Genomic DNA, 57671 nt, shown 5'->3' on the forward strand with positions numbered 1-57671 from the left:
ACCCGGGGTGATCGGGCGGCGGAGCCGCGGTGTCGGCGGCATATCGGGGGCTGTCGGTCCGGTGTCGGCGGGGTCCGGCACCTTTGGAGAGGTCCTGCCGGGTGCCCATCCGGCTGTGGGTTTCCGCTTTCCTCTTCTCACCCGAGTCCAAGGAGCGCACATGACGATCACTGTCCGACCGGGAAGCACCGTGATGTTCACCGGCGATTCGATCACCGACTGCCAACGGCTGGAGAGCGAGGACGGTCTCGGGTTCGGCTACCCGCTGCGTGTCGCGGGCGCGTGGGGACTCCGGCACCCGGACCGGCCCGTGACCTGGCTGAACACCGGGATCGGCGGCAACAAGGTGACGGACCTGGAAGCCCGCTGGCAGACAGATGTACTCGACGCGCGCCCGGACGTGGTGTCGATCCTCGCCGGGGTCAACGACATGGGCTGGCACACGCTGGACCCGAAGGGGTACGTGATTCCCGCGGAGGAGTTCGAAGCGGGGTATGACCGCCTGCTTGCGCCCCTCGTCGAGGCGGGCACGGAGCTGATCCTCATCGAGCCGTTCCTCCTGCCGATCCGTGGCGTCGTCGAGGCCGGTGCCGGTGTCGTGCTCATCGGAGAGGAAGAGCGAAAGGAATGGCGCACCGACCTGGACCCGAAGATCCAGGTCGTGCGCAGGCTCGCCCGCAAGTACGGCGCGCATCTGCTCGCCGCCGACGGCATGTTCGCCGAGCTCGCCGCGACGGCCGGGCCGGAGTACTGGGCCGCGGACGGCGTACACCCGACGCCGGCCGGTCACGCCGCACTCGCGGCAGCCTGGCTGCGTCTGCTCGCGTGACGGGGCCTCGCGAGCCCCCGCGACTCCGGTGATGCACCGGGGCGGCGCACGTGCTTGCTCAGCCGGTCGGCGGGGCGGTTACCGCAGGACGAAGCCGGTGCCGAGGTCGTCGCCGGGATTGAGCTCGAAGCGGTGCTCGCCGGTCCGGTATGCCTTCCCCGTGACCTCCGCAACGACGGCGGGGTAGCCGTCGACGGCCAACTCCGCGACAACCCTCGCGTGGAAGCGGGTGCCGACGATCGAGTCGTGGACGAGGATCTGGCCTGGCTTGAGGTGACCGGTCGCCGCGAGCACGGCGACGCGGGAACAGGTGCCGGAGCCGCATGGGGAGCGGTCGACCTGGCCGTCGGCGAAGACGGTGACGTTGCGCTGGTGCGGGTTGCCGTTCTCGTCGATGCCGAGGTCGTCGTACAGGATGGTGCCGTAGATGCCGCTGAGGCGGTCGTCGACGGGGTGACGGGCGTGCTCGCTGTCGTTCAGCGCCCATTTGACCTCACGTCCGATCGCGATGAGGTCGGAGTAGTGCTCGGGGGCGACGGCCAGTCCCGCACTGGCTGCGTCCAGATGCGCGTAGATGGCGCCGCCGTAGGCGACATCGACGACGACGTCCCCGTAGGACGTGGCGACGGTGACGCGTTCGGCGAGCCGGTAGCTGGGGACGTTGACGAAGTCGACGCCGGTGATCTGTTCGCCTGCGGTGTGCACGCGCAGGGTGACCCGGCCCGAGGGCACGTCGATGACGACTGTGGTGATGCCGGAGGTGTCGCGGGCGACGCGTCCGGTCTGCACGGCCCAGACGGCGAGCGCGATGGAACCGTGGCCGCAGGCTGTTGAGAAGCCGTCCTTGTGCCAGAACAACACCCCGAAGTGAGCGCCCTCGTCGTCGGGCGGGGTGATGAACCCGCCGTACATGTCGGCGTGTCCGCGGGGTTCGAAGCACAGCAGCTTGCGCAGGTTGTCCACGTCGGGGTTGCCGATGGCGAACATACGGCGTTCGGCGACTGTGGCCCCTTCGATGGCGACCGGCGGTTCGGGGACGACGCGGAACGGTTCTCCGCCGGTGTGATAGTCGGTGGTGAGTACCTGGTGGCTGGTCATGAGGTTCTCCACAGAGCGGGTGAGGGCAGGGCGTGAGGCGGTCGGAACCGACCGGCGCCGATGAACTCGGCCGGTTCGGGTTCGCGTGGGGTTGAGAGTCGAGGCGAGCACGGCGGAGAAGACCTCAGCGAACCCGGTGCCGGTGACCATGCTGTCAGCCGGCGAACCGGGCAATCCACGCCCCGACCTCGTCCACCGACAGGTTCTCGCGACCGTCCTCGGTGACGACCGGGTCGCCTCGATCCGGACACCGATGCCGCGCCACCCCTCGGGCACTTCCCGGTCGTACTTGACGAGGTGGAGATCGCTGAGCGCCTTTTCGAGTTCGGCGTCACGTGCCTCCTCGGTGGGGACGGCGGCCTCCCGGCGCGGCTCGGGCACCCTCGCTGCCGCCGTTCGGCGGCGGCTCCCGGACGGTATCCCGTACTGCGCGTGATCGGTACCCAGGAGTGTCACTGGCACAGATCGGCCACAACAGCCATGACCGCAGTCGTCGACAATGACCTTTTCCAGCCTGATGGTGCGGCAGGTTGCGGTGGATATCGGGCTGTACGAGACGGCGAAGCTCCTGGTAGACGGGTCCACGACCAAGGTCGCCCGCACGGGCCAGGAGCTTCGTTCAAGGGAGCCAACTCACCGTGGCAGACGTCAAGGTCACCTACGACAAGACTGCTGACGCAGCGTACGTGTACTTCACCGATCCGCAGGCCTGCGTGTATTCCGGGCAGATGCATCCCTGCGATCCTGTGGACCGGAGGGGAAGGGGCCGGTTGCGCCTTTTCCATCGGATCGGTAGCGGACCTCCACGGTCCGGCAGGCGTGATGCTCGGCCCGGGGCCGGGCGGCGTCGGTGAGGTCGGCAGCCACGTCGACACCGAAGCCGATCCCGCTCAGGCACTCGGCAATCACCGTCGCAAGCTTTGAGTCGTGCTGCACGACGAGTATGCGCACATCCGATACTAGGGCCTGTCCGGTCGAGTCTTGGCCCTACGCCAAGCGCGGCACGATCCAGCCGAACCGGTCCTGGGCGATGGGAGAGAACGGGATGGGCCGACAGGAGAGACACCGCAAGGTGCTCGGACCGCTGCTACGAGCCGGGCTGGAGGTGATACCCGACGCGGTTCCGGCCTCGGCGATCCCGCATGTCCTCGGGTACGAACAAGAGCGGATTCTCGGCGGCTTCCTCGTGGCGTACGAGGACCCGCGACTCGTGGAGCGGCTCAACGAGGGCTGGTACGACCTGGCCATGTCCACCGGCCTGCTCGATGAGAATCGCGAATTCCTCCTCATGTTGCCCAGGGGCACCTGGACGGCCGCGGAAGACCGCCGGCGACGCATGACGCATACGTGGCATCGGGTCCGTCTGCTGGACCGGTGGGACATCATGGGGGCCGGCGCGAATTCGTTCCTCGGTATTCACGCCGGCCACCCCGGCTTCGCCATGCTGGCCCTGGACAACAGCGTCTGGCTCATCGCCGACACGTATGAATCGGGCGTAGGCGTGTACGCGGTACGCGACCCCGCCCTTTCGCCAGGGGTCCTGCGCGACTTGGAGTGGCTCGCCAGGGAGGACATCTACAAGGACCGGGAGTTCCGACGTGAAGTCACCGCCTGGCTGGAGCGCAGGCAACAACGCTGAACAACGGGTCCGGACGCGGTCGGGCGAAGAAGCCCGCGTCGCGGTCCGAGCGAACTCGGAGAACGACGCCGAGGTCCTCGACAGGAATGAAGGTCCACTGCCATGGGTGCGGCAGAGGCCGGCCGAGGGCGGCCTCTGCCCTCTTGCGCCCCGGATCGGCAGGTCCGAAGCCGGATGGCGACGGCTGCCGCCGTCGCGGTGCCAAGGAAGATGTAGCCGCGCCTGTCCGTAAGGGGCGCCCGCGGCCCGGTACTCGGCCGGCTTGGCATCCGCTGTGGCCCGCGATCAGTCGTTCGCCACGCGCCTGCAGCACGCTCTGGCACAGCCGTGCGCCGCGCCCGCCGTGGTGGCGGAAGCAACTCATCCTGAAACGGGCACTTCCACCTAAAGATTCTGGCGCGCCTGGAACAGGCAACCGTCTGGGTCACGCCCGCCGTCGTCAGCCGCTTTGATCTGACGGTGACGGCCTACGAGGCCGACGAGCAGGAGATGCGCGGGGTCATCGACAGGATCGGCCCCTCCACTGTGAGCCCGAACTGAGCCTGGTGCCTCACTGTGCTGCGCCGAGGGTGGCGGGCGTTCTTGTTCGCCTCCGCTGGTCGAGTGAAAGCTGCAGTCATTCCGCCCAGCTGGATCCTCAGCACGCCGCACCCGCCGAGAATCGGGCCTTCGCGGACGATGCTGCCTCGATTACGGAGTCCAGGGTGGATGGAACCTTCTCACTGATCCTGCTTCTCCTCTTCCTCTGGGGTCTGTACTCGCAGCGACTGGCGCGCGTCGAACTCACCGCCCCCGTCGCATTCGTGCTGCTGGGCCTGCTGCTGGGCGAAGGAATCGGCGTACTGCACCTGGCCCCCTCGCCCGGGACGGTGCGAACACTCGCCGAAGTCACACTGGCCTGGGTGCTCTTCACCGATGCCGCACGGCTGTCATTCCGGGCCCTGCGCCCGGAGCTCGGTCTGTATGTACGACTTCTGCTGCTCGGGCTGCCGATGTGTATCGGCCTCGGCACCCTGCTGGCCATGGGCCTGCTCCCCGGGGTGTCGGGCTGGGCTGCGCTGTACGTAGCGGCCGCCCTCGCTCCGACAGATGCCGCGCTCGGCGCCACGATGATGGTCAATCCGGTGGTGCCCGCGAGGATTCGCCGCCTCATCAATGTCGAGAGCGGTCTGAACGACGGTATCGCCACCCCGTTCGTCGTGCTCGCCCTGGCCGGAGTCGCCGCGGCCGGGAGTACGTCGGACACCCATGCCTCCGGAAGTGCCCTCGTGGAACTCACCATCGGTCTGGCCTACGGCACGGTGCTCGGGCTGACGGCCGGATGGCTGTTGCGCTCCGCCCTGCGCAGGGGCTGGGCCACCGAGGACGTCGCAGGAGCGGGCGTCCTGGCCTTGGCCCTTCTGAGCTACACCTCGGCCACCGCGATCGGTGGCAACGGTTTCGTCGCCGCCTTTGTCGCCGGCCTGGCCTTCGGATCGACGCACGGCGCTCCACGGCGCGTGCTGCTGTTCGTCGAGCAGTCCGCTTCGCTCTCTTCCGTCCTGGTGTGGCTGCTCTTCGGCGCCGTGCTGGTGCCGGCCGCCGTCCATCACCTCACCTGGCAGGCGGTGCTCTACGCGGCACTGAGCCTGACGGTGGTACGCATGGTGCCAGTGGCCCTGTCCTTGACCGGGAGCGGCCTGGACAGGAAAACCGTCCTGTTCGTGGGCTGGTTCGGCCCACGCGGGCTGGCGTCCGTCATCTTCGGCCTACTGGCGGTCGAGGAACTGGAACCGCCGGCCGCGCGGACGATGGTCCCGGTGGTCGCCTGCACCGTGCTGCTCAGTGTCTTCGCACACGGCATCGCCTCCACTCCTCTCGCCCAACGCTACGGAAGAGCGACAGCCGTCACCGGCCCGCCCCCGGTCGGCCCGGCCGTGAACGATCTGCCCATCCGGGGGATGGTGGCAGGCGCCACCAAGCCCCACCGGCACGACATGCGAGACGGACATGTATGACCCAGCCGGACATGCGCGACTGCCCGCAGTTCTAGGCGGCCCCTTGCGGCGGCCCGCGAGATCAAGGCCCATGCCCCGTACTGCCGGGGCATGTTCAACGTGTACGAGATGAAGCGGCTCGGCCGCGAAGAGACCGGCCTCGTCGACCTGGACGACGTTCTCGGCGGCCGCCGACGACCGGTGAGCCGAGGGCGGCGCGCCCGGCCACGCAGGCCGCGAAGACGTTCACAGTACTGCCTTCTCTTTCCGGCTGCCGGAAAATCTCCTGTGAATGCGCCGCACCGTCCGTGAACCGTCGCGACACACTGAACGGCTCTCGGATCGGGGTCCGGTCGGATGCGGCAGCGCGTGCCCGAGGCGGTCCTACTGGTCGGCCGAAATGATCCGACGGCCCGTGAGACTCGTGGGCCGGATCGACACCCACATCTCTCGCTCCCCGCCCGCCCATGGTCTGGTGTGGGCGTCCTTGGCGAACCTGCGCACGGCGTCGGGATCCGTCACGGTGCGCGCGGGGCCGACGGCGAGTACGCTCCAGCCCTGGCTCAGGGCATCGTCCACGTGGTCGACTTCGAAGGCGACCTCCTTGTCCGCAGCCGCCGCGGTCACGGAGCCCGGCGCCGTCCGGAAGACGATGGCGTCATCGATGACTTCGTAGTTGACCGGGACGACTGCCGGGCGGCCGTCGGACGCCGACACCGCGACGCGCCCCACGCCGTGCGTGGAGAGCAGGGTGCGGCACTCCTCCGGGCCGAGGTCCCGTAGCTGAGGGTGCAGCAACGCATTTCCCTGGCCGGGTGGGAGGTCGATGCCGCCGCCGCGCAGAGCGGCCACAGTGGTGCCCAGCGCGCCGGCCAGCCCGATGAGGGCTGCCAGGGTCGGGTCCGCGGGTCGTTCCTCCAGGTAGGTGAGGTAGCTGAGCGACATCCGGGCACGATGGGCTGTTTCCTCCCGGCTGACCCCCAGTCTTCGCCGCTCGGCGGCCACGCGTCGGCCGATGTCGCCGGGGTTGGCTGCCCCACTTGGTGGGGCAGCCGGCGACACCGCCGCCTCACCCGTGTCCGTCTGCGACTCGCGCGCGGCCCCGGGCTGTCCGTGCTCCAGGTGCCGGATGTGTGCGTCGGGCCCGGGGAAGACGAGTGTCACCTCGTCCGTGTCCGACCAGCACACGTCGTAAGGAGGTGTGCCGTCCTCGTGGTGCAGGCCGACGATTTCGCCGTCGCGCCTGGCGCCGCCGGTCGTCGGACTCTCGATGACGAGTTGGTCGCCGAGGTGAGCTCGCATGACCTCCGCCCTCTCCTCAGAATGGTGCTGTATCCAACTTGCCACGCGGGACTCACCGGCGCATGCCGCGAGCCCTGCGACGAGATGGGCGACCCGCTTCCGGGAGGCACCACGCATCACCGACCGGTCGAGGAGCTCATGGGCCGGTCGGCGCCGGTTCGTCGCCGATCTGGGGCACGCCCGTGTCCGCCGGATGGCAGTGCGCGGTTCGTGGGCAGTGAGCGCCGTGGTCCCGGTGCTCAGCACCACGTGTGCTTTCGTCGTTCCGTCGTCGTTCTCGAACGGGTGGGGATCCACCTTCGGCCTGCGCAGGCAGACCCCTCGTCCTTCAGACCGACGCCGGGCGCTGGAACCGCAGTCGGAACGGCGTGGCGGGATCACTGGAAGGCCGCGTGGATCTCCTGCTCGGTGGCTTCGTGCGAGACGAGCAGGAGTTCGTCGCCCGGCAGCAACCGCACCTCGGGGCCCGGCACCGTCGGACGCCCGTCGCGGACGACGGTGGCCACGACCGTGCCGGCCGGAAGTGTGATCTCGCCCAGCGTGCGACCCGCCGCCCGGGAATTCTCGGTGATCGCTGTCTCGATGACCTCGACGCCGGCCTTGCTGAGTCGCAGCAGTGCCACCGTGTCCGTGGCACCCGTGGCCTCCTCGATCAAGGAGATCAGCGGAGTGGCCGCGGGCACCGCAACGTCCACGCCCCACCGCCCGTCGAAGAGCCAGGCGTTCTCCGCGTCGTTGACACGCGCGGCCACGCGCGCCACCCCGAACCGGCGCTTCGCCAGCAGGCTGATGACGAGGTTGTCCTCGTCCCGGCCAGTGGCGGCGATGACGAGGTCGCAGGTCAGCGCGCCCGCCCGCTCCAGGAGCACGGGCTCGCAGGCGTCCCCGGCCACCAGGTGCACAGCGGGCAGGCCGGCGACTTCGGCGATGCGGTCCTCGTCGTGCTCGACGAGTGTGACGTCATTGCGCGCTGCGGAGAGCACCTGGGCAACCTGGGTACCGAGGCGGCCCGCGCCTGCGATCAGGACCTTCACGTTCCCAGCTCCTTGTCCAGAAAGCCGCGCAGCCGGCCCAGCGCGGTGGCGGTGACGGCGAAGGTGACCAGGTCACCGGGTTCGGCCAGGACACCGTGGGCGGGCAGCAGCGAGCGGCTGCCGCGGGTGATCTCGACGACGCGGATCTCCCCGTCGACGTCGAACTCGGTGAGCGGCCGCCCGGTGAGATAGGCCGGCAGCCGGGAGCGGACCACCACGGTCTCGCCGCTGCCGAAGGAGAGTTCCGGGCTGAGATGGCGGTGCAGAAGCATCTGGTGGATGCGGTTGACGGCCCACCGGACACTGGAGACCGTCGGGATCCCCAGCTCCCGGTAGATGTCGGCTCGGCGGGGATCGTGAATGCGGGCCAGGACGATCGGGACCCGGTACGTCTCCTTGGCGGTTCGCGCGCTGACGATGTTGCTGCTGTCCCCCGAGGTGACCGCGACGAACGCGTCCGTGCGGTCGATACCGGCCGCTTCCAGCACGGATCGGCTGAAGCCGTCGCCCGTGTGGAAGGCGCCGGGAAATCCTGGCGGCAGCAGCCTGTGCGCCTCGGTCCGTCGGTCGACGAGGCGCACGTCGTGGCCTTCGGCGGCGAGCTGCGTGGCGAGGGTGGCCCCGACCCGGCCGCAGCCCACGATGATCACTCTCATCGTGTTTCTCCCTCCAGGGGCGTACCACGTCGCCGCAGCAGCCATTTCCGTGCTTCCTCGGCGGCCAGCAACAGCGCTCCGAACGCGGCCAGAACTGCCCAGTCAGCGGCTGCCAGCGGCGCGGTGTTGAAGATCGTCTGGAGCGGCGGCGCGTAGCTGATGGCGGCCATCAGCCCGATTCCGAAGCAGCCTGCGGCCAGCAGCCAGGGATTGGTCAGCAGGCCGGCTCGGAAGACGCTCTGCCGGTCGGTGCGTACCGCGAGCGAGTTGAAGAACTGGCTGACGACGATGCCGGCCTGAACCATGGTGATCGCCTCCCGGTAGACGGGATCGCTCTTGGTGAAGTCGGCATACGGGAGGCCGGAGGCGTGGATGTGCCAGAAGAAAACGGCGCACACGCCGAGGGCCTGGATGCCGCCGAGGAAGAGGATGCGGCCCATGACAGCTGTCGAGAACAGCCGTTCCCGGCGTGGCCGCGGCGGGCTGTCCATGACGTCGCGCTCCATCGGCTCGGCGCCCAGTGCCAGCGCGGGCAGCACGTCCGAGCCGAGGTCGATGGCGAGGATCTGCACGGCCGTGATCGGCACCAGCGGGAACCCGGCGAAGGTCGCCGCGAGGATCGGCACGAGTTCGGCGATGTTGTGGCTGAAGAGGTAGATCAGGAACTTGCGGATGTTCCGGTAGACCGAACGGCCGAGCCCCACCGCCGTGGTGATGGAGGCGAAGGAGTCGTCGAGCAGCACCATCACCGCTGCCTCGCGGGCGACGTCCGTGCCGGAGGCACCCATGGCTACGCCGATGTCCGCGTGCTTGAGGGCAGGCGCGTCGTTTGCGCCGTCCCCGGTGACGGCGACGACCTCGCCGAGCCGCTGCAGCGCGGTGACCACCCGCATTTTGTGCTCGGGGCTGACCCGGCACAGCAACAGCTCGGTGGAGCTTGCCAGCAGAGCATCCAGGCCGCCCTCGTCCAGTGCGTCCAGCTGCGTGCCTGTCACCACGGACGGGGCTCGTCCCCGTACGATGCCGACTCGGCGGGCGACGGCCTCGGCCGTCAGGGGATGATCGCCGGTGACCATGACGATCCGGATCCCGGCCCGCCTGCAGGCATCCACCGCGTCCCGCACCTCGGGCCGGGGCGGATCGTACATCCCGGCCAGTCCCAGGAAGGTCAGCCCCGACTCGGTGTCCCCGAGCGTCGGGTGTGGGCTGTCGACCCGCCGTCGGGCGACCGCGAGCACGCGCAGGCCCTGCCCGGCCATGCCGTCCGCAGCCGCGGTGATCTCTGCACGGCAGACGTCCGTCAGTGGCTCCCGCGCGCCTTCCCGGTCGACGGCATCGCAGCGGGCGAGCAACTCCAGCGGCGCGCCCTTGACGTACGCCAGGCAGCTGCCGTCGAGGTCGCGGTGCACGGTGCTCATCAGCTTGCGAACGGAGTCGAACGGATGCTCCGCCACCCGGGGAGTACGGGACTCCTCGGCCGCTGGATCCAGATCGGCCTTCATGGCAGCCACCAGCAGGGCCCCCTCGGTGGTGTCGCCGAGCACCCGCCACCCGTCCCGACCGGTCGGCGGCACCAGTCGGGCGTTGCTGCACAGTGCTGCTGTCCGGAGCAGCTCCCGCACCGGTCCGGCGTCGGAGACCTCACCGACGGGTGCGTACCCCACCCCGGCGACGGAGTGCGGCACACCGTTCACCCACAGTTGCACGACCGTCATCTCGGCCTGGGTGAGCGTGCCCGTCTTGTCGGTGCACACCACGCTCGTCGACCCGAGTGCCTCCACCGCGAGCAATTGCTTGACGAGGGCGTGCCGGCGGGCCATACGGCGGACGCCGATCGCCAGGGACACGGAGAGCGTGGCAGGCAGGCCCTCCGGCACGAGCGCAACCATCACCCCGAGCGAAAAGACGAACGTGTCCACGAACGGCTGCCCACCGGGCGCACGCACCGCGAACAGGACGGCCCCGGTCGCCAGCGCGACGCCGGCCACCCGGCGGGCCATGGCCGCGACCTGCCGCTGCAGTGGGGTCTTCTGCCGGGGCGCCGCGGCGGTGAGCCGGAAGATCCGTCCGAACTCTGTGGCCGTCCCGGTGGAGCACACGACGGCCTTGCCCGTGCCCGCGATCACGTCTGTGCCCATGAACACGAGGTTGCGCGCTTCCAGCGGCGGCCCCGTCGGTACCGGCCCGGGCACGCGTGCGACGGCGTCGCTCTCGCCCGTCAGCGCCGCGTTGTTGACGGCGACCTCGTGTGCTTCGACCAGTCGGCAGTCGGCCGACACCGCGTCACCGGCCTCCAGGAGCACGACGTCACCGGGAACCAGTTCGCGCGCGGGCAGGTCCCGCGCATCCCCGCTCCGCAGCACTCGGCAGGTGTGCGGCACCATCGCCTGCAGGGACTCCGCCGTCCGTTCGGCGGAGTACTCCTGGGCGAAACCGATGCCGGCGTTCAGCAGCACCACGCCGAGGATGGCCAGTGCCAGCTGAAGTGTGGCCGGATCCCGGGGCTGTTCCAGCGCGTACGCGAGGAAGGTGATCGCCGAGGAGACGATCAGCACGACTGCGAAGAGGTCGGTGAACTGCGCGACCAGCCGTCGCCACACATGCCCACGACTCACGCGGGGAAGCTCGTTGAGGCCGTAGCGGGCTTGCCGCGCGGTGGCCTCGGGCGGGGTCAGACCACGCGGGGAACTGTTGAGGGCGGCGTAGACCTCCCGGACGGGCAGGGAGGGGACGGACCGAGCGGGGGCACCCGGCCGGTCCCGCAGCGGCTCGTTCGAGGGGACCGCGCCGTTCGACGGTGGGCCGTCCTCGCGCAGCGCGGCCGCTCCCCACCGGACGGGTTCACGGCTCATACGGACCACCGCACGCCGCAGTCCGGGCGGCCGGCCTCTGGGGCCCGCACGAGCGCGGGACCGTCGAAGCAGCGAACGCGTCACAACCTCCGATTCTGTGCGCTGTGCGGTGAGGGCGCCGCGTGGCGGCCGGAACGAGGCCTGTGACGGTGTGTGCGTCAAGGGGTTCTGCTGACACGGTGGCTTCCCTTCGCCGCAGTGTGCCGCCCCCGCCGCGGCCCGACCGGGCCTCTCCGAGCCCCGTCTCCAGCCTGTGCTCCGCGCACCGCGCCGGGGCAGGGGCCATCCGGGCCGGGCGCGGGGGCCGGGCGGACTTTCCGTGACGGTTGCGCGGCTTGCGCAGGAGCGGGCAGAACGGCGACGACGGTCGGCGACCGAGGCGGAGCCGAGCACATCCTGGGCCGGCACAGGTGTCGCGGACCGAGTACGACGGCCGTGGCATCGTGGTCAGATGCTTGGTGTACGGGTCGGGGCCGGCGCGCGGGAGGCTGCCGTGCCCGGTGGTGCGCCACGACGCTCCCGGCGCAGCCGGGCCTTGATGTCGGCGCGCACTGTGGCGGTCAGCTTTTCAAGGGCTCGGGACCGGATCGGTGCGACCGGATCGGGATCGTGGATCCGGCGGGCCGGTGCCGGCAGAGCGGCGATGTCCTCGCGGAATCGCTCACGGGCGTCCTGCCACCGGTCCGGCGGTCCCGTTCGGCGACCGCCCTGCATGACTGTGCGCAGCAGCGGCCGGGCGGAGTCCGGCGGGTCCTCTCCGTCGAGGGCTATGACGTCGGGCCGCCCGGCCCGGCGGAAGACCTGCTTACGGCCAGGTGTCGTGACCTTCGCCGCGGACAGCTTCATCACGGGACGGCCGTCGTACTCGACGAGCTTGTATGCGGCGTCCAGATAGGGGGCGTCCGCGGCCACGCCCACACGTGTGCCCACGGCGTACACGTCGATCGGGGCACCGGCGCGCACCAGCCGGTCCACGCTGTACTCGTCCAGTCCGCCACTGGCCACGATCCGCACATCGGCCAGTCCGGCGCCGTCCAGAACGGTGCGTGCCCGGCGGGCGAGTGCGCCCAGGTCTCCGCTGTCCAGGCGGACCGCGCAGCCGGGGCCGCGCCGGAGACCGGTCAGGACCCGTGCGGCTGTGCGCACGCCTTCCTCCGTGTCGTAGGTGTCGACGAGGAAGGTGACCGGGCCGGGATGGGCGCGCGCGAAGGCATGGAATGCCTCTTCCTCACCGGAGAACGCCTCGATGTAGGAGTGGGCCATGGTGCCCGAGGCCGGGATGTCCAGGGCGGTGGCGGCAGCGACGTCACTGGTGCCGGCGAAGCCCACGAGGGCGCCGAGGCGGGCAGCCTGATGTCCGGCCCACGGCCCGTGGGTGCGGCGCAGCGAGAAGTCCACCACGGGCCTTCCGCCCGCGGCCAGGACGCTGCGTGCCGCCTTGGACGCCACCGTCGTCTGGTGGCAGACCTGGTTCAGCAGATACGTCTCGACGAGCTGGGCCTGCGGCAGCGGGGCGGTCACCTCCAGCAGCGGCTCTCCGGCGAACACCGCACGGCCCTCCGGCACGGCACGGACCTCGCCCTCGAAGGCAAGGCCGAGGAGGGGTTCGAGGTCCCGTTCCGGGCGGTGCAGGGCGGCCGCGAACGCCTCGATGTCCTCCTGCTCCACGCGGTAGCCCGCCAGGAAGTCCAGCGCGGGCTCCAGACCCGCGGCGACCAGGAAACCCCGGTTGGGCGGGAGGTCGCGGACGAACAGCCCGAACGTGGCCGGAGCCCGCATGTCCTCCTGGAGGTAGGACATGGCCATGGTCACTTCGTAGAGATCGGTGGTCGTGACGTCGGACATGGTGATCGCCGCCGTGTGATCGTCCCCCGGTCACCAGTCTGACCGCGGGCCGGCCGGGAGAAAGGGACCGGAGGGACCCCGGGCATGGGCCGATCGGCCTCAGTAATCGGAACCCGGCCGCGCTGGACTGGGTGTGTCGGCACCGGCGACCGAACACCGAGGAGGTACCACGATGACCACCCTGAAGCGCGGGCAGAGGTTCCCGTTCCCGGAGGTCCCGGACTGGTTCGAGAACCTGCCCGCCCGTTTCGCGATGCCCACCATGGGCGAGCTGTACACAATTCGTATCGAGGACTACACGGAGGACGGCCGTTACGTGGTGAGGGCGGAGCTACCGGGCACATCTCCCGAGAGCATCGACGTCTTCATCAGCGATGGTGTGCTGACGGTCCAGGCCGAACGCACCGAGAGGGAAGTGGACAAGAACCACAGCGAGATCCGCTACGGCGTGATGAGCCGCAGCGTGACGCTGCCGTCGGGCGCGGACGAGGACGATGTCACGGCCGACTACACCAATGGCATGCTCACGGTCAGCGTGGGCTTGGGCGCCGAGAAGCCATCGGCCAAGCACGTCGAGATCAAGCACGGCGGCTGAGGGCGGTCGGCTGCGCATGGCGGGCCCCGCTACGGGCCCGCCATCGGTGTGCTTCAGGCGGCTGTCACCCAGCTCCTCGCGTGGCCGCCCAGCGGCGCCGTACCGCTTCCTCGTGCTCGGCTTCCTCCAACGCGAGTTCCACCGCCGTCAGTTCGCTCCGCAGCCGCGGGATCCAGTGGCGGCGCAGCGCGCGGACCCGCTGCCGGGTCCGTTCGGCCTCGGCAGCGAGCAGATCGGCGGCTGCCTGGTGGGCCGCGTGTTCCGCTGCGGCGCGGACCACGGCACGGTACACTCCCGGGCCCGCCACCGGACCACCGAGGCAGCGTGGTCCCCAGTATCGCGAAGGGCGTCCGCTTCCCGCAGGGCCTCACGGAGGACGGGTTCCGCAGCCTGTCGGCGGATCTCGGGAGCACGCTCCCGGGCGGCCGCCACGAGCTCTGCCGCCTCCCGCGCGGCGTCCCGCCGCACGGCCGCGGCAGCCTCGTCCGCCGAGGCCCGGATCCCTGCCGCCTCCCGCTGTACATCCATCAGCTGTGCGAGAGCGGGCTCCAGTTCCGCGGCACGTTCGGCCGTACGGTCGGCGGGCACGCCGGTGGCGGACGCTCCAGGTGTTCCCGCCGGACGGAACCGCTCCAGGAAGTCACGCAGACTCATCGGCGGCCTCCCGTCGGTCGGCTGCTCCTTCATTCTCACCGTTCCCGTTCCACCCCGCACCGGACAGGGCCGTCACGCCGTTCCACCAGGGCCGTTCGGCTCTTGGCAAGGGCGGCCGGAGCGGAAGACTGGGACGGTAGGCAACCCGACGGAGTCCGGAGGCCGCCGTGAACAGGCACGAGAACTTCTCCGCGGAGGCCGAGGCACGGCGGGACCTGCCTTCCCGCCCCTGGAGCCCCGGCGAGGCGGAACGGCAGGACACGCTGATTCGCTACCTGGGCGCCGTGGCCTCGGCCGCGGCCCGGCATGCACGCGCCGAGGAGCAGGCTCCCGCAGGCGTCACCGCCCACCCGGCGCCGTCGGCCGCGTCGCCTCCGCAGCCGTCTTCACCACCCGGAGCAGGGGTCCCCTTGGTGCGGGACGTGATGGACGTGCCCGCCGCCTCCCTGCGCGACGATCTGCCGTACCGCGACATCGCCCGCCTGCTGGCACGCGAGCAGGTCGGCGCGATTCCGGTCGTGGACGACGAGGACCACGTGGTCGGCGTCGTCTCGGAGTCCGATCTGCTGGCGAAAGTCGCCTTCGAGGCCTCCGGCCACCGGGTCGGACGCATCGGCAGGCTGCGCGAGCGACGCATCCACGGCAAGGCCTGCGGTGAGACAGCGGCTGACCTCATGACGAGTCCCGCGATTACGGTGCTGCCCGGTGCGACTGTCGCCGAGGCCGCTTGGCTTGCCGCACTGTCCCGGCTGAAGAGGCTTCCGGTCACCGACCGCGGGGGCCGCCTGGTCGGCGTCGTACGCCGCAACGCGCTACTGCAGGCTCTCATCAGGGACGACGTCGAAATCCGGGCGGAGGTCGTGGCCAGGATCGAGTCGTGCTGCCCGCCCGGCGACCGGGAATCCGTGGAGGCGGCCGTGCACGACGGCATCGTGGAGTTGACCGGGAACATACCTGCGGCCGAAGCGGCTCGGCTGGTGGCGGAGGTGGAAGGCATCGCCGATGTCGTCGAGGTGAAGAACCTCCTCACCGCCGAGACATGACGGTACGCGGAAGAACCGCGGGTACTGGCGGGCGCGTGCGGCCCCGCCGGGCGCCGTCACGTCACTCACCCGGTGCGGGCCGATGCGTGTACCGAGAGCGGGCCGTCACGTCAGACCACCGCTGCCGTAGGGGGCGTAGAGGTCGAGCAGCCGGACCCGGGAGGCGTGCAGCCGCTGGGCCACCACCCGGCCGACCCAGACCGCGATCGCCCGGCCGAACTCGGGGTTCTCGGCACACACCGCCCGGACCGCCTCTGCATCGAACTCCCAGGCCCGTACCGGGCTCATCGCCTCGGCGCCCAAGTGCCAGGTGAAGGGCGGGAAGTGCCAGGACCAGCCGACCAGTTCGCCGCGCCCGATCGATTCGATGACGGCGGGACGACGGCCCGGCACATGGAGGTCGAGGGCGACGGTGCCGGTGCGGATGATCCAGAAGCGGTCGGCGTGCCGGCCCTCCTCGAACAGGCGGGTGCCGGCATCGAAGGAGACTTCGCGGGCGAGGCCCATCAGGCGGTCGCGGTGTTCGGTGGACAGGGCAGTGGTCATGGCGGTGGCGGAAGTCATCACACCGGCTCCCTTCGTGAGTCTCTGCTTCCAGCGTGAGCGCACGCGGGTCCCGCCACCAAGGGCCACTCGGATCCGAGCAGGGCCCATCGGCCCATGCGAGCCGCCCCGGCCGCGTCCACCAACGCGGTGCGGAGCGGGGGAGTGCCGGCTGCGGTCGGACTCACTGGGCCAGCGAGAAGTAGTTCTCCTCCTCCTGCGTGAAGTGCAGGCGCAGGACCGTGTGCAGCCCGTACAGGCAGCAGCGCAGGTCGTCGAGCTGGCCGGGGGACAGGCCGCCCTCGGCGTGGGCCAGCCGCAGGTGGGTCGCGATGCGGCGGGAGAGACGTTCGATCTCGGTGTGGGCACGGCTCATGGTGGCTGTCGACTCCGGCCCGCCCAGGGTGGGCGCGAGCGCGGGGTAGAGCTCGTGCTCCTCGGCGTACTCGTGGGGCAGCAGCCGCTCGGTGAGCAGACGATGCGCCCCTTCGACGGCAGCCAGAGCCTGTGGGCCGGGACCGTCCGAGAGACGGTCTGCCGCACCGCGCACCGCTTCGAGCACGTCCTGGAGGTCGTCGTGCTCCGACGCGAAGCGGTGAATGAGCTCCTCGGCCGCGGGCGTCAGTGCCGGCCGCGCTGTGCGGTCCACGCGCAGCGCACGCAGGGCGTTCAGGATGACCGCCACGTCAATGGCTTCCTGGAGCAGGGCGCCCAGGACGGGCGGCAGCAGGCCGAAGGCCGCCGCGGCCATCGCCGCCAGGGACATCGCCATCCCGCCCAGGGCACTCTGCACGGCGATCCGCCGGGCCCGTACGGCGACGAAGACGGCGTCGGCGAGCCGGTCCACCCGATCGGCGGTCAGCACGATGTCGGCCGCCTCCGACGAGGCGGTGGAGCCGCGAGCACCCATCGCCACGCCGATGTCCGCCGCGGCCAGCGCGGGGGCGTCGTTCACGCCGTCCCCCACCATGACGGTGACCGCGCGTTCGCGTTCGGCCCGTACGACGGCGACCTTGCCGAGCGGGTCGAGCCCGGCGCGGACATCGTCCAGACCGAGGACGGCACCCACTTCACCGGCCGGCTCCGCTCGGTCGCCCGTCAGCATCAGCAGCCGCTCGATGCCCGCGCCCCTCAGATGGCGCAGGGTGCGCGCGGCGTCATGGCGCAGGGGATCCCGGAGGAGCACCGCCCCCGCCGGACAACCGTCCACGGTCAGCCAGGCCACCGCGGCGCCGTCGAGAAGCGCGCGGTTGTCCACTGCCCTGGCCCAGGGCGGGCGGCCACCGGACATGTTGAAGCGGCCGACGGAGAGCCGGCGCCCGTCCACGGTGCCCGAAGCACCCCGGCCGGGCTCCTCGGTGACATCGGACGGGACGGACAGGACCAGCTTCCGTTCGTGCGCGCTGTCGACGATCGCCCCGGCCAGGACATGGGGTGAGTACTGGTCCAGCGAGGCGGCCAGCCTCAGTACCTCCGTCGGCTGCCACCCGGGTGCGGCGAGCACATCCACGACGCGAGGGCGGCCGCGGGTGAGGGTGCCGGTCTTGTCGAGCAGCAGGGTACGGGCCCGGCCGAGGTTCTCCAGGGCGCCACCGTCGCGCATGACCACTCCCAGGCGTGAGGCTCGGGAGAGCCCGGAGACGATGGCCACCGGCGCGGCCAGCAGCAGCGGACACGGGGTGGCGACCACCAGCACCGCGACTGCCCTGACCGCCGAGCCGCTGAGCAGCCAGGCGGCTCCCGCCACCGCCAGGGTGAGCGGGAGGAACCAGGCCGCGTAGCGGTCGGCCAGCCGCACCACGGGCGCGGACTCGGCCCCGGCCTGCCTGGCCAGTCGCACGATTGCGGCGTACGTGCTGTCCTGTTCGGTCGCCGTGGCGCGCAACTCGAAGGCGCCGCCGGCGTTGACCACACCGCTGCGGGCGGTGTCGCCGGCCGGCCGTTCTACGCTCAGGGACTCGCCCGTGAGTACGGACTCGTCGAGGTCGGCTGTGGTGCCCTCCACCCGCCCGTCGACCGGGACGACCTCTCCCGGACCCACGACGAGCAGGTCACCGGTGGCGACTTCGCTCAGTGGAACCGTGGTGACTCCAGCCGCTGTCCGGCGTCGTGCAGAGCGAGGCGCGTGCTCCAGCAGTGCACGCAGGTCGTGCGAGGCACGACGCCGGGCTGCCGCCTCCAGCGTTCGCCCGGTGGCCAGCATCAGTGCGATGAGCACCCCGGCCAGGTATTCATGGACGGCAAGGGTGCCACCGAGAGCGAGGACCGCGATCAGGTCGATGCCTGCACGGCCGTGGCGGAGCGTGGCGACCACCCAGCCCACCGCCGGTGGGACCGCGAGCAGGGTGCCCAGGCCCCACAGCAGGTCTGCGAGGCCCTCGTCGCCGGTGAGCCAGGCGGCACCTCCTGCGGTGAGGGCGGCCGCCGTGACAGTCAGTAGCGCGGGCTCCAGCCGTGAGGCGGCCGCTCCGGCCGGAGAGCGCAGCCGTGTGACGAAGGCGGAGCGGTTCATGATGTACCTCTGTCCGTCCGGCATGGTTGCCTGCGGTCCCGTCCCTGTTCATCACACCCCGGCGGGGCGGACCTGCGGCAGGGGACGAACGGCTCTGCCACCAGGGCCGTACAGACGTTCTTCGCGCCTCCGGGCCCGGGGCGGTTTTCGCGGTGTGCGAACCAGCGCGGTGGCGAGGTCCGGAGCGACATCCGCGGCGCCTGTCCGGGCCGGTCGCCGTCCCCGGATGCTTCTCGGCGCGGGGCTACTACCGTGAAGGTGTGACCCCGGCGCGCCGCGCGCGGGTCACGACGGAGGCACCGTGGGCGACAACGGCGACAAGGGATCTGGTGACTGCGGAGAGGCGCACCGTCGGCTGGGTGCGCTGCCGGGCGATCTTCAGGAGCGGCGACGGCGTTCGCACTCCATCGGCTCTCCGCTGGGCCGCGTGACGCATGCGGTCCTGCACCACGCGCACTGCCCGGTCCTCCTCGTACCCCATCCGCGATGAGGACCGGTGCCGCGCTCAGGCGGTCAGCGGGTGTCCGGGACGACGGCGACGGGGCAGGACGCGTAGTGCAACACCGAGTGGTCCACCGGACCGAGGTGCGGACCGCGGTGTCCGCCGGAACGGCGCGCGCCGACGACGAGGAGTTCCGCGCCCTCGGCTTCCTCGATGAGCACTTGGTGGACGGGTCCTTGCACCACGGAGCGGTGGACGGCGGCTTCGGACCCGGTCCGTTCCAGTACGGCCAGGACGTCTTCGAGGTGTTCCTCCGCCTGTTGACGGTGTGCGGAGGCCGGGGAGCCGGCGAGGAGCGGATGGTCCGCGGTCTCGTGGGCGGGACAGCGCCAGGCTCGTACGGCGATCAGCTCGCCGTGGCGCGACGCCGCCTGGGCGAGTGCGAAACGAGCTGCCGCCGACGGTCCCGGTGCGTCGCCGATTCCGACGACGACGCGGCCCGGCTTCGGCTGAGCGTCCGGTGCGGCCGCCGGGATCACGACGACCGGGCAGTGGGACCGGCCCGCGAGGGCGAGGCTCACGGATCCCAGGAGCATTCCGGCGATCCGGCCGCGGCCCCGGGAGCCGAGGACGACCAGGGCTGCCTCGTGACTCTCGCGCACCAGCGCGTTCACCGGATCCTCGGGCTGTACATCGGCGATCACCCTCGCCTCCGCGTGGAGTCGATGCACACGTTCCTGCGCGGACGCGACGAGATGCTCGGCGAGGACCTGCTCGGCCGGACGCCCGGTGTCGAAGGTGGGACGTATGCCTTCGTAGTGCTCCCACAACGACGCATGGACGAGGCGCAGGGGAATCCGCGAGCGCGCCGCCTCTGCCGCGGCCCAGTCCAGGGCACGGAGACTGCCCTCCGACCCGTCCACTCCGACGACTATCGGGAGCTGCATGGCTCCCACCGCCTTTCCTGCTCGGATGGCTGCCTGCCGCGATGTATGCGGTCACGGTTTCTACGGTTCGATGGTCAGCACGTGGTCGAGGGGACGTCGTGGTGTGCGTGGCCCGCTCGGCCCGTACCCCAGACGGATGATCATCTGCGGGTGTCCCGTGCCGAAGACAGGGTCGCGCAGGATCCAGCGCAGGTCCGGCCATTCGAGGGGCTGAGTCGCGAACGACGTGGACACCTGGTGGAGCGTGGCAGTGAGCAGAACGCGTTCCAGGGCCTGACCGGCGCGCAGCCAGTCCGCGGCGCGGTCGCCCGGCGTGCTCAGCAGGGCCAGTTGAGGCCGGTTCTCGAACAGGACACGCGCCCGGCCCGGGACGACCCGGGTTCCGGCGAAGTCGCGGGTGGTGGCTCGTTCTGAGGCGTCGCGGGGGCCGAAGGCGTAGTCGGGGATTCCGTCCACTGGTGCCTCGGTCTTCGTGTTCCGGGTCCAGTGCTCCTGCTCCGCCTCCCGCGCCGGGTCCCCGCGGTCATACCCCTCGGCGTCCCGGATCAGTCCCAGCACGGTCTCCAGGTGGATCGGGGTCAGGAACGCGAAGTCCGCGCCCTCGGCACGGGCCGCGTCGGCGAGGCGTGCCCGGACGTCGTCGGGGACCGGCCGTTCGTCGAACGGGTAGCGACTCGTGTGCCGGTCCTTGATCGCCGGGTGGAGAACGGCGAGGGCTTCATCGGCGGGTTCCCGTGGCGCGTCGGGGTGGATGTCGAGACGGACGGTGGCCAGTACGGCGGGGTCCGACGGCACGGGCAGCAGTGCGGTGGCCGCGTCCAGGCCGTGGTGCGCGGCGGACACCCGCAGGTTGAGCAGAGCCGCGCCGCAGCCGATGTGAAGGGCGCGGGCCGAGGGGTCGGCCTCCGCCATCGCGCGCTCGAAGTCCGCCCGGAGCGTGAGGGTGCGGCTGCGGCATCCGTAGCGGAAGATCCAGGGCTGGGCGTTGTGCATGGACGGGGCGGCAGTGGCATCGGCGACGAGGCCGGCCAGTGCGGTGTCTTCGAGTGCTTCGGTGAGCATCGTGGGTCTCCCGGAGGTCGGGAAGGGGCGATGGCTTCAGCATGGAGCGGATCGCCCCCGGTACGTAGGGGCCGTTCGTCCCTCGCTCGGTCCCGGACGGCTCCTCGGCAGGGATACCTCCGTTCCTTCGGCTAGGCCGATGCCGGGCCTTCGAGCCGGCAGTCCACGCTGACGACGCCCTCCACGGACTGAGCGAGGCGGGCGGCGACGGGAATGAGAGCGGCGTCGGGCACGCGACCGGTGAGCGTGGCCACACCCCAGGTGACGCCGACCTTCACGACCCGGTGCGAGTCGGGGAACAGGCGGTCGATGACTTCGCGGCGTATCTCGGCGGCGAGGTTGTCGTCGGGGCGCAGGAAGATCTTGAGGAGATCGGCGCGGCTGACGATGCCCTTGAGCCTGCCGTCGGCGTCGACGACCGGGAGGCGCTTGATACGACGGTCGGCCATGAGCCGGGCGGCCTGGGGGAGGGACGCGCCGGGCTCGATCGTGATGGCGGGGCTGGTCATCAGCTCCTCGGCCCGGACCGAGCCGGCCTTGGCGGTGTCACCCAGGTGGCGCATCTGGTCGATCATGCCGGGCGGGTGTTCGTGGAACTCCTCCTTCGGGAGCAGGTCGGCTTCGGAGACGACGCCGACGACGGAGCCCTTGTCCTCGACGACAGGAACGGCGGTGACCTTCCACCGCTCCATGGCGTCGGCGATCTCCTTGAATTCCGTGTCGGGCGTGACGGTGACGACGGTCTCCGTCATGACGTCGTTGACGGTGTACCGGGTGGAGGTCATGGCAGGTTCCTCGATGGGCGCGGGCGGGCGAGCGGCCGATCGCCGCCGTGGGCGAACGGGGATGGAAAGGTCCGGTGGGGCCGTGGCGTCGGATCTGCGACGGGCGAGGCCCCTGCGGCGTACTCGGTGTGCTTCCCGTCCTTCATCCACAGCTTCGCACCGGAGAGAACAGGCTGCAGGACCGGCCGGGGCGCCCGTCCGGCCAGCGGACCAGGACGGCAGTAGCGGATGGCCGGGGCGGCCGAGGTCGCCGCTCGCGGCGATGGTGTGGCCGTCTTCGAGGGTCAGGTGGGCCCAGGCGGAGCCGAGGATGTGCCCACCGCGGTGCAGGACGAGCCGGGTGCCGGCCATGATCTCGATCTCGCTGCCGACCTCGACGGGGTCGAAGAACCTGACGGTGGTGTCGACATCGGACTCGTCGTAGAGCGGTTTGGCGGGCCGGTGCGGCGTGGATGGACGATGCGTCGCACGGCAGCTTCGCCCAGTTGCGGCGGCGCAGGTCCGCGAAACCCTGGAAGAGGCCGCAGTCGAGGAGGATCCGGGCATGGTCGCTCGCGATGAGGAACTTGCTGCCGGTGACGGTCCGGACGCCGCCGAGGAAGCGCAGCAGCGCGGGCCTCGTCCTGGGAGCAGCCGGGCATGCTTCTGCCTCGGACATCACCGCCCCCTTCTTCGGTGGATGGCAGCGTCTTCACCATCACATCCCCGTAGCCGGGGTGGGAGAGGCCCGACAGGTCCCGGCGGGGACCGACCGGCCCATGTGGAGCGGGCCCGCGCCGGGTCAGCCTGGGGGAGAACCTGGGGGACATGGAAGTGGGGCATCGTGAAGGCACTCGTTCTTCAGGGCCCGGGACAGATCGCACGGCAGGACGTTCCGGACCCCGTGGTCAAGGACGCCGATGACGCGGTGATCCGCTTCGCCGCCGTCGTCATCGAAGCCGTCGGCGTGCACGAAGCCTTCGATATGTGCACCCGCATGGTCCGGCCCGGGGGCCGCGTCGCGACACCGGGAGGACCGCAGCACAACGAGATCATCGCCCCGGCCCAGCCATGAGCACAGCGTGTGCCTGGGACTTCAACGGTTACGACCCCAAGGCGGAGCGGACGATCGAAGCCCTGTGCACGCTCGGCAACGGCAGATTCGCCACCAGGGGCGCGGCGCCCGAGTCGCCTGCTGACGCGGTCCATTATCCCGGCACCTACGCGGCCGGATGCTACGACCGGCTTTCCTCGGAGGTCGCGGGGAGGCGGGTCGGCAACGAAGACATGGTCAACCTGCCCGACTGGACGCGTCTGCGCTACCGCTGCCTGCCGGACGACGGGCCGGCGGGGGAGTGGCTCACCACCGATGACCCGAGTCTGCGGCGTCACAAGGTCTCGCTCGATCTGCGCGGCGGCGTTCTCACCCGCCGTCTGCTGTTCCAGGACGGCCACGGGCGCCGGCTCGGCGTCACCCACACCAGACTCGTTCACATGGGCGACCCGTATCTCGCCGCCCAGAGAACCACCTTTCACGGGTACGGCTGGAGCGGCGCCGTCGAGGTCGAGTCCGTCATCGACGGTGACGTCACCAACAGCGGCGTCGAGCGATACCGGGGGCTGGACGGGCGCCATCTCACCGGCCACCGCGCCGGAGCCGAGGCGGACGGCGTGGCCTGGCTGTCCTGCCGGACCCGTTCGTCCCGGACCCGGATCGCGGTCGCTGTTCGAACATCGTCGCGGCCCCTCGTCGCGGTGGGATCGAGCTGTACCGGAACCGGAACGGTCCAGAGATTCAGGCTGCCGGTCTCCCGCGGGCGTTCCGCCGCCGTCGTGAAGTGCGCCGCTTTGTACACATCGCTGGACCGCCCTTCGGGCGACCCTCTGCCGCTTGCTGTCGAGCGCGCATCGCACATGGCGCCGTTCGAGGTGTTGCTGGCCTCCCACCGTGCGGCCTGGGAACGTCTGTGGAGCCAGGGTGAATTGAAGGTGCCCGGCGAAGCGGGGCGTATCCTTCGGCTTCACCTCTTCCACGTCCTTCAGGCGCTGTCCCCGCACACGGCCGAGCTGGACGTCGGAGTGCCTGCCAGAGGACTGCACGGGGAGGCGTACCGAGGGCATGTCTTCTGGGACGAGTTGTTCGTACTGCCCTGCATCACCCTGCACTTCCCAGAAGTGGCACGGGGCCTTCTCATGTACCGGCACCGTCGCCTGCCCGCGGCCCGTGACGCGGCCCGCCGGGCGGGCCTGCGAGGGGCGATGTTCCCCTGGCAGAGCGGCAGTTCGGGCGCCGAGGAGACGCAGACGCTGCATCTCAACCCCCGCTCGGGCCGCTGGCTTCCCGACCACTCGCACCTGCAGCGCCATGTCGGATCGGCGATCGCCTGGAACGTGTGGCGGTACGGGCAGAGCACCGGCGACACCGGATTCGCCCAGGGGCCGGGGGTGGAGCTGCTGCTCGACATCGCAGGCTACTGGGGTGCCGCGGCCACCTACGACGCCGATCGCGAGCGCTACCGCATCCGCGGTGTGGTGGGCCCGGACGAGTACCACGACGCCTACCCCGGGGCCACTGCTCCCGGGATCGACGACAACGCGTACACCAACGTGACCGCGGCCTGGGTGCTCGCACGCGCACTTGAGGCGTACGAGGGGCTCCCCGAGGCCCGTCGACGGGAGCTGGCCGAGCGACTCGGCCTGGACGACGGGACGCTGAGCCGCTGGGAGGAGATCTCCCGTCGGCTGTACGTGCCGTTCCACGGCGGTGTCATCGGCCAGTTCGAGGGCTACGGCGAGCTGGCCGAACTGGACTGGGACGCCTACCGCTCCCGTTACTGCGACATCCGCCGACTCGACCGGATCCTGGAGTCCGAGGGGGACACTGTCAATCGCTATCAGGCGTCCAAGCAGGCCGACACACTCATGCTCGGCTATCTCTTCCGCCCGGCCGAGCTGCGGTGCCTGTTCGAGCGTCTCGGATACCGGCTCGATGACGAGGTGTGGAGCGCGACGGTCGGCTACTACCTGGATCGCACCTGTCATGGTTCGACCCTCAGCAGTCTGGTGCACGGCTGGGTGCTCGCGCGGGAGAAAGGTCCGGACGCCTGGCGGTACTGCGAGGAAGCCCTGCTCAGCGATGTGGCGGATGTTCAGGGCGGCACCACCGGCGAAGGCATCCACCTCGGTGCCATGGCCGGCACCCTCGATCTCGTCGAACGGGGCGTCGCAGGTCTGGAGGCAGGCCCGGACGGGCTCCGCATCGATCCCATGCCGCTCAGGGAGGTGCCGCGCTGCACGTTCACGTTCTGTTACCGCGGGCACAGGGGCATCCGTGTTCGGCTGCTGCCGGGCCGACTGGGGATTCGCGTGCCCCGCTCGCGGCCGGCTTCCCCGCTGACCGTGTGCTTGCCCGGCGAGCGGCTGGTGACCGTGGCCGCGGGGGAGCAGCACTGGTTCCGCCTGCCCGTGCGCTGACTTCTCGCAGGCCCAGCGGGGGTCTGCTGGTCGACCGGATCGCTTGACCGGCCCATGGCCTTCGCGCGATCGAGTACGGGCCGCAGTTCTCAGTCCTTCCCGAGGGTCAACAGCTCGCCGGGGTCGGTCACGACCACATCGGCGCCATGGCGGCGCAGTCCGGCCGAATTGCTTCCTGAGGCCGTACGGTCCACTCCCACCACCAGACCGAATCCGCCCCGCCGGCCGGCCTCGACCCCGGCCAGCGCGTCCTCCAGTACAGCCGCGTCCCGGGCCGGAACACCCAGCCGCCGCGCCGCCTCCAGGAAGAGCGCTGGGTCTGGTTTGCCCGGAAGCCCCAGCCGACGCGCTTCGTTGCCGTCCACCACGCTCCGGAAGAGGCCGATCACGCCTGCCGCGGTCATCAGCTCGGTCGCGTGGCGGGACGCCGAAACAGCGGCACAGGGCATCTGCTCACACCGCAGTGTGTCCAGCAGACGGACGGTGCCCGGCCAGGCGGCGACACCGTGCGCACGCACGCTCGCGGTGAACAGTTCTTCCTTGCGGGCCGCGACGGCCCACACCGTGGCGGTGCCCGGCGCGTCGTCGGGATCGCCGCGCGGCAGGTCCAGTCCCCGGGAGGCCAGGAAGCCGGCGGCCCCGTCCAGCCGTGACCGGCCGTCGACATGGCGGAGATAGTCGTCCACCGGATCGAACGGGCGCTGCCCGCCCGCGGCCGAGAGACAGGCGTCGAATGCACCCTGCCAGGCCGCGGCATGGACCCGTGCGGAATCGATGACCACGCCGTCGGTATCGAAGACCACGGCCCGCAGTGAGCGCAGGCAGGCGGCCAGGGACGGTGTACCGCTCATGACGGATCCCTTCGCCAGGGAGCCCTCTCCATGGCATCACGGCTGCCGGCCGAGGGCGCGCCGACCGCAGGGGCGGGCTTCGTCACCTGCCCGAACGGCCGGGAGCCGTTGTCGGACGGAGCGGCGTGCGGACGCGGCCCTCCGATCCGCGGTGAGCGTTTGCCGGGCCTGCCGGTCGGCGACAGGCTGGGAACATGGCGCGCGTGCCGGCTTCGGGAACGCTGACCGGGTGGGTCGTAGGGAGCCCTGGTCCGATCGGGGACGGCCCGCTGGTGCGTGTGCGGCGTGCGCTGCCCTCGCCGGGGCCCGGTGAACTGTTGCTGAGGGTGGAGGCGTGCGGTGTGTGCCGTACCGATCTGCACCTTGCCGAGGGGGACCTGCGTCCGCACCGGGCGTCGGCCGTTCCCGGCCATGAGATCGTCGGCCGGGTGGCCGCCGTCGGCGAGTCCGTCACGGGCTTCCGGGTCGGTGACCGGGCCGGTGGGGCGTGGCTGCGCAGCACCTGCGGCCACTGCCGCTACTGCCGGGCCGGTCGTGAGAACCTGTGCCCGGCCTCCCTCTACACGGGCTGGGACGCGGACGGCGGTTTCGCCGACATCACCCTCGTACCGGCCGACTACGCCTACCGGCTCCCGGAGGACCAGGACGCGGCGCTGCTCGCGCCGCTGCTGTGTGCCGGGATCATCGGTTACCGGGCTCTGCGCCGCAGCGCCCTGCCGCCCGGCGGCCGGCTGGGGATCTACGGCTTCGGGGCCTCGGCGCATCTGGCGGCGCAGGTAGCCCTGGCCGAAGGAGCGACCGTGCACGTTCTGACCCGGTCGGCACGGGCCCGTGAACTCGCCCTCGACCTGGGTGCCTCCTCCGCGGGCGGGGCGTACGACCGCCCGCCCGAACCACTGGACTCGGCGATCCTGTTCGCACCGGTCGGTGAGCTGGTGCCCGTGGCACTGGAGGCACTGGACCGTTCGGGAACGCTCGCCGTCGCGGGCATCCACCTCACCGACATCCCCGTGCTCAACTACCGGCGCCACCTCTTCGAGGAACGCGATCTGCGCAGCGTCACCTCGAACACCCGGCAGGACGGCCGCGACTTCCTGGACACGGCCGCACGGATCGGCATCCGGGTCACCGTCAGCCCGTACCCGCTGAGCCGCGCCGACCGGGCCCTGGCGGACCTGGCCGCCGACCGGGTCAGCGGCGCCGCCGTCCTCGTGCCCGGATGACCCTCGTTCCGGCCGGGCCGCCATCCTCGTTCCGGCCGGGCCGCCATCCTCGTCCCGCAGCGCCCCACGCTCCCGTCCCCGACGACAGCCGGTTCCGGCACGGGCCCGGCCATGGGCCGATCGGTCCCTCTTCGGCACGGCCACTCGGCCCAGCTCCTGGCCCCCTCGGCACTGCGGCGATGCCCCCTGGGGAGCGACCGTGGATGTCGGACGTCTTGTCCGGACTCCGCCTCCCGAAGAGGTGACGACGATGCAACGCATCCGGATCAGGATCCGGCCGGGGAGGTCACGCGGTCATGCACAACAGGATCTGCGTACTCCCTCCGGTCGGCCCATGCGCTACTGAAGCCCGCAGTCACCGCACCTACGGCGGAGGGCATCATGGCAATGTGGCGGCCGCCGAAAGGGACCCGCGATCGGATGACCGGTCGGCCCCTGCCAGGATCCGGCAGGACGACGATCCGACAGGACGACATCGTCATTCGTGAGCGATGACGGCGACGGGCGCGGTGGAGTGATGGAGGATCGCGTGAGCGATCGGGCCGATGTGCGTGCCGACCGAGGACCGGCGGATGCGACGGCCGACGATCACCAGACCCGCCTCGGAACCTGCCTCCAGGAGTTGCTCGGAGGAGGGTCCGACCGTCACCCGCGCGTCGAGGTCGACAGCCGGGTACATGTCCCGCCAGGGCCTCAGCATGTCGTCCAGGCCGGTTCGCTCGACCTGGGCGATCTGGGCATTGACTTCAGGGTTGTACGCGGATCCGGACCCGGCCAGAGGGGGCAGCATCCAGCTGTGCAGCGCATGGAGTGTGCAACCCCGCCGTGATGCCTCGCCGAATGCGAAGGAGAGCAGGGCGTCGCACGGCCGACCGGTGTCGACGCCCACGACCACGCCGCGGTCCAGGTGCCGCCCCTGGGCGTGCGGCAGCGCGTCCTCGGTCGCGCGTACCAGGACGACGGGCTGCTCCACGGAGTGGATGACGGCCATGCCGACGGAACCGAGGACGAAACCCCTGAGCGTGCCCAGTCCTCGGGAGCCGAGCACCAGCATGCTCGCGCCCGCTGCGGCATGGGCCAGTGAGCGCGCTGGTTGTCCGTCGAACGATTCGGCGCTGATCTCGAGTCGCGGGTGCTTGTCCAGCAGCTCGTCGGAAGCTTCACGTAGGAGGGTCCGAGCCGCCTGGCGGCGCTCTTCGGAACCGGCCGAGGGAACGCCGAGGGGCGGAGACCATATTTCGGCGTGGACGAGATGGAGGGGCGCATTGCGAAGGAGCGCTTCCCGCGCGCCCCAATGAGCTGCCGCGACACTTTCTGTGGATCCGTCGAGGCCGACGACAATACGCCGGTTCATGATGGCCCTCCTCGGACAGGGGGTGCTTCGGGTCGGTGAAGAACTCGCGTACGCGTGGGCGGGTCAGACCTTCTTCTGCTGCTGCCCGGTGTCCATCCGTACATCGTCGGACAGATCGTCCTGCTCGTGGTCGAGCCGGTTGATCACGTCCACGACTCCGTCGACGCTCCGGCACAGACGCAGGACGACGGGGACGAGGCTGCGCCGGGCCACGGTGCCACTGAGCGTCACGACGCCATCGGCGACCTCCACGGTCAGTGACGAGGGACTGAGCCGCAGCGTGTGTGTCAGGATGTCTTCGAGGATTTCCTCCTGGATGGCGTGGTCCCTGCGCAGAAAGAGTTGCAGGAGGTCGCTGCGGCTCAGGACCCCGATCAGCCGACCTTCGCTGTCGATGACAGGGAGCCTCTTGACCTTGTGCTTCTCCATGACGCGAGCGGCGCGGACCGCGCTCCACCCAGGACCTGCGGTGATCGCCGGGTGACTCATGAGATCGACGGCGGTGTTCCCGGTGTCGTGCCGGCGGAGCAGGTCGGCCTCGGAAACGACGCCCACGGGGCATCCGTTCTCGTCCAGGACGGGCACGGCGGTGATTCCGAACTCGTCGAGGAGCCGGGCGATCTCCTTGAACGTGGTGCCGCGCTGGACGCTGACGGCTGCGGGCGTCATGAGGTCGGAGACGCTGCGATGCCTCATCGTCGCCCTCCATTTCACGAGGGAACTTCGGACTCGAGCCGGGCCGAGACGTCCACGACTCCCGGCACCGTGCGCGCGACACGCACCAGCACGTCACCGAGTGACGGGTCGGGGACGGTGCCGCTCAGACGGACGATGCCGTCGGACACATGGACGTACACGGTCGCGGAGCCCTCAGGGATCAGCTGATTCATGATCAGCTCGCGCAGTTCCTGGGCGATGTCCGCGTCCGGACGGAGGTAGATCTTGAGCAGATCACCCCGGCTGACCACGCCCACGAGACGTCCGTCGTCGTCGACGACCGGCAGCCGTTTGAGGTGGCCGCGCGCCATCAGCCGGGCGGCCCCCGGTATACCCGCGTTCCGGGGCACCGTCACGGCGGGGACGGTCATCAGCTGACCGGCGGTGACGGCGCGGGAGTCGTCTTGGCCCTGTGCCTTGAGCAGAAGGTCCGCTTCGGAGACCACGCCGACGACTCGCCCCTCGTCGGACACGACGGGCAGCGCACTGATCCGCCATTGCCGCATGGCCTCCACGATGTCCTTGAACGGCGCTCCGCGGTTGACCGTGACGACGGCGTGCGTCATCACGTCGTCGACGGTACGCAGATGTTTCATAGTTCCTCCAGGAACATGCCCCCGTACCTCAGAGCGTCGGCACCGTCGGCGTCCGCCGGTAGGACCGCACGGGGACTGATCGGCCCTGTTGCCCCGGCGTGAACGCTCAGGTGTTGTCGGCCTCATGTGCAGAATCGTGATCCGGCTGCAGGTCGTCCACGGCGTATGCGAGGGACTGGTCGACACTGACGACACCGTCGACGGAGAGGCACAGGAGTTCGATGACCGGAATGGTTGAGCGTTCCTCTACTGTGCCGCTCAGAGTGACGACTCCTTCCTGAACGGTGACTGTCACGCCGCCCGGTGTCAGCCGGAGAGTCCGGCCCAGTACCTCGTCGACGATTTCTTCGTGTATGGCGTCATCGCGGCGGAGCATGGGGCGCAGCAGATCCGAGCGGCTGACGATGCCCACGAGCGTGCCGGTGTCATCGATCACCGGAAGGCGCTTGACGCCCCGCTCGTTCAGGAAGCGCGCCGTCTCGACGATGCCCCACGAGGGCCGGGCCGTGAGCACGGGAGCGGACATGAGATCAGCGGCGGTGCGGGCGTCCATGGTGCGGTGGTCAACGGCCGCCGTTCCGCGTAGCTGGTCACGGCCCTCTGCTTCCGGCAGACCCGCCTGTCTGCGGAGCAGGTCGGCCTCCGAGACGATGCCGATGGGGTGGTGGTGGGTGTCCACGACAGGCAGGGCCGAGACATCGTTGTAGGCAAGGCTCCAGGCGACCGTTTTGAGCGATGCTTCGGGGCTGGCCGTGGCCACGTCCCGGGTCATGACTTCGGCAACAGTGCGGTGCATCATGGTCCGATTCCCCTTTCGTGCAGGGCGTCCGTCGTGGGAAGCCACGTCATACGGGACGCCGCCCACGACCGGCGACGGGGTACATGCCCGCCGCGGCCCGGACGAGTCGACGGCCAATACACCGTGACGGGTGGCGATGGCAGCAGCGCGACCTCACCGCTCGGTGGACGGGCCATGCGTGACCCCCTGGATGGAGGCGGGCACGGGGCCGTCCACGGGTGCGGTCACATGACTCACGACCGCGACCACCCCGTCGAGCTGTTCGGCAAGGTAGGCCAGGATCGCGATCTGGCTCCGGCTCTCCAGCCGGCCCTCCAGGGTGACAACACCGTCGATGACGTGGACGGTGACCGCGTCGGGCCCGAGCCCCATGGCGCTCACCAGCACGTCCTGGATGATGCGTCGTCGTATCTCTGCGTCGGGTCGAAGGAAGAGACGCAGCAGGTCCCGGCGGGTGACAATGCCGACAAGCCTGTCCTCGTCGTCCACGACCGGAAGCCTTTCCACACCACTGCGCGTCATCAGCCGGGCGGCCCCCGGCGCGCTCTCCACCGCGTGGACGGTCACCGCCGGCGTCGACATGATCTCGGCAGCGGTGCATTCCGCTCCGGACGAGGCCGTGGCACCGGCATCAGGATGACCCGCCGCCTGCCTGCTCAGCAGATCGCTTTCGGAGACGACACCGACAACCCGATCCTCGTCGTCGAGCACGGGCAGTCCACTGATGTCGTGCTGGGCGAGCAGCTTCGCGACCTCCTTGAAGGAGGTGAGAGAGACGACCGAGACGACGTCGTCGGTCATCAGGTCTCCCACCTTGATGTGTTTCATGGCGGTACCTCCCGCCGTCTCACGGTGATTCACCCGGACACGATGCCGGCGGTTGTTCAGGAACCACGATCCTTCGGGCCGCACGGGGACAGGAGGGCCGAACGGGGCGTGACCGGGACCGATCGGACCCGGCCTCGGGCACCATGGCACCTGGGGCCCGCAGGATTCTCCCGACAGGGTCCGTCGGCCCCGGGGCGGTCCTGAGCGGCCCTCTCCCCGCAGGGGCAAGCGGTTCCAGTGTGAGAGCTCACCCTTCAGCGGCCTCGGTGAGGAGCAACCAAGGAGCCCCACGCCGGCCGGACCGGAGGTGGCGCGAGGCGCTTCGTCGTTCAGAGAGTGCCGCGACGGTGCAGTCGCGTCGTCTCGTTGATGACCGTTTCCCTGAAACCGCTCTCCCAGGAACTTCAGGCAAGATCCATGCGGACGTCCACAACGCCTTCGACCGCGCGAACGGCCCGGGCCAGAAGCGGCACCAGAGAACGGTCCCGGAGAGGCCCTTGAACGGTGACGACACCGTCCAGCACAGTGATTTCCACCCGCTCCGGGGGAGACAGTCCGGCGACGACAGCGGACCGGATCTCCTCGCCGATCTCCTCGTCCGGGCGCAGGAACACCTTCAAGAGGTCGCTGCGGCTCACGACGCCCTCCAGCATGCCGAGATCGTTCACGACGGGCAGTCGTTTCACGTGCTTGCGCGCCATGATCCGGGCGGCCTCGGCGAGCGTGGCGTCGGGGTGGACGGTGACCGCCGGGCTCGACATCAGATCCCCGGCCAGTACGGCGTCGGCTTTGGACGCCTCCTCCAGTTGGCCGGGCAGTTGCGGGTCGTCCTGCCGGAACTCCTCCTTCGGCAGCAGGTCCGCCTCGGAGACGACCCCGACGACGCGGCCCTCGCCTTCGAGGACCGGCACGGCGCTGACTTTCCACTGGTGCATCAGCTCGACGATCTCCTTGTACGAGGCTTCGCGGCCGATGGCCACGGCCGTGTGGGTCATGACGTCGCTGACGGTGTACGGGGATGCGGCCATGGGGTGCTCCTCGGGCGTGACTCCTGGGTGGCGGCACGACGGCGAACTCAGACGAACCCGCCGCTGCCGTGCGGGGCGTAGAGATCGTGGAGGCGGATCCGGGTGGCCTGCAACCGGTGGGCGAGGACCTGCCCGCCCCAATGGCCGATGGCCGAACCGAGGGCGGGATCCGCGTCCATCATCATGCGTACGGTCTCCGCGTCGAACTCATGGGTACGGACAGGTGTCATCGCCTCCGCCCCGAGGTGCCAGATGTAGGGCTTGAACAGCCAGGCCCAGCCTCCTCAGTGGTCCCCGGTGTCAGCATCGCCGGGCAGCCGGTTCACGGACATGGGCCATCCGACCCCTGCCGCAGGTCCGTCCGGCCCCGGGCGGGCTCTGCGATCCCGGAGCACTTGGCGGCCCTGTCGGCCGGGTCGCTCCTTGTGCCGATCGCAAGACCGGACCAGGCCGCCTGGCCCTTCGACTAGAGCCTCCCGCGCATCACGGGCCAACCGGACGCCGGGGCGGCAACGAGCACATCCGACCCTCGCCGTGCCGCTGCCGAAGGGCTCGTCGTGCATGCGGTCCAGCCGGACCACGAAGAGGGCCGAACGTTCCCCATCCGGGCCGAACCGGCCCTCACCGCCGACCCGCTCCGGTGCGACCGTGAAAACATGCGCTCTCCCTCCGGCAGGCGAACGGAAGGCGGTGGGGATGATGAAGCTGCCCCTGGTCACGGGTGTGGACGGATCGGAGAGCAGCCTGAGGGCGGTCGACTGGGCCGCCGATGAGGCAGCCCTCCGCAGGCTGTCGCTGCGGCTGGTGTACGCGTCCAGGTGGGAGCAGTACGAGGGTGCCGCACTCGCACTCACCTTGGGCCGGCCTTCGGAACGGGCGCTCGCCGACCGCATCGTCGAAACCACCGCTGAGCGGGTCCGCCGCCGTCATCCAGAGGTCGACGTCTCGGCCAAGGTGACACCCGAGGACGCGGTGATCGCCCTGCTGCACGAGGGGCGCAACGCCGAGGCGCTGATCACCGGAGAGCGAGGCCGTGGCGGGCTCACCGGACTTCTGCTCGGTTCGGTCAGCCTGGCCGTGGCCGCGCGGGCCCCGTGCCCCGTCATCGTCGTGCGCGGTGACAGGGCAGGAACCGAAGGCGGGCACGGGCGGATCCTCCTGGGCGTCGGGGAACGGGAGGGAGGATCGGCGGCGGTTCGGTTCGCCTTCCGTGAGGCCGGGGCGAGGGGCTGCGAACTGGATGCCGTACGTGCTTGGCGCTGTCCCCCGCACGATCGCGCAGACCATCCGCGTACCGTCGACGAGCCGCACCTCTACTGCAAGGAACGTGCGGCGACCCTGATCGACGAAGCGGTGGCCGAGACCGTACGCGAACACCCGACGGTCAGGCTGCACTCGGCGGCGGTCGAGGGAACGGCCGCAAAGGTACTGGTCCGGCGCTCGGCCGCGGCGGACCTGATCGTCGTCGGAGCGCATCGCCGCCGGGGCCACCTCGGACTCCAACTCGGCCGGGTTGCCCATACCCTGCTCCATCACGCCGACTGTCCGGTGGCCGTCATACCTCTCGAGGCATGATCGTGTGCCCCCCTTGCCTCACTTCCCGAGTCGCGACGCGTGGCCGGGGCACGGACGACTCCCACCCGTACGTCCACCTCGACCGCGACCTCTGTATCGCCTGCGGCCGGTGTGTCCGGATGTGTGCACGCCATAGGGAGGGGTTCCATCCGCATGGTGGAGTCCGACGATCTCGCCTGCGCGCCTGCTGGCGGCGGTGGCCGGGCTTTCGACGACAAGGTGATCGCCGAGGTGAGCTCGCATGATCGTCACCGTTCCTTATCGTGTCGCTGTACTCAAACTGCCACGCACGGTGTGCCGCCGCACGAGGAGGAAAGCACAATGCTGTGGGGCCGAGTGGGCCGTTCTCGGGGCCCACCGGCCCCAAAGGCGAGCCCGGTCGGCTCAACCGTGGGCGTCTGGTTCCTGATCCGCTCGACACATGACCACTCCTGACCGGCATTCCCCGAAAGGCAAGTCACATGCATCACCGAACCGTTGCAGAGCTCATGACCCGAGACGTCGTGCGGGCACGGCGTGACCTGCCGTTCAAGGAGATCGTCAAACTGCTGGCGGAGAACGATGTCACGGCAGTGCCCGTGGTGGACGAATTGGACCGGCCCATGGGTGTCGTGTCCGAGGCCGACCTGCTGCGCAAGTCCGCCGACCTGACCGACCCGTCCGGCCGGACACCGATTCCACATCTGGAGGCCTGGGAGCGGGCCAAGGCCGAGGGGGCCAGGGCCGAGGAGCTGATGTCGGCTCCCGCAGTGTGCGCGCGTCCGGAGTGGACCGTGGTCGAGGCAGCCCGCCTCATGGAAGTGCAGGACGTGAAACGTCTGCCCGTTGTGGACGAGACGGACAAGCTACTGGGCATCGTCAGCCGCAGAGACCTGCTACGGGTCTTCCTGCGCCACGATGATGCCATCCGTGAGGAAATCAACCGGGATGTGTTGCAGCAGACGATGGGCCTCGCTCCCTCGGCGGTGACGGCCGAGGTCCGGCAGGGGGAGGTGGCCCTCAGCGGATCCGTCGAGTTCAAGAGCCTGATCCCTGTCGTCGAACGGTTGTGCAGGAGCGTCGACGGTGTGGTGTCCGTCGCCGAGCACCTGGCCTACCGGACCGACGACGTACCGAGTTCACCCACCTAGCACGTGAGTCACCGTGCCGCTGTTGTCCGCCGCCTGGTCTGTGACGTGGCGGCGAGCGATGCGAAGGGTGCGGGTGAAGGACAGTCTGTCGGGGTCGAGGCCGGCTTGGTGTGCGGTGTGGTGCATGACGTCCCGGAGTGCGTGGTGGACAAGAAGGAAGCCGTAGATTTCCTGCTCGACGCCATCGGGGTACTGGGAGCGGAGGACGAGGCGGTGTCCGCCCTGATGGGTCTTGATCTCGTCCAGGGTGTTCTCGATCTCCCAGCGTTGATGGTAGAGGCCCGCCAGGTCGGCCGCAGGGGCCTCCTGCGGGTTGCAGATGGTCGTGATCAGCCGGTAGACCGTGTCGTCGTCCTCACGGCCGAGGGTGTACTCGATGACGCGGACCCGGACCGGTTCCCGGCGCTTGCGGTCGCGAGGATCTTGACTGCCTGGCGGTCACACTCCGATGAAGCTCACTGTTTCTGTCATGTCCGCCCGCCCAGTACGCAGATGTGGCACGCCCTCCCTCTCGAATCCGACTGCGACACCGCAGAACAGTGCGAGCCCGTCATCGGCTCCGACTGTCTGGGTGACACTCTTGCGATACATCGTCCACATCACCTGGGGGCAGCTGTGCAGCCCTTCCGCCCGTAGCAACAGCATGACCGTCTGCAAGTACATCCCCGCGTCTCCCCACTGTCCGGGCCCCATCGCGCGGTCGAGGTAGCAGAACAGTACGACTGGTGCCCCGAACGCCTCCGCGTTCAAGGTGGCGATCTTCTTGGGCCTCTCGGGGTCGTCGCGCTCGATTCCCAGCGCTGCGTAACGCTGGGTCGCCGCGGCGGAGAAACGGTCCAGATACGGCGAGGTCAGGTCGGCCGGGTACATCGGGTACTCCCGCTCATCACCCGGGTCTCCGGCCAGTGCCCTGGCTGTCGCGCGCCTTTTCAGTTCGGCCAAGGGATCGCCGGTTACGACGTACACATGCCACGGCTGGAGGTTCCCACTTGACGGAGCTCGCGTAGCTGCAGACAGCACTCGTTCGAGTATCTCCATGGGTACCGGCTCATCGCTGAACGCCCGCACGGCCCGGCGGCTGTCCACGGCTTCGTACACATCCACGTTCTCTCGCCCTCTCGCTCAACAACAAACCCCCTCAACCGTATTCAGTGGCCGGCGCCGACCATCACCCGGCACTGTGCAGTCTCCTGACGGGCAGTTGAGTCGTTTACAGGACTGCGGGTCGTGGAGGTGATCTGGCTGATGCCCAGTGGGAGCGGCTTCAGACGCTCCTGCCCGTGAGCAATGGGCGTTGTGGGTGGTGGCGGGACCATCGACAGGTGATCAACGGTGTGCTGTGCCGGATCTGGACGGGTGTGCAGTGGCGCGATCTGCCGGAGCGCTACGGCCCGTGGAAAACGGTGCACGAGCGGCATCGCCGCTGGTCGGCGGACGGCACTTGGGAGCCGCTGCTGCAGCCTAAGCTGAGTTCCTGAACGAGAACCAGTGACCAGGCAGGGGTGTTCGGCCCAGAGCTGAGGTGCGGCAGGCAGCGAGGCCGTGGTCAGTGCGGGTGTCCTTCTCTCTTACGATCGGACGGAAGTTGCCAGTGGAGGCGAGGGCAGGTGAGTGGGATTGGGGCAAGTCCTTGACTGGTTCTGGGAGGTCTTGGATGTGACAAGACCACGCCTGTCTGCCCTGGAGGCATGGCTGGAGGCACAGCCAAGACAGATTCTTGAGGGGTTCGCGCTGGCATACCTGGATGCGGCGGACTCACTGATCGACTTCTCGCAAGGCGTACACGTCGACGGAGCGGTCTGGTCCGAGGACAGCACCGAGGATCTGTGCATGTGGGTGGTCGGCCAGGGCCACAGGTTCTGGTGCTCGGTGGTCACGGGTGAGTGGGAACTGGCAGAGGCTGCGCAGGCATATCTGGGACGCCCATCGCCGCTCAGCGGCGAAGTGACTCAGTGGGATCAAGAGGTCTCGGCCCCGGAACACCGGGGTTATCAGTCCCCGGCCGCTATCGTCTACGGCGTCTATCGAACGCGTTTTGCAGAGGACCTGCACGAACGGCTTTCGGATGGATGACCTGCTGTCCCGTTAACCGTGATGGTACGGGTGAGCGTCGTGGTGGCAGACTGGTCTGACAACGGGACCTCTCGGGGCAGGAAGACTTTGGTCGGTCTCCCGCTTCTGCAGGAGGTCCCGTTCTCGCATCCCCAAGGTCCCCAGCTGTCAGGGTTTCCCCCGCGCTCCTGACTTCGTGGCCTTGGCCCGTCACGCTCACGACTTGACAAAGCCATTAGGAATCCACGGCACCATCACGACCGCAGCGATCCGGCTCTGGCCCCGGCCCTGAGCGAACTCACCCCGTCTGAACTGACGTCCGGGAGAAGAGCAACATCGCGACAGACAGAACAACGGGACAGAGACCCGCGCTCCATGGCTGCGGCACGATCTTCAGAGCGCCAACCGTCAGAGCGGCGAGCAGGAACCAGCTCATGAAGAGCCCCGGACGTTTGATCAGCGTCTTGGCCACGGCGGCCGAACGGCTCCGGAAACTTTCCCCCATCGACCCCATGGCCAGACCTTGGCCCTTCCCAGCAGGAGGACTACGGCGACGATTCGTGATCCGCCGGACAGGGCCTGGCGAGCTCCCGTCCGCCACCCGCGAACCGGACATGAACGAACGCCTGCGGCAGCTCGGAGAAGCGGCGACGTACGAGCATCGTCCGACCGGCAAGGACCTCCCGACCGAGCCGGTCCGTGCAGGATCTCCTTTGCCGCCACCGGTGTCCCGGTCGGGAAGCGCACGCCCCGGCAAAGGAGCAGACCGCGATGGTGTGCGACGCCTTGGTCTACCGAACGGAGGCCGATCCGAGGGCAGTGGAACGGGACTTGTGGCATGACGTACGGCGACGCGCTGACGGCTCGCACACCAGCCGCCCACATTTTGCGCGACCGTCACCTCAGGCCACTTTCCTCAAGCCCGGGTCTTCTTGAATACTCCGTCTGCCCCTCTTCGTGGACGGACATCACCGAAGCAACAGGAGGACCCCACAGCCATGACCGAAATCAATAGGCGCCGCTTCCTTCAAATCGCCGGAGCCACGACGGGGTTCGCCGCCCTGTCCGGCTCCATCGACCGCGCCGCAGCCATCCCCGCGGCGCGCCGCAGCGGAACCGTCCAGGACATCGAACACATCGTCGTCCTCATGCAGGAGAACCGTTCCTTCGATCATTACTTCGGGTCGATGAAGGGCGTCCGGGGCTTCGGAGACCCCCGCCCGGTGACACTGCCCAGCGGCAAACCGGTATGGCATCAGGCAAGCGGCGGCAAGGAAACCCTGCCCTACCACCCGGACGCCGACAACCTGGGCATGCAGTTCATCGCGGGCCTCGACCACGACTGGGCCGGCGGCCACAACGCGTTCAACAACGGCAAGTACGACAAATGGATCCCCGCCAAGGGCGCCGGCACCATGGCGTACCTGACACGGGACGACATCCCGTTCCACTACGCCCTCGCCGACAAATTCACCATCTGCGACGACTACCACTGCTCGTTCATCGGTGCGACCGACCCGAACCGCTACTACATGCTCTCCGGACACGTCGGCAACGACGGCACCGGCGGCGGCCCGGTCCTCGGCAATCAGGAAGCAGGATACGGCTGGACGACGTATGCCGAACGCCTTGAGAAGGCAGGCATCTCCTGGAAGGTGTACCAGGACATCGGCGACGGCCTCGACGCGGCCGGCGGCTGGGGCTGGATCAACGACGCATACCGCGGCAACTACGGCGACAACTCCCTGCTGTACTTCAACAACTACCGCAACGCCAAGCCCGGCGACCCCCTGTACGAAAAGGCCCGCACCGGCACGAACGCCAAGGCAGGAGACGGATACTTCGACATCCTCAAGGCCGACGTCAAGGCCGCCAGGCTGCCGCAGATCTCCTGGATCGCCGCCCCCGAAGCTTTCTCCGAACACCCCAACTGGCCTGCAAACTACGGCGCTTGGTACATCTCGCACGTCCTTGACGCGCTCACCTCGAACCCCGATGTATGGAGCAGGACCGCCCTGTTCATCACATACGACGAGAACGACGGCTACTTCGACCACGTCGTGCCGCCCTACCCCCCGGCCTCCGCCAGCCAAGGTCTCTCCACCGTCGACACCACACTCGACCACTACAAGGGCAGTATCGGATACGCCGCAGGCCCCTACGGCCTCGGACAGCGCGTCCCGATGATCGTTGTCTCGCCATGGTCCACCGGCGGATACGTCTGCTCCGAGACCTTCGATCACACCTCGATCCTGCGCTTCATGGAGAACCGGTTCGGAGTGAAGGAGACCAACATCTCACCATGGCGGCGCGCCATCTGCGGTGATCTCACATCCGCCTTCGACTTCTCCCTCGAGATCACGGACCCGGCTGACCTGCCGGACACCGCGGGCTACGCCCCGCCGGACCGCGACCGCCACAACAGCTACGTACCGAGGCCACCCGCCCAGGGCGCCCTGCCCCGGCAAGAGGCCGGGGCGCGGCCGAGCCGCCCGCTCTCCTACGCTCCCTACGTCGACGGGGCCGCAGACCTCACGACCGGCAAGTACAAGCTGACGTTCAGTGCAGGGGACCAGGCGGGCGCCGCCTTCCAGGTGCGCTCGCAGAAGCGCACCGACGGCCCGTGGACGTACACGGCGGCAGCCGGAAAGTCCGTTTCCGACAGCTGGAACTCCGTGTACTCCGGCGGTAGTTACGACCTCACGGCCCACGGCCCGAACGGCTTCCTGCGCACCTTCAAGGGCAACAACAAAGCCGCCGAGCCGGAGGTGACGGCACGCCACGACGCCGGCAGCCTGAAGCTCACCCTGAACAACCCGTCGACCGCCGACGCACACCTCACCGTGACCAACGCGTACGGTGGCGAGCGCCAAACCTACACGGTCCGCGCCGGCGCCACCGTCGAGCAGAGCATCGACCTGCGCGCCACCAAACGCTGGTACGACCTGACGGTCGTCGTCGAGGGCAACGCCGGATACCTGCGGCGTCTGGCCGGGCACGTCGAGAACGGTCAAGCCGGCGTGAGTGACCCGGGCATCGCAACCGTGTGAGACCCGCACCCCACCACCCGGCGGGCGAAGGGTCACACATGTATTCGGTCACGACGTTGGTGACAGTCGGCAGATCGGGGTTGGCCGCCGAGCGTGGTGTGTCTGCGTCGAGTGTTGTAGTAGGTCAGCCAGGGTGTCAGTGCGCGGGAGCGTGCGGTGTTGCTGGTGAACACCTGGCGATAGGCCCATTCTGTCTGCAGGGTGCGGTTGAAGCGCTCGGTCCTGACCGGCGGCGTCGTATAGGCAGCCGACGGGTGCGGATCGTACGAGTGACAGGCCGCGCCATGCCGACCAGTCGGCGGGCAGGGTGCGCTCCCAGCCGGCGTCGGGGTGCCAGAAGCCCACGGCGTCGCCCAGTGGGACGTCCAGGCGCAGGGTCACGGTGCCGTCCGCCGTTGCCATGACAAGAGCCTCGGTCCCGGCAGCGTCGTCGTGCGACAGGGTCAGGGTGGCGCTGTCGGCGAGGGTACGCAGGCTGATTCGTGTGTCGCCCACATCGAGGGTGTTCACGCCGTCTTCCCACTGACCGGGGTCGAAGGCGGCCGAGTCGATGGAGTCGAGGGACGTGGTATCCACGGAGGGGACCTCTCTGCGGGACGCGAGTGGGGCGTCCGTGTGGTCGGCTGCCGCGCCTTGGGGTCGCCGGCCGACGGGTTTCCGCCGGCCGGCGGTTCCCTGCCGGCGTCAGGCGGTCTGTGGCGTGAGGGAGTGGAAGGGCCGTCCGTCGAGCGTCCAGTGCAGGTCGGGCGTGATACCCAGGGCGGCGTAGACGTGGGCGGCGACATCGGCGTGGCGGAGGCTGTCCGGTGGGGTGGTGGAGGCGATGCCGGGGCCGTTCGCAGCGATCCAGGCGGTGCGCTCCAATGTGCTGCGACCGCCGTGGCCGCCTTCGTCGCGGTGGCCGTGGTCGGTCACCACGATGACGGTCCACTCCTCGGACCCGGCGTCGGGACGTTCACGTACGGCGGTGAGGAGCTGTCCGAGTTGCCGGTCGGCGGTCTCGATCGCGCTTCGGTACTCGGCTCCGCAGGCGAGGAAGTGGGCGGTCTCGTCGACAGCGCCGAGGTAGACGAAGGAGGCGTCGAGGTCTTCGCCGGAGCTGAGAATTCTTGCGGCTTCGTCGGCCACGCTCTGGTCGCATTCATCCCAGCCCTGCGGGGTGTCCTCGCGCGGAGCGATGTAGGCGAGCCTGCTCGGGGCCGCGAAGACCGGGCCGCCCTGCCGGGCCAGGAACAGGGGTTCCCAACCTCCGGCCGCGAAGGTCCGCAGCCCCTGCTCGCCGGCCAGCCTGGTGGTGAAGTCGGGGAACACCCCAAGCCGGTTTCCGGAGAAGTTGTTGCCCCAGACCCCGTGCTTGGCCACGCCGACACCGGTGACGATCGTGGTCCAGCAGGGGCCCGACATGGTCGGTGTGTCGTCGTCGATGTGGACGGGCGCGAGGAAGCCGGCGTTCGCGATTTCGTCGAGGTTGGGCGTTTCCAGCACCGGCAGCAGATCGAGGCGGACGCCGTCGATTCCGACGACCAGGACGCGGGGTGTGGGCATGTTCTCGGTTCCTTCGTGGGTCGGGCAGAGAAGGGAGCGGGGGTCAGACGGTGCGGCGCAGCCGGATCAGGCGGCTGGCATAGTCGCCGGCGGGCAGCCGCAGGTCGATGCCCCGGCGGGTCAGGACGGCGCCGCTGTGGGTGATGCCCTCGTCGATGTCGAGGTAGCGGGCCGCGGGGTCCAGGGCCGGCAGGGCGAGCCCGGGGGCCGGGTGGCCGAAGCGGGTTGCGGGGCGCCAGGCGAGGACGGCGTGTTCGGTGTCGTCCTGGGACGCGTAATGCACGGCCGTCACTCCGTCGGGGCCGTGGAGGCGGTACTGGCGGCCGTGCTGGACCAGGGGGCGGATCTGCTTGTAGCGGATGACGAGCGCGGTGGCCTCGTCGAGCTCCTCCTCGGACCAGGCGGTGAGATCCCCGCCGAGGCCGAGCGCTCCGGCCATGGCGACATGGAAGCGGAATCGGAGAGGGGTGGTGCGGCCGGTGGTGACATTGGGGTTGTCGGTCACCCAGGCAGCCATGGCCTGAGCGGGGAAGAGCTGGCTGAAGCCGTGCTGGATGCTGATCCGGTCGACGGGATCGGTGTTGTCGGAGGTCCAGGCCTGGTCGGTGCGGGCGAGGATGCCGAGGTCGGCCCGTCCACCGCCGCCCGCGCAGGCCTCGATGCGAAGGCCGGGGTGGTCGGCACGGAGGCGGTCCATGATCCGGTAGACGGCGCGGGTGTGGTCGATCCACAGCCGGTCGGGGTCCGGATGGCCGGCCCATCCGGCCTCGGTGACGACCCGGTTGGCATCCCACTTGAACCAGTCGACGTCGTGGTCGCGCACCAACTGGTCCAGAGTCCGATGGGCCCAGGCCTCGACTTCGGGGCGGGCGAAGTTCAGCATGAGCTGGTTGCGCAGTTCGGTCGCGTCCCGAGTCGCCGCATGGACGACCCAGTCGGGATGGGCACGGTAGAGGTCGCTGTCGCGGTTGACCATTTCCGGCTCCACCCACAGCCCGAACGCCATGCCCAGGCGGTGCACTTCGTCGGCCAACGGGCGCAGCCCGTCGGGGAATGCCTCGGGCCGGGGTGTCCAGTCGCCGAGGCCCGCCCGGTCGCTGGTACGGCCGCCGAACCATCCGTCGTCCAGCACGAAGAGTTCGGCGCCCAGACGTGCGGCCAGCTGGGCCAGGTGCAGCTGGCCGGGCTGGCCGACGTCGAAGCCGGTGGCTTCCCACGAGTTGTAGACGACGGGCCGGTCCTGGTCGGGGCCGGGCAGGACGCTGGTGCGGATGTGGGTGTGCCAGGCGCGGCTGGCGGCGCCGAAGCCGCCGCGGGTGTAGAGGCCGGCGAAGACGGGTGTGTGCAGGCTCTGGCCGGGCTGGATGGTCCAGCTGAGTCCTTCGTGACCGAAGCCGCCGGTCCAGGTGGCCCGGCCGACCGGGGCGCGGTGCACGGTGATGCGCCAGCTTCCGCTCCAGGCCAGGGCGGTGCTCCAGACCTCGCCGTGTTCCTCGTCGGCGGTGCCGTCGTCGAGGGCGAGCCAGGGGCTGGCGTGGTGGCTGGTGAGGCCGCGGCGGCTGGTGAGCACGGTCTCGGCGACCGGGAGCCGGTCGCGCTGCAGCTGGAACTCGCTGTTCCAACCGCCCACGAGATGGCTGAGCCGGTAGTCGGGCAGTGTCGGCAGCGTCCAGGAGGCCGAGTCCAGCCGGTCGACGGTGATCGGGCCCGAGTCGTCGGCTCCGGTGTGGGAGAGTTCCACCCAGCGCTCGATGACGTCACTGCCGGGGCGGACGCGGTAGCCCAGTTCGGCGGCCAAAGGGTAGTGGAGGTCGGCCAGTTGCAGGCGGAGTTCTCCGTCCCGGACCGTGTGGCCGGTGAAGGACCACTGGGCGCCGCGGGTGCCATCGGCGAACCGCACCTGGAGGCCGGCCGGCCCGAACCGCGCACCGGTCTGCGGGGCCAATTCGTCCGGGGCGGGGTCTGACTCGAAGCTGCTCGCGGCAGGTGAGGTGGCCGCGGGCAGTGCACAGAGGGCGTCGGTGTCGAGCATTTCCCCCCAGTGCAGATGCCGGGGGCTGCCGTCGGCGCCGATGCGCACGGCGTAGACGCTGTTCGGGGTCCGCAGGACCACCAGCCCGCGGGTGGGGTCGAAGGAAACGGATGAGGGCGTGGGAGGCACAGGAGATCCCGAGGGGTGTCGAGCGTCGGTGAGGACCGGCAAACGGAAACGGCGAATGACGTTTGAAGTGGCCGGAGTTGGGCCAGAGCGTAGGGCCGCTCGAACGAGAAAATCAATACTGGACGAAGTTATTTATTTATCGTAGGTTGCCGCCGTGTTTCCAAACCACTCGCGACCACTGGTGACGGCACCGGCCGAAACCGCCATCCTCACCCTGCTGTTGGCCGAAAGCCCGCTCAGCCGGGTGGAGCTGGCCCGCCGGACGGGCCTGTCCTCGACCGCTGTGACCAAGGCCGCGCGACCACTCATCGACGACGGCTACCTGCACGAACTCCCCCCGGAGCGCACCGCCCCAGGGGCCGGACGCCCCGTGAACCCGCTGGCCGTCACTCCCGACCGGGAGTTCGTCGTCGGTGTGAAGATCAGTGCCGACACCCTCTACGGCGCGGTCTGCGACCTGCGGGCCCACATGCGCACCACCGCCAGCCGACCGTTGGGCGACCGCGACCCGGCCGCCGTGTGTGGGCTACTGGCCGACCTCGTCGCCGAACTTCTCGACGCGAAGCCCGAGTACCGGGCCCGCACCCGGCACCTGGGCATCGCGGTCTCCGGCGACGTGGACCGCCCCTGCGGGCGTGTCCGCTACTCCGCGCTCCCCAACTGGCACGACGTGCCGCTGGCCGATAGCCTCGCCGCGGCGACCGGCCTGAGCGTCACCCTGGAGAACGACGTCAAGGCCATCACCGCCGCCGAGCACTGGTTCGGCGAGGGCATCGGCACCGAGTACTTCGCACTGGTCACCATCGGAGCGGGGATCGGTTCCGGGATCGTCATCAACGGTGAGCTGGTCGCCGGCGCGTACGGCGTCGCCGGAGAGATGGGGCACATCAGCATCGACCCGGCCGGGCCACGGTGCCACTGCGGCCAGGTCGGCTGCGTCGAGGCCATCGCCTCCAGCGATGCCGTCCTCGCCGCCATCCGCCGCGCCACCGACGACCCGGACCTGGACTTCGACGGCGCCGTTCAGCTCGCCCGTGGTGGAAACCCTGCAGCGCAGGGCGTCTTCGCGAGGGCGGGCCACGCCATCGGTGTCGGCATCGCCACCCTTGTGAACCTCGTAGGTCCCGAGCGCGTCGTCGTCACAGGCGAGGGGCTCGACACCTACGACCTTTTCGGAATGCACATCAGGGACGCCTACGAAGCGCACTGCTTCAAAGCAGCGGCGAAATGCCCGCTGACCCTGCGTCCGCTCCCCTGGGAGGAGTGGGCCCGCGGCGCCGCCGTCGTCGGCATCCAGGCCCTCTTCCCCTGAACGAGCGCCACCATCCCGTTCGCCGGCCCAAGCTTCCGGCACAACCGATGTCCATCACCGTCTGCCAACTGTGAATGCCGGACACCGGCTGCGCCGGACAACAACACGTACACCCAACCCTCTCAACCTGAAGGACGCGAAGTGAGCGCACGGAGCTCCAAGCTTAGCCGCAGAGGATTCCTCGGCGGATCCATCCTGTTCGTCGCGGGAGCGGCGGTGGGCTGCAGTACCGACCCGACCGGCGGCGGCTCCTCCGGGGCGAAGACCACCCTGAACGTCTGGTCCCACGCCTACGGCGAGGCCGGCACCCAGCAGGCCCTCACCCGCTACGCCACCGCGTTCACCAAAGCCAACCCGGACATCGCGGTCAAGGTCACCTGGACCCCTGGCGACTACTCCGGCAAGCTCTACGCGACCCTGCTCACCGACGCCGCCCCGGACGTCTTCGAGATAGGCGACTTCAGCGAGAGCCTCGCCCGGCGGGGCCAGGTAGCCCCGCTGGACGACATCTACGGCAGCGCCAAGTCCGACTTCAACCCGGGCGCCCGCGACATGGTGACCGTCGACGGCAAGCTCTACGGCGTCAAGACCCTCGACGACGTCATGATGCTCTACTTCCGCAAGAGCGTGCTGTCCAAGGCCGGCATCACCCCGCCCGACAGCTTCGACGCGCTCGCCGACGCGGCCAAGGCCCTGAGCTCCAAGAAGACCAAGGGTCTGTTCGTCGGCCAGGACAGCCTGGGCGACAGCGCCATCCTGTCCGTGTTCTCCAACGGCGGCGACCTCGTCACCGACGACGGCAAGGCGGGCTTCGGCTCCCCCCAGGCCGCCGAGGCCGTGGCCGGGCTCAAGCGCCTTCACGACGACCGGTCCCTGCTGCTCGGCTTCACCACCGACTGGTGGGATCCCGCCGCCCTCACCCAGAACGTCGTCCCGATGCAGTGGGGCGGCCTCTGGTCGATGCCCGCCATCAAGACCGCGCTCGGCGACGACTTCGGCGTCCTGCCGTGGCCCGCCTTCAAGCCCGGCGGCAAGCCCGTGGTGCGCGTCGGCGGCTGGAGCACCTGCGTCAACGCCAAGGGCAAGAACGTGGAGGCGGCCAAGAAGTTCGTCCAGTGGCTCTGGATCCAGCAGACCGACCTCCAGAAGGACTGGTCGCAGAGCTACGGCCTCCACATCCCGCCGCGCACCTCCGTCGCCGCCACTGCCGACAAGCTCACCCAGGGGCCCGCCAAGGAGACCGTCGAGCTGGCCGCCAAGTACGGCAGGAACAACCCCAGCACCTGGAACACTGCTGTGAGCTCCCTCTTCACCGCGGCCGCGGCGAAGATCGTCAGCGGGAAGGGCGATGCGGAGCGGCTCCTGGCCGACGCGGCCAAGAAGGCCCAGGGCGAGATCGACAAGCAGCGCGCATGATGAAGTCCGCACCTCCACCCACGCTTCACCACGAGCGTGCCGGGTGCCCCGCGGCCGAGCCGCGGGGCACCGCCCCCGTCCGCCGTTCCCGCCCGGACTGGCGTGCCTGGGGAGCGTTCGCACTGCTCGCCGGGCCCCTGCTGATCGGCCTGGGCCTCTTCAAGTACGTCGCCATCGGCTGGAGTTTCCTGCTCAGCCTCAGCGAGGCCCGCGGCAGCATCGCCCTGGGTCACTGGGTCGGCCTGGACAACTACCAGGCGCTGCTCTCCGATGCGGTGTTCCGCAAGTCGCTCGGCCAGATCCTGTTGTTCACGATGTTCATCGTGCCGGTGACGTTCGCCGCGTCACTGGGGCTGGCGCTGCTGGTGCACCGGATCCGGCGCGGCCGGGCCGTGCTGCGCACCGCCTTCCTGATCCCGGCCGCCGTCTCCTACGTCGCAGCCTCTCTGCTGTGGAAGATGTCGCTGTTCAACGGGCTGCCGAGCGGCATCGCCAACACGGTCGGCGGATGGTTCGGCATGGATGCCGTCCCGTGGCTGCAGACCACCTCGCCGCCGCTGTACTGGGTCGTCCTCGTCACCCTCCGCCTCTGGCTCCAGGTCGGCTTCTACATGGTGCTCTTCCTGGCCGGGCTCCAGGCCATCCCCAAGGAGATGTACGAGGCCGCCGCCCTCGACGGTGCCACCGGTCTGCGCCTGCTGCGCAGGATCACCCTGCCGATGCTGCGCAACACCTCGGTGGCTGTCCTGATGCTGCAATTCATCGCCGCCTTCCAGGCGTTCGACGAGTTCTACAACCTGTTCAACAGCGGGCTGTCCGGGTCGGCCGCGGCCCCGGTCCGAACCCCCCTGGGCTACCTCTACGACACCGCGATGGGCTCCCAGAACTACGGCCTCGGATCGGCCGGAGCCTTCGTACTCACCGCCCTCATCGTCGGTGTGACCCTGATCCAGGGCCGGCTCACCGGCTTCGGCAAGGGGGAGGAGTGAGCAACATGACAACAACACGACAACTGCCGCAGGTAGTACGCCGGTCCGCGCGCGGCCTGCTGGCCGGCCTGCTGACGGCGGTATTCCTGGCGCCCTTCTACCTGATGCTGCGCAACGCGCTGATGGACACGCAGGGCCTGACGTCACCGGACTGGACCTGGTGGCCGTCGACGATGCACTGGGAGAACTTCAGCTCGCTCTTCAGCGACCCCGCCCTGCACATGGGCCAGGCCCTCGGCAACTCGTTGCTGATCGCCGCGATCACCGCCCCGGTGTCGACGCTCCTCGCCTCGGCCGCCGGATACGCCCTCGCGCGCATCCCGGTACCCGGACGCGGCGTCCTGCTCGCCCTGGTGGTGGCCACGCTGATGATCCCCGGCTCGGTGACGTTCGTCCCCACCTTCGTCGTCGTGGGCTCCATGGGCGGGGTCAACACGCTGTGGGGAATCATCGCACCCGGGCTGTTCAACCCCTTCGCCGTTCTGCTCTTCCGTAACTTCTACCTCCAGTTCCCCAGCGAGATCGAGGAGGCCGGACGCCTGGACGGGCTCGGCTGGCTCGGCCTCTACCGCCGGATCGCGTTGCCGTCGTCCGGAGCGATGCTCGCCTCGCTCGGCGCGCTCGCCTTCATCGACAGCTGGAACGCCTTCCTGTGGCCGCTGGTCATCGGCCAGGACCCGTCCGCGTGGACGGCCCAGATCGCCCTGTCGACGTTCCTCACCTCACAGACCATCAACCTGCCCGGCCTGTTCGCCGGAGCCGTCGTGACCATCGCCCCACTGGTGGCCATGTTCCTGGTCGCCCAGCGCTACATCGTCGAAGGCATCGCCACCAGCGGCCTCAAGGGCTGAGCCGCACCTGACTCCGGACCACCGGTCCGGGCCGCACCACCTGAAGGTCCAACCCCCACACCCACCCCACCCTTGGAGGGGACAATCATGAGATCCGACAGGTCGGCTCCCGCCGTCAGGAGATTCTTCTCCCGAGTTCTGCCTGCCACGGCAGCCGCGGTCACCCTCGTCCTCGCGGGAACCACCGGCTCCGTCGCAGCGCCCCCCAGCGCCGCCACCACCACTACTCCCATGACCGGACCGCAGTTGGCAGCCTCCTGGACGGCGCCGCTGAGTACCCGCGGGCGGTACATCGTCGATGCCAACGGCAACCGCTTCAAGCTGAAGGCCGGCAACTGGGCCGGTGCCCAGGGCACCTGGGAAGGCAGCGGCGACGTCAACGACCCCGCGAACCACCAAGCGGACCAGATGTCGCACAACCTCCCGTTGGGCCTGGACCGCGCGCCGATGACACAGATCATGGCCGACTTCCACGAGCTCGGACTGAACAGCATCCGGCTGCCGTTCGCCAACGCGATGATGCGCGACACCACGGTGGTACCGGACTCCGCGGTCGCGGCCAACCCGCAGCTGAAGGGCAAGACCCCGCTGCAGGTGTTCGACGCGGTGGTGGCGGCCCTGACCGCCGAGGGGTTCGCGGTCATCCTCAACAACCACACCACCTCCTACCGCTTCTGCTGCGGCCTGGACGGAAACGAACGCTGGAACAGCGGCCAGTCCGCCCAGCAGTGGCAGGACGACTGGCTCTTCCTGGTGAACCGCTACAAGGCGAACAAGCGTGTCGTCGGCGCCGACCTGCGCAACGAGATCCGCCGCGACACCTGGGACGACCCCAACTGGGGCTGGGGTGACGACCACGACACGTACGCGGCCTTCGAGCTGGCGGGCACCCGCATCCTGCAGGCCGACCCCGACATGCTGGTCATCATGGAGGGCATCAACTGGTACGGCATCCCGCTGGACGGGCTCGACTACGGCAGGCCGATGCTGACGCCGGTCCGTGAACTCTCCAACACCCTGATCACTTCGGGCAAGCTGGTCTACGCCGCGCACTTCTACGGCTACACCGGCCCGAACTACACGGGTGCCGACAGCGGACCGGGGCACACCAACGACTGGCCGTACGAGGACTTCCCGCTCGAAAAGCTGAAGCAACTGGTGCACGACGAGGCCCTGTTCGTCACCCAGTCCGGCCAGCACTTCACCGCCCCCGTCTGGATCAGTGAGTTCGGTGCCGGCGGCCGAGGGTCGCAGGACACCAAGGAGAAGACCTGGTTCGGCAACTTCACCGACATCCTGGTCGAGAACGACACCGACTTCGCCATCTGGCCGCTGGTCGGATGGACCGGTGCCAACGGCGCGCCGCAGGACACCTGGGCCCTGATCTCCTACGACACCGCCGGCAAACGGCAGAGCCTCAGCGACTCCGGTGACTGGCGGTCCGCCGACTGGAACAAACTGGTCAACGCCTCGGGAACGACCGGTCCGGTCGCACAGGTCAACCACTGGAACATGCTCAACCTCGACTTCCGCGACCACAATGTCTCCTCCCGCATGCTCGCTCAGGGCGACTGGAGCCCCGGCTACCGCAAGGGCAACTGCCCCGACAGCCAGCGCCTGACCGGTCTCGGCCGTAGCGACAAGCGCGGCCTGTGCACCGACGCGAACCAGCCCGCCAAGGGGGCCGGTGACTGGGCGGCCGTCCATGACGAGCGGTACGTCACCCACGGCGACTGGGCCTCGGGCTACAACAAGCTCCAGTGCCCCGACAACACCTTCGCCGTCGGCTACAGCGTCAGCGGCAACTCCATGGCCGGCCTGCTCTGCGCGCCGTCCGCCGCACCGCTGCCGCTCAACGGCCGCAACGTCTGGTTCGACCAGGGCAACAACCGCCCGGCCACCGGCGGCTCGGTCGAAAGCGACTGGGCTCCCGGCTACTACAAGGGTCAGTGCGCCGACAACGAGTACATCGCCGGTGTCGCCTTCACCTGGAAGTGGAACCACGGCGGCGTCCCCGACGCACTGCTCTGCCGCCCCCTGAGCTGACCCACCTCCACCGGTTCCACCAGTTCCATCAGTTCCATCATCGAGGAGACCACGGCCATGCCCCGACTCGAGGTTGCCGCAGACGGCTTCCGTCTCGACGACCGACCGCTGCGGATCATCTCCGGCGGGCTGCACTACTTCCGGATCCATCCGGAACAGTGGGCCGACCGGCTTCGCAAGGCGCGTCTGATGGGACTGAACACGATCGAGACCTACGTCCCATGGAATCTCCACTCGCCCCATCCGGGCGAGTTCCGGCTGGACGCAGGTCTCGATCTTCCCCGGTTCCTCGATCTGGCCGCCGCCGAAGACCTGCACGTACTGCTCCGCCCCGGTCCGTACATCTGCGCCGAGTGGGAGGGCGGCGGCCTCCCCTCCTGGCTGCTCGCCGACGAGGACATCGAACTGCGCAGCCGCGACCCGCGCTACCTGAAAGCGGTGGACGACTACCTCGCTGCCCTGCTGCCGCCCGTCCTTCCTTACCTCTCCACGCGTGGCGGCCCGGTCCTCGCCGTGCAACTGGAGAACGAGTACGGCGCGTACGGCGACGACTCCGGCTACCTGGAGGATCTGGCGGAGCTGCTGCACCGGCACGGAGTCGACGTACCACTGTTCACCTGCGACCAGCCCTCCGACCTGGAGCGCGGCGGCCTCGACGGCGTCCTGCGCACCGTCAATCTCGGCAGCCGGGTGGATGCCGGGCTCGCCGAACTACGCACGCATCAGCCGTCCGGGCCGCTGATGTGCAGCGAGTTCTGGATCGGCTGGTTCGACCGCTGGGGCGGCACCCATGTCACCCGCAGCACGGCCGACGCCGCGGCGGACCTCGACCGGCTGCTCGCGGCCGGCGCCTCGGTCAACATCTACATGTTCCACGGCGGTACCAACTTCGGATTCACCAACGGCGCCAACGACAAGGGCACGTACCGTCCCACCGTCACGTCGTACGACTACGACGCGCCTCTGGACGAGGCCGGCGATCCCGCCCCCAAATACGCCGCCTTCCGCGAGGTCATCGCCCGGCACGCGCCCGTACCCGAGGAGCCGGTTCCCGCCCCCGCACCCAAACTCGCCCCGGCAGCCGTGGAACTCACCGCATGCGCCGGCCTCCTGGACCAGCGCGAGCGGCTCGGCAGCGCGGTGCACGCCGACCGCCCGCAGGTCATGGAACAGCTCGGCCAGTCCTTCGGATTCGTCCTGTACGAGACGGCGCTCCCGGCGGCCGGGCCGACCGTCCTGCGCATCGCCGAGGTCCGCGACCGCGCCCAGGTCTTCGTCGACGGCCAGCCGGTCGGCGTCCTGGAACGCGAGAACCATGAGCACGCCCTCGCCTTCCACACCCCCCGGCACGGTGCACAACTGGCCGTGCTGGTGGAGAACCAGGGCAGGGTCAACTACGGGCAGGGCATGCACGACCGCAAGGGACTGCTCGGCGAGGTCTCCGTCAACGCACTGGCGCCGGAGAGCTGGTACAGCCGGCCGCTGCCTCTCGGCGATCTGGACCGGCTGTCCTTCACCGCGTTCGAGCCCGCCTCGCCCCCGGTCGGCCCCACGTTCCACCGTGGGCACCTGGACATCGAGCAGCCGGCCGACGGCTGGATCGCCCTGGACGGCTGGACCAAGGGCCACGTCTGGATCAACGGCTTCGCACTCGGCCGGTACTGGTCCCGAGGACCGCAGACCACTCTCTACGTCCCCGCACCGATCCTGAACGCCGGCCGGAACGAGATCACGGTCCTCGAACTGCACGGCGCCACCACCCGCACGGTGGAACTGCGGGGCACTCCTGATCTGGGCCCCGTCGAGGACTGACGTCCGTGGCACCGGACAACGGGCCTCAGCCAGTCGGACCGACCGGCCACGCCGACATGAACCTCCAGAAGGACCGAGAATGCCCCAGCCCCCTGCCAGCGCCCATGACATCGCAGCCCCGGCCGGATCCCCGGCGAACTGGTGGAGAGAAGCCGTCATCTACCAGGTGTACCCGCGCAGTTTCGCCGACGGGAACGGCGACGGCATGGGCGACCTCCCGGGCGTGCGCAGCCGGCTGTCGTATCTGAAGGAACTCGGCGTCGACGCCCTGTGGCTGAACCCCTTCTACGCCTCCCCACAGGCCGACGCCGGATACGACATCGCCGACCATCGTGCGGTCGAACCCACGCTCGGCACGCTGCTCGACGCCGAAGCGCTGATCCGGGACGCCCACGGGCTCGGGCTGCGCATCATCGTGGATCTCGTGCCCAACCACTCCTCCGACCAGCACGCGTGGTTCCTCCGCGCGCTGGAGGAGGGCCCGGGATCGGCGCTCCGGGAGCGGTACCACTTCCACCCCGGCAAGGGCGAGAACGGTGAGCTGCCTCCCAACGACTGGACGTCCGTCTTCGGAGGCCCCGCCTGGACCCGCACGAAGAACCCGGACGGCACCCCGGGCGACTGGTACCTCCACCTCTTCGCGCCCGAGCAGCCCGACTTCAACTGGGAACACCCGGCCGTCGCCGACGAGTTCCGCTCGATCCTGCGTTTCTGGCTCGACATGGGCGTCGACGGCTTCCGCGTCGATGTCGCCCAAGGCCTGATCAAGGCCGAAGGCCTGCCCGACATCGGGCGCACCGACCAGCGGAACATGCTGGGTACCGAGGAAATGCCGTCCTTCGACCAGGACGGGGTCCACGAGATCTACCGCTCCTGGCGCCGGATCCTCGACGAATATCCCGGGCAGCGGATCGCGGTCGCCGAGGCCTGGACGCCGACGGAAGAGCGCACCGCCCGCTACGTACGCCCCGACGAGCTGCACCAGACGTTCAACTTCTCGTACATGTGCGCCCCTTGGAGCGCCGACGAGTTCCGCCGGGTCATCGACGCCGCGCTGGACGCCATGCGGCGCGTGGGCGCTCCCACGACCTGGGTGCTGTCCAACCACGACACCACCCGGCACTCCACCCGCTTCGCCGGACCACAGACCGGCAGTCGGCTCGCTGAGGCGGGGGGCCGAGCACTCGGTCTGCGCCGGGCTCGTGCCGCCACGTTGTTGATGCTCGCGCTGCCGGGGGCCGCATACCTCTACCAGGGCGAGGAACTGGGACTCCCCGAGGTCACCGACCTGCCCGACGAGGTCCGCCAGGACCCGACCTTCGCCCGGACCCGGGGGGAGGACGGTTTCCGCGACGGCTGCCGGGTACCGATCCCGTGGACGGTCGAGGGCACCTCGTGCGGTTTCGGTACGGGCGGCAGCTGGCTCCCGCAGCCCGAGGGCTGGGGAGCCCTCAGCGTCGAAGCCCAGACCGGCGACCCGGACTCGACGCTTGAGCTGTACCGCAGCGCGCTCGCGGTACGGCGGGCGCACCCGGGGCTCGGCGCCGGAGACGCCGTCGAATGGACCGACGCGCCTGCGGGCGTACTCGTCTTCCGCCGCCAGGGCTTCGTCTGCACGATGAACACCACCGATGAGGCGGTACGCATCCCCGCACCCGGGCGTCTGCTGCTCGCCAGCTCCCCGGTCGGCCCCACCAACGGCTCCCACGGCGCGAGCTTCGAGCTGGACGCGAACGCCACGGTGTGGTGGACGGTCTGACGCCCCCTGTTCCCACACCGCTCCTGTCGGCGAGCCGACCGCAAGACGATCACCTCCTCCACCGACGACAGAGGATTTCATGCACAGCAAGCGACGCCTCACCGAGCAGCGGCTCGACCGGGTGCTGAACCAGCGCATCCGGCCCGCGGTCCACGCCCGCACCGTCCCGGTCGAGATCGCGATCTGGAGCGTGCCGGGCGAGCCGGTCCCCGTGGCCGACGGCCTGGCCGCACCGTACGAACCCGTGACGCTCGGGCACCGGTGGGGGCCGCCCTGGTCCACGAGCTGGTTCAGGATCAGCGGCAGGGTTCCGCAGGAGTGGGCCGGCCTGAGGGTCGAGGCGGTCATCGACCTCGGCTTCAACGTCACCGGCGCGGGCTTCTCCGCCGAGGGCCTGGTCTACCGGGCGGACGGCAGCGTGGTGAAAGCCCTCAACCCCCGCAACGCCTACATTCCGGTCGCCGACCCGGCGGTCGGCGGCGAGGATTTCACCTACTACGTCGAGGCCGCCGCCAACCCCAACCTGGTCGATGACCACATCCCGTCGCGGACCGGGGACCAGCCCTCCTGGATGACGGGAGCCGGCTCCGAGAGCGCGCCCCTGTACCAGCTGCTCCGACTGGACCTGGCGGTCTTCGACGCACAGGTGTGGGAACTCGCCCAGGACCTGGACGTCCTCGGGGAGCTCATGCGCGAACTGCCCGAGGCCGACCCGCGCCGCTGGCAGCTCCTGCACACCATCGAGCGGGCCCTGGACGAAGTCGACCTGCAGGACATCGCCGGCAGCGCCACCGCCGCCCGCGAGGTGCTGCGCCCGGCATTCGCCGCCCCCGCGGCCGCCAGCGCCCACCGCATGTCCGCAGTCGGACACGCCCACATCGACACCGCCTGGCTGTGGCCGCTGCGCGAGACCATCCGCAAGGTCGCCAGGACGCTCTCCAACGTCACCCATCTCATGGACGAACACCCGGGCTTCCTCTTCGCCATGTCCCAGGCCCAGCAGCTGGCCTGGCTCAAGGAGCACCGCCCCGAGGTCTACGCCCGGGTCCAGGAGAAGGCGGAGAAGGGGCAGTTCCTGCCTGTCGGCAGCCTGTGGGTGGAACCCGACACCAACATCACCGGCGGTGAGGCCCTCGTCCGGCAGCTGATCCATGGGAAGCGCTTCTACCTCGACGAGTTCGGCGTCGAGACCGAGGAGATGTGGCTGCCCGACACCTTCGGGTACAACGCGGCCATGCCGCAGCTGATGAAACTGGCGGGAATCCGGTGGTTCCTCACCCAGAAGATCTCCTGGAACACCACCAACAAGTTCCCGCACCACACCTTCTGGTGGGAGGGCATCGACGGCACCAGGATCTTCAGCCACTTCCCGCCGGTCGACACCTACAACGCCGAGATCACCGGCGCCGAACTCGCTCATGCCGTCGGCAACTTCCAGGACAAGGAGGCAGCCAACAGCTCGCTGCTCCCGTTCGGCTACGGAGACGGCGGCGGTGGCCCCACCCGGGAGATGCTGGCCCGGGCCGAGCGTCTCGTCGACCTGGAGGGCTCGGCCAGGGTCGTCATCGAGAGCCCCGCGGACTTCTTCGAGCGGGCACACGCCGAATACCCCGACGCGCCGGTGTGGCAGGGGGAGCTGTACCTGGAGTTCCACCGCGGCACACTGACCAGCCAGCTGAGGACCAAGCAGGGCAACCGGCGCGGCGAGCACCTGCTGCGAGAGGCCGAGCTGTGGTCGGCGACCGCCACCTTGCGCACCGGATTCGCGTACCCTTACCAGGCCCTGGACCGGCTGTGGAAGACGGTCCTGCTGCACCAGTTCCACGACATCCTGCCCGGCTCCTCCATCGCCTGGGTTCACCGGGAGGCGGAGCAGACCTACGCCGCCGTCGCCGCCGAGCTGTGCGCGATCACGGACGCCGCCCAGCGCGCCCTGGCCGGCGAAGGCGATCTGCCCGTGGTCTTCAACGCCGCCCCGTTCGCCCGCGACGGTGTCCCCGCCCTCGGCGCCACGCTCCGCACCCGGCCGCCGGGCCGACCCGTCGCCCCGGTCCCCTGCGGGGACGGTTTCGCGCTGGACAACGGCCTGGTCCGCGTCCGGGTCGACGCCCAGGGCCTGGTGACCTCGGCGTACGACATCGCTGACGAACGCGAAGCGCTGGCCCCCGGCGCCGCCGCCAACCTCCTCCAGCTTCACCAGGACTTCCCCAACGAGTACGACGCCTGGGACATCGACGCTTTCTACCGCAACACCGTTCACAACCTCCTCGACGCCGACTCGGTCAGGGCACAGGAAGGCGGTGTCCGGATCGTGCGGACCTTCGGTGACTCCCGCATCGAACAGCTGATTTCCCTGTCCGAAGGCTCCCGACGGCTGGACATCGACACCGAGATCGACTGGCACGAGAAGGAGAAGATCCTCAAGGCATCCTTCCCGCTCGACGTGCGGGCCGACCACTCCAGCGCGGAGATCCCCTTCGGACACGTCCGGCGCCCCACCCACACCAACACCAGCTGGGACGCCGCCAAGTTCGAGATCTGCGCCCACCGCTTCCTGCACCTCGGCGAACGGGGGTGGGGCGCGGCTGTGGTCAACGACTCGACCTACGGGCACGAGGTCACCCGGGACGTCCGCGCGGACGGCGGCACCACCACCACCGTCCGGCTCTCCCTGCTCCGCGCTCCTCGCTTCCCTGACCCGGATGCCGACCAGGGCCACCACCGCCTGCGATACGGGTTCGTCATCGGCGCCGACATCGCCGACGCCGTCCGCGAGGGCTACGCGTTCAATCAGCCCGAGCGCAGCCTCCTCGGCTCGGCCGAGGTCGAGCCGCTCGTCAGCGCGGACAACGAGAGTGTTGTCATCGAAGTGGTCAAACTCGCCGACGATCGCTCCGGCGACATCGTCGTACGCCTCTACGAGGCATACGGGGGACGCACCCGAACCGTCCTGACCGCCGGATTCCCTCTGGCCTCCGCGGTCGAGACCGATCTGCTGGAGCGCGAACTCGACCCCCGCGGGAGCACGGACGCTGTACAAGCGGACGGCCGAAGAGTGCACCTGGCACTGCGCCCGTTCCAGATCCTCACTCTCCGGCTGAGGCCCCGGAAGAGTGACTGACCGAGGCTCTCCGGGAATGGAACCCCGGAGCCACCGACCTTACGAGTGATCAACCAAGCCATGACCAAAGAAGGTAGGACCGCCGTGCCCGCACCCCCCGCCGCTGTCCTGTTCGACATGGACGGCACGCTGGTCGACACCGAGCGTCTCTGGCTCCAGACCACGGCCGATCTCGCCGCCGGTCTCGGC

45 protein-coding genes and 5 pseudogenes (1 of these 50 running past the window's edge) are annotated in these 57671 nt (G+C 69.6%); 23 read left to right on the top strand and 27 right to left on the bottom strand.

Features of this window, described 5'->3' with window-relative positions:
• Positions 1 to 160 precede the first annotated feature (160 nt).
• A complete protein-coding gene (locus BT364_RS10505; protein ID WP_072484849.1) occupies positions 161 to 829 on the top strand; it encodes an SGNH/GDSL hydrolase family protein in 669 nt (222 codons plus the stop codon).
• Positions 830 to 907: 78 nt separating this feature from the next.
• On the opposite strand, the gene BT364_RS10510 is transcribed toward BT364_RS10505, so the two are convergent.
• On the bottom strand, positions 908 to 1927 hold the full coding sequence (locus BT364_RS10510) for a proline racemase family protein (protein ID WP_072484932.1): 1020 nt from the start codon (positions 1925 to 1927) through the stop codon (positions 908 to 910).
• A gap of 1045 nt (positions 1928 to 2972) precedes the next feature.
• On the opposite strand from BT364_RS10510, the gene BT364_RS10520 reads away from it, so the two are divergent.
• Together BT364_RS10520 and BT364_RS10525 are read left to right on the top strand one after the other, a co-directional pair.
• The gene (locus tag BT364_RS10520; protein ID WP_072484851.1) at positions 2973 to 3566 is read left to right on the top strand and encodes a hypothetical protein; all 594 of its coding nucleotides are present in this window, start codon (positions 2973 to 2975) and stop codon (positions 3564 to 3566) included.
• 704 nt (positions 3567 to 4270) lie between these two features.
• Positions 4271 to 5563: a cation:proton antiporter domain-containing protein gene (locus BT364_RS10525; protein ID WP_072484852.1), complete on the top strand. Its 1293-nt coding sequence runs from the start codon at positions 4271 to 4273 to the stop codon at positions 5561 to 5563.
• Between the two features lie 363 nt (positions 5564 to 5926).
• Here BT364_RS10525 and BT364_RS10535 read toward each other — a convergent pair whose 3' ends face one another.
• The 5 genes from BT364_RS10535 to BT364_RS10555 form a co-directional block, all read right to left on the bottom strand.
• Positions 5927 to 6844, bottom strand: a complete 918-nt coding sequence (locus BT364_RS10535; protein WP_072484854.1) for a pyridoxamine 5'-phosphate oxidase family protein — start codon at positions 6842 to 6844, stop codon at positions 5927 to 5929.
• Between the two features lie 377 nt (positions 6845 to 7221).
• Positions 7222 to 7878: a potassium channel family protein gene (locus BT364_RS10540; protein WP_072484855.1), complete on the bottom strand. Its 657-nt coding sequence runs from the start codon at positions 7876 to 7878 to the stop codon at positions 7222 to 7224.
• Positions 7875 to 8534: a potassium channel family protein gene (locus BT364_RS10545; RefSeq protein WP_072484856.1), complete on the bottom strand. Its 660-nt coding sequence runs from the start codon at positions 8532 to 8534 to the stop codon at positions 7875 to 7877. Before BT364_RS10545 ends, BT364_RS10540 begins: the two co-directional genes overlap by 4 nt.
• Entirely contained in the window at positions 8531 to 11386 is a 2856-nt protein-coding gene (locus BT364_RS10550) for a cation-translocating P-type ATPase (RefSeq protein WP_256259680.1), read from the bottom strand. Before BT364_RS10550 ends, BT364_RS10545 begins: the two co-directional genes overlap by 4 nt.
• A 447-nt stretch (positions 11387 to 11833) precedes the next feature.
• Positions 11834 to 13231: a nicotinate phosphoribosyltransferase gene (locus BT364_RS10555; RefSeq protein WP_072484857.1), complete on the bottom strand. Its 1398-nt coding sequence runs from the start codon at positions 13229 to 13231 to the stop codon at positions 11834 to 11836.
• A 172-nt stretch (positions 13232 to 13403) separates the two neighbouring features.
• Here BT364_RS10555 and BT364_RS10560 point away from each other — a divergent pair, with 172 nt between their 5' ends.
• Positions 13404 to 13826 carry an Hsp20/alpha crystallin family protein gene (locus BT364_RS10560; RefSeq protein WP_072484858.1) on the top strand — a complete coding sequence of 141 codons (423 nt, stop codon included), beginning with the start codon at positions 13404 to 13406 and terminating at the stop codon, positions 13824 to 13826.
• A gap of 64 nt (positions 13827 to 13890) precedes the next feature.
• Here BT364_RS10560 and BT364_RS10565 read toward each other — a convergent pair whose 3' ends face one another.
• Positions 13891 to 14106: a V-type ATP synthase subunit D gene (locus tag BT364_RS10565; RefSeq protein WP_256259681.1), complete on the bottom strand. Its 216-nt coding sequence runs from the start codon at positions 14104 to 14106 to the stop codon at positions 13891 to 13893.
• A 541-nt stretch (positions 14107 to 14647) separates the two neighbouring features.
• On the opposite strand from BT364_RS10565, the gene BT364_RS10575 reads away from it, so the two are divergent.
• Positions 14648 to 15523, top strand: coding sequence for a CBS domain-containing protein (locus tag BT364_RS10575; RefSeq protein ID WP_072484859.1), 876 nt, complete (start codon positions 14648 to 14650; stop codon positions 15521 to 15523).
• Positions 15524 to 15628: 105 nt separating this feature from the next.
• Here the strand turns inward: BT364_RS10575 and BT364_RS10580 are convergent, their stop codons facing one another.
• Positions 15629 to 16087 carry a Crp/Fnr family transcriptional regulator gene (locus BT364_RS10580; protein WP_072484860.1) on the bottom strand — a complete coding sequence of 153 codons (459 nt, stop codon included), beginning with the start codon at positions 16085 to 16087 and terminating at the stop codon, positions 15629 to 15631.
• A 163-nt stretch (positions 16088 to 16250) separates the two neighbouring features.
• Positions 16251 to 18578 (bottom strand): heavy metal translocating P-type ATPase, encoded by a 2328-nt coding sequence (locus BT364_RS10585; RefSeq protein WP_107408203.1) that lies wholly within the window; start codon positions 18576 to 18578, stop codon positions 16251 to 16253.
• A gap of 301 nt (positions 18579 to 18879) precedes the next feature.
• On the opposite strand from BT364_RS10585, the gene BT364_RS44110 reads away from it, so the two are divergent.
• Positions 18880 to 19068: a universal stress protein gene (locus BT364_RS44110; RefSeq protein ID WP_107408199.1), complete on the top strand. Its 189-nt coding sequence runs from the start codon at positions 18880 to 18882 to the stop codon at positions 19066 to 19068.
• A gap of 23 nt (positions 19069 to 19091) precedes the next feature.
• On the opposite strand, the gene BT364_RS10590 is transcribed toward BT364_RS44110, so the two are convergent.
• The 3 genes from BT364_RS10590 to BT364_RS10600 form a co-directional block, all read right to left on the bottom strand.
• On the bottom strand, positions 19092 to 19967 hold the full coding sequence (locus BT364_RS10590; protein ID WP_072484861.1) for a universal stress protein: 876 nt from the start codon (positions 19965 to 19967) through the stop codon (positions 19092 to 19094).
• 60 nt (positions 19968 to 20027) lie between these two features.
• The gene (locus BT364_RS10595) at positions 20028 to 21029 is read right to left on the bottom strand and encodes an Acg family FMN-binding oxidoreductase (protein WP_072484862.1); all 1002 of its coding nucleotides are present in this window, start codon (positions 21027 to 21029) and stop codon (positions 20028 to 20030) included.
• A 131-nt stretch (positions 21030 to 21160) separates the two neighbouring features.
• On the bottom strand, positions 21161 to 21814 hold the full coding sequence (locus BT364_RS10600; RefSeq protein ID WP_072484863.1) for a CBS domain-containing protein: 654 nt from the start codon (positions 21812 to 21814) through the stop codon (positions 21161 to 21163).
• An 823-nt stretch (positions 21815 to 22637) separates the two neighbouring features.
• Between BT364_RS10600 and BT364_RS41445 the strand changes: the two genes are divergently transcribed.
• Positions 22638 to 22868, top strand: coding sequence for a hypothetical protein (locus BT364_RS41445; protein WP_072484864.1), 231 nt, complete (start codon positions 22638 to 22640; stop codon positions 22866 to 22868).
• Positions 22865 to 25267 (top strand): glycoside hydrolase family 65 protein, encoded by a 2403-nt coding sequence (locus BT364_RS10610; RefSeq protein ID WP_072484865.1) that lies wholly within the window; start codon positions 22865 to 22867, stop codon positions 25265 to 25267. Before BT364_RS41445 ends, BT364_RS10610 begins: the two co-directional genes overlap by 4 nt.
• Before the next feature lie 89 nt (positions 25268 to 25356).
• Here BT364_RS10610 and BT364_RS10615 read toward each other — a convergent pair whose 3' ends face one another.
• Positions 25357 to 26118, bottom strand: a complete 762-nt coding sequence (locus tag BT364_RS10615; RefSeq protein ID WP_072484866.1) for an HAD family hydrolase — start codon at positions 26116 to 26118, stop codon at positions 25357 to 25359.
• Positions 26119 to 26312: 194 nt separating this feature from the next.
• Between BT364_RS10615 and BT364_RS10620 the strand changes: the two genes are divergently transcribed.
• Positions 26313 to 27341: a zinc-binding alcohol dehydrogenase family protein gene (locus tag BT364_RS10620; protein ID WP_072484867.1), complete on the top strand. Its 1029-nt coding sequence runs from the start codon at positions 26313 to 26315 to the stop codon at positions 27339 to 27341.
• 478 nt (positions 27342 to 27819) lie between these two features.
• Here the strand turns inward: BT364_RS10620 and BT364_RS10625 are convergent, their stop codons facing one another.
• From BT364_RS10625 to BT364_RS10655, 7 genes and pseudogenes are all read right to left on the bottom strand, one after another.
• Positions 27820 to 28695, bottom strand: a complete 876-nt coding sequence (locus BT364_RS10625; protein WP_079179390.1) for a universal stress protein — start codon at positions 28693 to 28695, stop codon at positions 27820 to 27822.
• 63 nt (positions 28696 to 28758) lie between these two features.
• Positions 28759 to 29391 carry a CBS domain-containing protein gene (locus tag BT364_RS10630; RefSeq protein WP_072484868.1) on the bottom strand — a complete coding sequence of 211 codons (633 nt, stop codon included), beginning with the start codon at positions 29389 to 29391 and terminating at the stop codon, positions 28759 to 28761.
• A 14-nt stretch (positions 29392 to 29405) separates the two neighbouring features.
• Positions 29406 to 30008, bottom strand: coding sequence for a CBS domain-containing protein (locus BT364_RS10635; RefSeq protein ID WP_072484869.1), 603 nt, complete (start codon positions 30006 to 30008; stop codon positions 29406 to 29408).
• 106 nt (positions 30009 to 30114) lie between these two features.
• Complete coding sequence (locus tag BT364_RS10640) at positions 30115 to 30852, bottom strand: CBS domain-containing protein (RefSeq protein ID WP_371268536.1); 738 nt, start codon at positions 30850 to 30852, stop codon at positions 30115 to 30117.
• A gap of 108 nt (positions 30853 to 30960) precedes the next feature.
• A complete protein-coding gene (locus BT364_RS10645) occupies positions 30961 to 31635 on the bottom strand; it encodes a CBS domain-containing protein (RefSeq protein WP_072484871.1) in 675 nt (224 codons plus the stop codon).
• A 404-nt stretch (positions 31636 to 32039) separates the two neighbouring features.
• On the bottom strand, positions 32040 to 32663 hold the full coding sequence (locus BT364_RS10650) for a CBS domain-containing protein (RefSeq protein ID WP_072484872.1): 624 nt from the start codon (positions 32661 to 32663) through the stop codon (positions 32040 to 32042).
• Positions 32664 to 32710: 47 nt separating this feature from the next.
• Positions 32711 to 32944: pseudogene (locus BT364_RS10655) on the bottom strand (regulator); the annotation flags it as partial.
• 418 nt (positions 32945 to 33362) lie between these two features.
• On the opposite strand from BT364_RS10655, the gene BT364_RS10660 reads away from it, so the two are divergent.
• Entirely contained in the window at positions 33363 to 34238 is an 876-nt protein-coding gene (locus tag BT364_RS10660; protein WP_072484936.1) for a universal stress protein, read from the top strand.
• A 117-nt stretch (positions 34239 to 34355) separates the two neighbouring features.
• Here BT364_RS10660 and BT364_RS42695 read toward each other — a convergent pair.
• Positions 34356 to 34481, bottom strand: a pseudogene (locus tag BT364_RS42695) (DUF1918 domain-containing protein); the annotation flags it as partial.
• 218 nt (positions 34482 to 34699) lie between these two features.
• Here BT364_RS42695 and BT364_RS10670 point away from each other — a divergent pair.
• Positions 34700 to 35368 carry a CBS domain-containing protein gene (locus tag BT364_RS10670; RefSeq protein WP_072484873.1) on the top strand — a complete coding sequence of 223 codons (669 nt, stop codon included), beginning with the start codon at positions 34700 to 34702 and terminating at the stop codon, positions 35366 to 35368.
• Here the strand turns inward: BT364_RS10670 and BT364_RS39075 are convergent.
• Together BT364_RS39075 and BT364_RS10680 are read right to left on the bottom strand one after the other, a co-directional pair.
• Positions 35357 to 35767: pseudogene (locus BT364_RS39075) on the bottom strand (transposase); the annotation flags it as partial. The gene BT364_RS10670 and the pseudogene BT364_RS39075 sit on opposite strands and share 12 nt — an antisense overlap.
• A 39-nt stretch (positions 35768 to 35806) precedes the next feature.
• On the bottom strand, positions 35807 to 36472 hold the full coding sequence (locus BT364_RS10680; RefSeq protein WP_072484874.1) for a nitroreductase: 666 nt from the start codon (positions 36470 to 36472) through the stop codon (positions 35807 to 35809).
• Between the two features lie 134 nt (positions 36473 to 36606).
• Here BT364_RS10680 and BT364_RS10685 point away from each other — a divergent pair.
• Positions 36607 to 36828: pseudogene (locus BT364_RS10685) on the top strand (transposase); the annotation flags it as partial.
• 196 nt (positions 36829 to 37024) lie between these two features.
• Positions 37025 to 37441, top strand: coding sequence for a hypothetical protein (locus BT364_RS10690; RefSeq protein ID WP_256259695.1), 417 nt, complete (start codon positions 37025 to 37027; stop codon positions 37439 to 37441).
• A gap of 277 nt (positions 37442 to 37718) precedes the next feature.
• On the opposite strand, the gene BT364_RS42230 is transcribed toward BT364_RS10690, so the two are convergent.
• On the bottom strand, positions 37719 to 37892 hold the full coding sequence (locus BT364_RS42230) for a hypothetical protein (RefSeq protein ID WP_218172414.1): 174 nt from the start codon (positions 37890 to 37892) through the stop codon (positions 37719 to 37721).
• Positions 37893 to 38418: 526 nt separating this feature from the next.
• Between BT364_RS42230 and BT364_RS10700 the strand changes: the two genes are divergently transcribed.
• Entirely contained in the window at positions 38419 to 40470 is a 2052-nt protein-coding gene (locus tag BT364_RS10700; protein WP_072484877.1) for a phosphocholine-specific phospholipase C, read from the top strand.
• Between the two features lie 48 nt (positions 40471 to 40518).
• On the opposite strand, the pseudogene BT364_RS10705 reads toward BT364_RS10700, so the two are convergent.
• From BT364_RS10705 to BT364_RS10715, 3 genes and pseudogenes are all read right to left on the bottom strand, one after another.
• Positions 40519 to 40694: pseudogene (locus tag BT364_RS10705) on the bottom strand (integrase core domain-containing protein); the annotation flags it as partial.
• A 460-nt stretch (positions 40695 to 41154) separates the two neighbouring features.
• Positions 41155 to 42015, bottom strand: a complete 861-nt coding sequence (locus BT364_RS10710; protein WP_072484878.1) for an alkaline phosphatase family protein — start codon at positions 42013 to 42015, stop codon at positions 41155 to 41157.
• A gap of 43 nt (positions 42016 to 42058) precedes the next feature.
• The gene (locus tag BT364_RS10715; protein WP_079179391.1) at positions 42059 to 44176 is read right to left on the bottom strand and encodes an alpha-galactosidase; all 2118 of its coding nucleotides are present in this window, start codon (positions 44174 to 44176) and stop codon (positions 42059 to 42061) included.
• Positions 44177 to 44330: 154 nt separating this feature from the next.
• Here BT364_RS10715 and BT364_RS10720 point away from each other — a divergent pair, with 154 nt between their 5' ends.
• The 9 genes from BT364_RS10720 to BT364_RS10760 form a co-directional block, all read left to right on the top strand.
• Positions 44331 to 45488 carry an ROK family transcriptional regulator gene (locus BT364_RS10720; RefSeq protein WP_218172415.1) on the top strand — a complete coding sequence of 386 codons (1158 nt, stop codon included), beginning with the start codon at positions 44331 to 44333 and terminating at the stop codon, positions 45486 to 45488.
• A gap of 141 nt (positions 45489 to 45629) precedes the next feature.
• Positions 45630 to 46904, top strand: a complete 1275-nt coding sequence (locus BT364_RS10725) for an ABC transporter substrate-binding protein (protein ID WP_072484879.1) — start codon at positions 45630 to 45632, stop codon at positions 46902 to 46904.
• Positions 46901 to 47893 (top strand): carbohydrate ABC transporter permease, encoded by a 993-nt coding sequence (locus tag BT364_RS10730; RefSeq protein ID WP_256259683.1) that lies wholly within the window; start codon positions 46901 to 46903, stop codon positions 47891 to 47893. Before BT364_RS10725 ends, BT364_RS10730 begins: the two co-directional genes overlap by 4 nt.
• Before the next feature lie 5 nt (positions 47894 to 47898).
• Positions 47899 to 48744 (top strand): carbohydrate ABC transporter permease, encoded by an 846-nt coding sequence (locus BT364_RS10735; protein WP_072484880.1) that lies wholly within the window; start codon positions 47899 to 47901, stop codon positions 48742 to 48744.
• A gap of 231 nt (positions 48745 to 48975) precedes the next feature.
• A complete protein-coding gene (locus tag BT364_RS10740) occupies positions 48976 to 50790 on the top strand; it encodes a glycoside hydrolase family 5 protein (protein ID WP_079179393.1) in 1815 nt (604 codons plus the stop codon).
• Positions 50791 to 50847: 57 nt separating this feature from the next.
• Complete coding sequence (locus BT364_RS10745; RefSeq protein WP_072484881.1) at positions 50848 to 52602, top strand: glycoside hydrolase family 35 protein; 1755 nt, start codon at positions 50848 to 50850, stop codon at positions 52600 to 52602.
• A gap of 79 nt (positions 52603 to 52681) precedes the next feature.
• Entirely contained in the window at positions 52682 to 54361 is a 1680-nt protein-coding gene (locus BT364_RS10750; protein ID WP_072484882.1) for a glycoside hydrolase family 13 protein, read from the top strand.
• Positions 54362 to 54440: 79 nt separating this feature from the next.
• Positions 54441 to 57482, top strand: coding sequence for an alpha-mannosidase (locus tag BT364_RS10755; protein ID WP_072484883.1), 3042 nt, complete (start codon positions 54441 to 54443; stop codon positions 57480 to 57482).
• A 60-nt stretch (positions 57483 to 57542) separates the two neighbouring features.
• Positions 57543 to 57671, top strand: partial view of an HAD family hydrolase gene (locus BT364_RS10760; protein ID WP_072484941.1) — the 5' portion only. Its footprint extends 567 nt past the window's final position; the window shows 129 of its 696 coding nt (coding positions 1-129); it begins with the start codon at positions 57543 to 57545; its stop codon lies beyond the right edge, outside the window.

It is taken from the genome of Streptomyces atratus, from assembly GCF_900119365.1.
GTDB classification, from domain to species: domain Bacteria; phylum Actinomycetota; class Actinomycetes; order Streptomycetales; family Streptomycetaceae; genus Streptomyces; species Streptomyces atratus_B.

What these genes read in the sequence shown, in the direction of transcription:
- BT364_RS10660 (WP_072484936.1), top strand. Translation starts at nt 33,363, where the DNA reads ATGAAGCTGCCCCTGGTCACGGGTGTGGACGGATCGGAGAGCAGCCTG.
- BT364_RS10600 (WP_072484863.1), bottom strand. Translation starts at nt 21,814, where the DNA reads ATGACCTCCACCCGGTACACCGTCAACGACGTCATGACGGAGACCGTC.
- BT364_RS10755 (WP_072484883.1), top strand. Translation starts at nt 54,441, where the DNA reads ATGCACAGCAAGCGACGCCTCACCGAGCAGCGGCTCGACCGGGTGCTG.
- BT364_RS10610 (WP_072484865.1), top strand. Translation starts at nt 22,865, where the DNA reads ATGAGCACAGCGTGTGCCTGGGACTTCAACGGTTACGACCCCAAGGCG.
- BT364_RS10615 (WP_072484866.1), bottom strand. Translation starts at nt 26,118, where the DNA reads ATGAGCGGTACACCGTCCCTGGCCGCCTGCCTGCGCTCACTGCGGGCC.
- BT364_RS10580 (WP_072484860.1), bottom strand. Translation starts at nt 16,087, where the DNA reads ATGACTTCCGCCACCGCCATGACCACTGCCCTGTCCACCGAACACCGC.
- BT364_RS10535 (WP_072484854.1), bottom strand. Translation starts at nt 6,844, where the DNA reads ATGCGAGCTCACCTCGGCGACCAACTCGTCATCGAGAGTCCGACGACC.
- BT364_RS10630 (WP_072484868.1), bottom strand. Translation starts at nt 29,391, where the DNA reads ATGAGGCATCGCAGCGTCTCCGACCTCATGACGCCCGCAGCCGTCAGC.
- BT364_RS10740 (WP_079179393.1), top strand. Translation starts at nt 48,976, where the DNA reads ATGACCGGACCGCAGTTGGCAGCCTCCTGGACGGCGCCGCTGAGTACC.
- BT364_RS10650 (WP_072484872.1), bottom strand. Translation starts at nt 32,663, where the DNA reads ATGGCCGCATCCCCGTACACCGTCAGCGACGTCATGACCCACACGGCC.
- BT364_RS10710 (WP_072484878.1), bottom strand. Translation starts at nt 42,015, where the DNA reads ATGCCCACACCCCGCGTCCTGGTCGTCGGAATCGACGGCGTCCGCCTC.
- BT364_RS10620 (WP_072484867.1), top strand. Translation starts at nt 26,313, where the DNA reads ATGGCGCGCGTGCCGGCTTCGGGAACGCTGACCGGGTGGGTCGTAGGG.
- BT364_RS10700 (WP_072484877.1), top strand. Translation starts at nt 38,419, where the DNA reads ATGACCGAAATCAATAGGCGCCGCTTCCTTCAAATCGCCGGAGCCACG.
- BT364_RS10645 (WP_072484871.1), bottom strand. Translation starts at nt 31,635, where the DNA reads ATGAAACACATCAAGGTGGGAGACCTGATGACCGACGACGTCGTCTCG.
- BT364_RS10750 (WP_072484882.1), top strand. Translation starts at nt 52,682, where the DNA reads ATGCCCCAGCCCCCTGCCAGCGCCCATGACATCGCAGCCCCGGCCGGA.
- BT364_RS10735 (WP_072484880.1), top strand. Translation starts at nt 47,899, where the DNA reads ATGACAACAACACGACAACTGCCGCAGGTAGTACGCCGGTCCGCGCGC.
- BT364_RS10635 (WP_072484869.1), bottom strand. Translation starts at nt 30,008, where the DNA reads ATGAAACATCTGCGTACCGTCGACGACGTGATGACGCACGCCGTCGTC.
- BT364_RS10505 (WP_072484849.1), top strand. Translation starts at nt 161, where the DNA reads ATGACGATCACTGTCCGACCGGGAAGCACCGTGATGTTCACCGGCGAT.
- BT364_RS10585 (WP_107408203.1), bottom strand. Translation starts at nt 18,578, where the DNA reads ATGAACCGCTCCGCCTTCGTCACACGGCTGCGCTCTCCGGCCGGAGCG.
- BT364_RS10625 (WP_079179390.1), bottom strand. Translation starts at nt 28,695, where the DNA reads ATGAACCGGCGTATTGTCGTCGGCCTCGACGGATCCACAGAAAGTGTC.
- BT364_RS10595 (WP_072484862.1), bottom strand. Translation starts at nt 21,029, where the DNA reads ATGCTCACCGAAGCACTCGAAGACACCGCACTGGCCGGCCTCGTCGCC.
- BT364_RS10510 (WP_072484932.1), bottom strand. Translation starts at nt 1,927, where the DNA reads ATGACCAGCCACCAGGTACTCACCACCGACTATCACACCGGCGGAGAA.
- BT364_RS10745 (WP_072484881.1), top strand. Translation starts at nt 50,848, where the DNA reads ATGCCCCGACTCGAGGTTGCCGCAGACGGCTTCCGTCTCGACGACCGA.
- BT364_RS10520 (WP_072484851.1), top strand. Translation starts at nt 2,973, where the DNA reads ATGGGCCGACAGGAGAGACACCGCAAGGTGCTCGGACCGCTGCTACGA.
- BT364_RS10590 (WP_072484861.1), bottom strand. Translation starts at nt 19,967, where the DNA reads ATGCAGCTCCCGATAGTCGTCGGAGTGGACGGGTCGGAGGGCAGTCTC.
- BT364_RS10555 (WP_072484857.1), bottom strand. Translation starts at nt 13,231, where the DNA reads ATGTCCGACGTCACGACCACCGATCTCTACGAAGTGACCATGGCCATG.
- BT364_RS10550 (WP_256259680.1), bottom strand. Translation starts at nt 11,386, where the DNA reads ATGAGCCGTGAACCCGTCCGGTGGGGAGCGGCCGCGCTGCGCGAGGAC.
- BT364_RS10670 (WP_072484873.1), top strand. Translation starts at nt 34,700, where the DNA reads ATGCATCACCGAACCGTTGCAGAGCTCATGACCCGAGACGTCGTGCGG.
- BT364_RS10730 (WP_256259683.1), top strand. Translation starts at nt 46,901, where the DNA reads ATGATGAAGTCCGCACCTCCACCCACGCTTCACCACGAGCGTGCCGGG.
- BT364_RS10560 (WP_072484858.1), top strand. Translation starts at nt 13,404, where the DNA reads ATGACCACCCTGAAGCGCGGGCAGAGGTTCCCGTTCCCGGAGGTCCCG.
- BT364_RS10545 (WP_072484856.1), bottom strand. Translation starts at nt 8,534, where the DNA reads ATGAGAGTGATCATCGTGGGCTGCGGCCGGGTCGGGGCCACCCTCGCC.